The organism is Enterococcus sp. DIV0806c (assembly GCF_051710905.1).
Lineage (GTDB): Bacteria > Bacillota > Bacilli > Lactobacillales > Enterococcaceae > Enterococcus_B > Enterococcus_B mundtii.
In genome coordinates, this window is record NZ_JBIOLO010000001.1 from 1594043 (window position 1) to 1651713 (window position 57671).

A 57671-nucleotide genomic window follows, 5' to 3' on the forward strand; every position below is an offset into this window, starting at 1 on the left:
TTTGATGATTCGGATTGACGAGCAACCAAGGGGCAACCTCAGAAAAACCAGCATACAAATGATCATTCCATTGCATCGGTGTACGACTATTATCTCTTGTCGTATTGGCAACGATATCCAATGCTTCTTCTTCAGAACGTCCTTCATCAAGCAATTGTTGATACAATCGTTTCGAATCTACTGCATCGATCTCATCAATAGAGGAAAATGGTAGATTCGTCATACCGATTTCTTGTCCTTGATAAATAAATGGCGTACCTTGTAAAAAGAAATACATCATGGCGATTGCTTTTGCAGAAACTTGCCAATATGCAGGAGACGTATCTCCAAAGACAGACACACATCTTGGTACATCATGGTTTTCCATATAAAGAGCGTTCCAACCTTTGCCATCCAGTGCTCGTTGCCAAGCGCTCAATGATTGTTTCAAACTCAATACATCTAGATCCCCGTCTTTTTCATGTTTCCAGATCGAAATATGGTCAAACTCAAAAATCATATCAAAATAGCCGTTTTCGCCTACCCACTCAGGACCTTCGCTTGCGGATACACCACTCGCTTCTCCTACCGTCATAATATCATATTCATCAAAGACATTTTTTAATTCTGTCAAATGATCTTCGATGCCGGAGACATTTTGAAAAGGAGAAAATGGGTTCTCAGTTGCCTTGACAGAATATTCATCTTTTTTTACATGAGAAATTGCATCTAAGCGGAATCCGTCGATCCCTTTATCTAACCACCAGCGAATCATCGTGAAGAGTTCATCTTTTAGCTTGTCGCTTTCCCAGTTCAAATCAGGCTGCTCTTTCGCAAAAATGTGTAAATAGTATTGACCAGTTTGCTCATCGTATTGCCATGCTGAACCACCAAAGATCGACTGCCATTCATTCGGGGCTTGATCAGGTGTACCATCGACCCAAATGTAGTAATCGCGGTAAGGGTTATCGACCGACTGACGAGATTCAATAAACCATTCATGCTGATCGGAACTATGATTGATGACTAGATCCATGATGATCTTTATCCCCATCTGATGGGCTTCAGCTAATAAAGCATCAAACTCATCCATTGTACCAAACTTCTTGAGAATTGCTTGATAATCGCTGATATCATAGCCGTTATCGACAAATGGGGACTGATAAATAGGATTGATCCAAATAAAGTCGATCCCTAACTCTTTCAAATAGCTAAGTTTTTGGCGAATCCCGTTGATATCACCAATACCGTCGTTGTTGCTATCTTTGAAGCTCGCTGGATAGATTTGATAACCAACTGCTTCTTTCCACCACTTTTCTGTCTGCTTCATGCTTATCCCCCTTTTTTCTTTATTATAGCTCAATTTCAAGCGGTTACATATTTGTTACCGTTAACTTTTTTATGCTTACATCAGTTGGAGTAGTGCTTATCATAAATGAAAGAACTCAAAAAAGCGAACATCAAAGACCATGAGTGACGCATCATCTTTGATATTCGCTTACTATTCATTTATAAATAACGAGAAATCAATTGGATCAATTGTTTGGGAAATGTCGATAAATCGGTAATATCGACGAAGCGACTTGCCCCATAGATTTCTTTGATTTCTTCCTTATCTTGTCCAATTGCCGCAGAAATAAAGACGATACCTTGGCGTTCATATTCGGTCAACACTTCTTGGATATCTTTTTTTGCTTTAGCGCCTGTATAATCAGGTAACGCTTTTGGTTGGCCATCACTGATGTTGACGATCAGTTTGGTTGTCGCAGGTTGTTCTGTCAGCTTTCCAGCAATCAGACGCAACACTGCACCATCACGATTGTTTTGTCTTGGCTTCATAGTCACTAATTTCTGTTCCAACCACTCAAATGAATCCGAAAATTCTTTGTACGAAAAGACAGATGTTTTTTCTCTTGTCGAAACATCTGCTGTATCTCCATAGATCAACAAAGGAATACGTACTTTTTTAGCAAATGCGGCGATGGCAAATGCGGCTTTTTTTGCAGCTGTCATGCGGTCTTCACGAACCATCGAACCAGATTCATCGATTCGTAGAGCCACTGCCAAAGAAGGTTGTTCATGAGGGGGATTTTTTTTATCAAATTGCCGTAAATCACCATAAGCTACTCGACTAGCATTAAAACGTTGTCCCTCGTACTTTCCTTTTTGGTAAGTTTCACTTTGTTCATTTTCCAAAAGATCAAGGATTTGCCGACTCAATGAATCCACGATCGGATCGATTTCTTGTCGGATAGTCGCTACTTCAGGATTTATGACAGCAAACTTAGGGCGATGAACGATCATTCCTTCTTTTTCATGGATCGTACCTTTCATCAGCTGCCGCGCTTCTTTATTAAGTTCACGCTTGAGCTGTTTGTCCAAGGCTTCCATATCTGAAGCTGACATCTCTTGGGATTCGTCATCTGATTGCTGTTGCTGTTGACTACGCCCTTCGACTTCTTGGCTCCGCTCTTCCGATAAAGGCAACGTGTCAGTCGGAGTTTCTTCTTTCGCCGTTGCTTCTTTTGTCTGTTCTTCTTCTTGCAACACTTCCTCTTTTTCTGAGGTTTGTTCAGCAAGCGATGTTGTTTCTTCTGCCAACTGATCGATTTGACGTTCTATCGCTTCTTCTGCACCTATGGTCCGTCCTTTGATTCGTGGGGATTCGTCTGATAAGTCCCCCCATTTCTTTTGACGAAGTAAGTCTCTCAGTTCATCTAAAAGCCCACTATCAGTTAGTGCAGTCGTCAAAATGTGTAATTCATCTGGATCAGTCGTCAGTTTATATAAGACTTTGGGATAGAGCGATACGAAAATGTCTTGATTTTGTTTCATTGTATTGACCCAATAAAAGTAAGAACGCATACCTGCCACACCTTTGATGGCATTTGCTTTGGCAGTTTCATCTAACAAACGAATCACTTCTGCCATTTTCAATAAAAGTGTCGGCTCGTTAATTTGTGTCTTGCTAATAGCACGTTCCACCATGACTGAAAGCTCTGGCAGATCCATTTTCTCAGCATGTTGCATACGATCTCGAAGCGATTCATTCAATGGTCGGTTCCCTTGATAGTTACGATTTGTTGTAATGATAATGATACAGTCTGGGTGTCGTTTGATCACACCAGTAGGTAAGTTCAACAAACCGTTCGTTTCTAAGGCAGAGTTCAAGGCAACAAGAACCGAAGCATCACGTATCACCGTTGGTTCTTGGATTTCTAAAAGATAACCCTTTTCGATCGCACGAACGATTTCTGACGGATAGTATTTGTAGTGGATCGTACTTTCTTGGTTGTTTTCGATTCGTTGCACGAGATCGGCTAATTTCTGTTTGGCTGTTTGTTGATCGACGGAGTAATATTGTTCGATCAACGTCAATACCGCAGCTAATGTATCCGTTTGATAAATAGCGGTCAATAACTCTTGATCCTCTTCTTGGTCTGAATCAATGACAGGTAGTAACGCACCAAAGACATCTGATTTATCCATATCAGCAAAGCATGTTACTTTCGTATAAGGTAACTGCAGATCAAAGGATAATGCTTTGGCTAATTGCGTTTTCCCAGAACCTGCATCTCCTTCCAATAGCACATTGCTGATTTTCATTTCCGGATCTAGCCAGTTTGCTTTGATTTCAGTTGCAATACGCAGCTCTTCAGCACTTGTTTGATGACTTGTCGGTTTTTTCCAGATCATTTGTTTTTCGATCGGCGTAAACGTTCGCTGGTCGGTGAGTGAAAAGTTTTCCATGATTAAACACTTCCTTATAACATTAATACCCTAGATCATTTAATAGACGTTTCAAGATACGAAAACGTTCACCAAGTAATTCGCCATCTTTTTGTAAAGCATCGTAGTATAACATGATATCTTCATCGATTTTAGGATTTTTTGTGTCCACTTCCACCGTCATCCGGTTTCCTTGCAAACCGATGATATCAACGACAGGATTTTCAGGGTCGTAAAATTTTTCATGGCGGTAGGCATCCTGGAAGTAAACACTTCCTTGCGCCACTAAGATCGCTAAGTCAAGAATACGAGTGATCGGTAATTCTTCTGATTGACGTGACCACTTTTCTCCTGTATGACGCCACACTTTTCCTGAGATATCGACTTTGCCTCGATCATTCCACTGAGCTAATCCTAAAGATAGTCCTTTTGCATCTGTATGCAAGGCATTTCTGCCATCAACTTTATCATAATCTTCGACGACGATCACTGGTTTATGTTTCAAATTTGTTGGTATTTCCATCCTTCTCTACTCCTTTTTAGTAATTTAGTGATTTAGTAAATTACTAGATAATTAAAGATAGTATAAGATAATAAAGTGAGAAATGCAAAAAGAACAGTCCAAGCAAATCATTGCTCAAACTGTTCTTTTTTTTTATATTTTTTGCTTTCTGGCATTTTTATTGTGCAGAGATCGCAATACCGATTGCTTTTTCACCCAAGTGACTACCGATCACTGGTCCAAAGTGGCCGATCTCGATTTCTGCTTGTGGGTATTGTTTTTGAAGTTTTGCTTTTTCTTCTTCAGCAACTTCTAAATTGTTTGCATGGATCACATACAATTTTACTGGTGGCTTGATTTCTTCATTTCGTTTGCCAATGATTTGTTCTGCACGGGCAAAAGCTTTTTTGCTTGAACGGATCTTCTCGAATAAAATGATCTTCCCTTCCGAAAAAGTCAGGATCGGTTTGATTTTCAATAGCCCTCCGATCAGCGCAGCACCATTAGTCAAGCGACCTCCACGGACTAAGTTGTTCAAGTCGTCAACGATCAAATAGGCGTATGTATTGTCTCTGATTCGATCGATGTGAGCTAAAATGGCTTCAAGTGAATAACCTTTATCATTCAAGTCTAAAGCAGATTCAACCATATGCCCCATTGGCATACTGGTGATTTTTGAATCATAAGGAACAATCGTCATCTCTTTGACGTCGTCTTTCATCGCAAATAATGTATTGACGAATCCAGAGATCCCACTTGATAAGTGTATGCTTAAGATCGTATCATAGCCTTTGGCTTTCAGTTCTTCATATAGTGCCAAAACTTCACCTACAGCAGGTTGGGAAGTTGTTGGAAAATCTTTACTGTTTTTCAATAGTCCGTAATATTCGTCTGCTTCGATGTCAATGCCTTCGTTATAAATTTTTCCATCCAAGATTACAGGGATAGGAATCACATATAAATCAGGATGGTTCTTGATACGTGTTGGCAGGAAAGCTGTACTGTCAGTTACGATTGCTAATTTCATTTATTTAAGTTCCTCGTTTCAAAGAATTTTACCAGTCCTTAATACTATATCATAAGTAAGAAAAGATTTGAACCTTTGTCCGGATTATAGAAAAAGCAACCCATGTTTTTTATTAAAATCTAAGGTTTTTATCACTTTCATCCTTTATAAAAACGAATAAAAGCCAGGACTTGAAAGAATTTTTCTAAAGTCCTGACTTATTATTTGAAATTAGCTTGCACTCTTAGTTACCTATAGAATCAGTGGTGTTTGCCACTGCATCCCTTTATCGTCTGAAATTCTTGACCATTTGCATGGCGTTTCTGCCAAATTGGGCAAAGGCAAACGTCAAGCCGCCGACACCACCGATCACCACACAATAAATGACTGCATGCGTTTTTGATGTCATGGATAAGGAAAGACTCAACACGAAGAAAAGAATGCAGCATAGAAGCAACATGGCCATTGTCGAACGAAACGTCTTCAAGAAGAAATGACTGATCTTTGCGAATGGCGAGATGCGGTATTCTTTTGATAAATAAAGATACCCACGAACAAACACAAAAGCAAAAGCCACTGTATTAGATAAACTCATTCCGTATCCGCCAAATAAAGCTAACCCAATCGCTTGGAATACGACTTTTAAAATAATAGCTTCTGTTGTCAGTTTGATCGCAACCAAATGATGATTCAATGATTGGAGCATCGTCGATAAAATCGTAAACAACGAGAAGAACAAGGAAGCTAAAAGTGCCATCTGGAAGTAGCCGACACTCTCTGGATCATAGCCAAAAAACAAGGTGTATAACGGTCCTGCTAATAAGGACATCCCTGCTAGCGAAGGCAAAAGGATCAATAAAGCAATCGAGAAGCTGTCCCCGACTGTTTTTTCAATCTGTAGTCGGTCTTTTTTTCCTAATGTACTTAGGATCGGCAGACTACTGATTGCGACCGTTCCGACCATTGAAATCAAGATCAGTGTCAATTTGTTCGGATTGACTGATGCACGACTAAACAAAAATTCGAGTTGTTGGTCGGCAATTTCCGGTCTGAATAAATGTAAGAATGGTTTCATCGTCACCTGATCGATCATTTGCACGATCGTGATCACCGAACCAACGTAGATGAATGGTAAGGTTTCTCGAATGATCGAAACAGACGCAGAACGATTGTCTTTTTGGAAATAGCGACTTGAGATCCAGAAATCTTTTAAACGGAAATAATCGTTTTGCCGTCCAACAATAAACATATGACCAATAGCCGCAAGTCCACCGAAGAAAGAAGCAACAGTACTGATCAATACCGCTTGCACAATCGTGCCATCTGTCAACACACGCAAATAATACGTACCAGCTAAGATCACGATTACACGGATCACCTGTTCAATGATCAAGGAAGTACCGTAAGGGCGAAGATGATTTTTCCCTTGGAAGTAACCGCGCATCGCACTTAATACTGGGATCGCTACTAAGGAAGGACAGAGACTACGAATCGCCAAAATACCGTTATCGACATTCGAGATCGGACTGATTTTCGCCAAAGCGGGAGCAAACAAATACATCAATACGGCAGATATGATCCCGATAACGAACATGATATTGATCGTACTGCGAAAAATGACCCGACAAGCTTGTTCATCTCCATTTTTTGTCGCCACCGCGACTTTTTTTGCTATCGCATTTGGAAACCCAACAGTACCTAACATCAGGAAAAGGCCATATGGTAAATAGCCCACATTATAAAGGGTAGTTGCTAACATGCCATCTTGATTGTTTCCCATCATACTTAACCAAGGAATCAAATAAACGACACCTAAAACTTTACAGAGTAGATTGGCAAAGGTAAGCCAAAATGTCCCTTGCATCAATTTCTTATTCATATGTCAACCTCAACTATCTCTATTAGAATAAACATCTTCCCTATTATAACAAAAAAAACATGGAGGACAACTCGTTGAGGAAAACAAAAAAATAAGCTTCCCAATTTTTTGGAGAAGCTTAAGAAATTCTATAACATTGATAATAAAAACACAGACGCAAGTCCTGTAATGACAGACAACGCCATTGAGCGAGTCTTATAAGCAACACCTGCTACAAATAGCATTGCAACGATTTTGATGTTCCACGCAATATCTAAATGTTCATGCGTGATAAAAACATCTTTGAAGGCTAACGCTGCAAACAAAGCAACTGGTACATATTTCATCCATTCGCTAAACCATTTAGGCACTTTTCGATGTGTAAAATAAAGCATAGGAAAAACTCGTGGAATGTAGGCAACGACAAATAAGCTGATCACCAATAACAACAAGTACCACTCAGTCATGATGTTGCACCTCCTGTTCTGGGAAATGGAACAATGGCTCATTCAAAGGTTGGGTCTCTTTGCTGGATTTCTTTTCTTTTTCCTTCTTGAAGGCTCTTTCTAATACAAAACCCGCCGAAGAAGCAATCAGCGTTGCAACGATCAAACCGAAAGTGTTTTGGAAAAGTACCATGAATAAGACACTGAGTATCCCAGAAAAGATCCCTGTGAAGATGAGTAAAGCATTTTTCATTTGCATGATGAACATAAAAATAAACATAGCAGTTAAGGCAAAATGCACCAAATCCGTATCCACTCGGATCACTGATCCAAAAATATTTCCGACCATGTTACTGATCGCCCAAGCCCCCATTGAAAACCAATTGACATATAAAGCTTTTCGCTTGTCCCAAGTGGGATCAGTGGAATACTTCAAATAATTGACTGCATAATTTTCGTCATTCAATGATTGAGAGAACACAGCTAAAAAGAATCGCTTTTCTTTCTTCATAAAGCCTGAAAGACTCGACCCTAGCAAAATATACCGTAGTTCTAAGAAAAAAACCATCAAAAGTGTAGTTGAAAATGGCGCTTGTGTGGCTAACATAGAGGCAACTAAGAATTGTGCGCCACCAGAAAATACTAAGATAGATAATAGACCAGCTAAGAGTGGATCAAAGCCAACTTGCTGCAGTAAGACTCCGCAAGCTAACCCAACTGGGATATAACTAAGGCAAAGTGGCAACGAAGCATGTAGCGAATCCTGCCAAGGCGCCCGTTTCTGTTTATTCATTAACGATATCTCCTTCAATTTACAACAAATAAATAGCGGACTAATTGTAACATAAATAAATAAAAATGTAGCCGTTTTATCGTTAAACAACATGATATTTTTCTCATTTTCAAAGCACAACTATTAAAAAAAATAAAAATCATCGGAAAATATAAGAGGAAATTCATTTTCCTCCTACTTTTCCGATGATTTTATTCTATATATAAACGAGTTGTTTTTTTGCCATCAAACTTTTTTATAAGTAAAAAATAACACTAGTTTCTAAATCATTTCTCGACGTTCTCTATCGTCGTTTCTTGTGTTTTCTTTATTTGCGAATAATTTGGATCATATTTATCTGTTTCAATGTAAATATAGATTTTTTTATCCTTTAATTGTTCACGGATCGTCCGCTCAATATCATTGATGATCATGTGTACTTGGTATTCTTTGTTTTCATCTAGATCGATTTTTGCCGCAACTAAAATCTCTGTCGGACTTAAGTGCACAGTTTTGATATCAATAACGCGATTCACTTCATTTCGCTCAAAAGCAAATTTGATCTTTTTCAAATCTGTTGTAGTCACGCTCTCGCCAATAATCAAACTATAAAATTCTTTTGCCAGAAAGATAGCAGCACCCATCAATAAAAAGCCGATCAATAGTCCACTGATGGCATCAAAAGCAGCGATCCCTGTCACCATGGTCAACCCAGTGCCGACTAAGGCAAGAACGAGACCAATTACAGCACAGAGATCTTCGGTGAAGATCACGAGGATCTCACTGTGGCGACTTTCACGTAAAAAGCGCATGGTTGAAAGGTTTTCAGTATTCAATTCGTGGATTTCCTTCATTGCGATTCGTAATGAACTACCTTCTATAGCGAGACCAAATAATAGAATCAGGATGACGATCCAAGGATTACCAACTTCGTGGGCGGGATGGGTAAGTTTTTCAAAAGCTTCCATCACACCTAGCGCGCCCCCGCCAAAAAACAACATCATGGCAACAATCGTACTGAAAAAATACTTTGCTCGTCCTTCGCCAAATTGGTGTAATTCACTTTGACCACGATTCGCACGTTTGTCACCAACTAGTAGTAATACTTGATTGCTACAGTCAACGATACTATGAATACTTTCATTCAACATAGCGGCACTGCCACTGATGGCATAACCGACAAATTTACTAAACGCAACTAAGAGATTAGCACCTAACGCTGCCAATACAGAAAACATTCCGCTCTTCTTCAAATTCTCCATTGCTTTTTCTTCCTTTCATTCTTAACAACATCAAAGAGTATCTAAATTAAAGATGACGGTTTGATTATTTTTTAAAATCGTTTCTTTTGCGCCCATTTTTGTATTTTTACCATCCACACTGAACATCCAATATTTTTTTTCTTCAGTATTTTGGCTCTGACCATTGATCGAGGTAATAAATCCTTTGTCTTCTTCCACACTAAAGTTTTGTTCCAGCACATCCAGTAGGTTTTCTCCTGTATGGAAAGTCACTTTTTTTACTAAGGTATCGACCCCATCTTCTTGCAAGGTGATAGTTGCTGTTTCATTCGACACCATGGATGACGGTTTTGGGTCCGCTTTTTTTGTCTCTTGATCTGTACAACCGGTAAAGAAAAGCAACATCGAACAGACAATGAGCAAACTGGTTCCTATTCTTTTCATTTTACTCCTCCTAAGTATAAAAAAGCCAAGGAGAAACCCGATTCCTTGGCTCTTTTTTCATCGATCATCTGAGTCGATCATTCTGAAATATATATCGCACGATTGCTCTTTTTCCATCAATCTTTGCGAACCATCAAAGGTACTAAAAATTCATAATTGATAAAGAAATCGATCACTGAACGATGATAGTCACCAGAAGAAATCGCTAGATCTGTCCGTGTTGTGTCTTTAAGAGAAATTTGGAGCGACTGTCCTTTATCAAGCAACACCTTATAAGTCGTGTCGTCTAATTTCTCCATATCATACTGTGGATTTTTCATTGTGACAATAAAAATATCATCTAACACTTCTTGCGTGGCTGGAAACTTACTTGCAATATCTAATCTTAGTGGCTTCGTGTTGTCTAACAAGGTTTGATCGACCGTAAAGCCTAATTTACGTGCATAAGCAAATAATTGATTCAATTTGTGATTGAAAATCGTGATCTGACTAGCCGAAAACACTCGTTCAACAGACCAATGACGAATCAATGCTAACACTCGGTCATCATCGATCTCGATCGTCATTTGTTCTGGGGATACTCGCATCAAATTGATGGATTCTACTTGGTATCGTTGGTCGATCGTCGGTAACACAAATGAGAACATCAATTCTTTTTGTGGGGTCAAACTATAATTGATTGAAAAATATCTTGTTTCCCATACATCATATGCTTGTTTGGATAATTCCAAGCCGATATCATTCAATGGTTTTAATATCTCGTAAGCGAAGTATTCGATCAAACTTGTCTTAGCAATGGCAGAAATCGGTGTATCTTCTAACACATAGCGATGATATGCGACCAATAACTCATTGAAATCCGCTTCGATCAAATATTTGCGTAATCGTAAATCAGCTAACTCTTCTTCTGCGGCTGCAATCAAGTCAACGATGTCTTCGTGATCATGTTGTTTACCAGAAAGATATGCTTGATTTTCATTGACCGCTTGCTCGATCGTTGAACGCGCATTATCTGTTTGATTCGTCGAGTTTGGGACGACTTTTTCTTTTTCATGGATTTTGGCTTCTTCGCGAATTTCTTCTACTTCATTCGCCATCTCCTTGTCGGTGCTTGATGCTTCTTCTACTGGCTCGGTCGTTCCATGATTTTCAGCTGTTACTTCTTGTAGGTCTAAATCTTCTTGTTTTGTCATCACTCGTCCCCTCCCTCTTCTACTATTTCAGGGTTTTCACTGCCAAGGTACGACATCAAGAAACGATGGATCGACTGTCTGAAACCTTCCATGTCACCAAAATACTTTTTGATTTGACGTTGTTCTTTTTCAACGATCGCAGCGCGTAACTGGTCCGCTTTTTCTTCATGTAATAAGGTTTGCTTTTGTTTTTGGATTTTTTCTGGTTCTTCGATATAAGGCAACCAACCTAATTTTTCATTTTCGAGTGCTTGTTTCTTTTGTTCTAACGCTTGGATTTCTTCGTCTATTTTTTTACGATTTAAGAATCCTTTCGTATCATCTAACTCAGTGATTTGTCGATCGATCTCTTTGATGGCCTCTTCTAAACGCTCGATCTCTGTTTTTGCAGTGATCACTTTTGCCTCTAACTCATTGATTTTTTTATCAAAATCATGGGTTTGTTGTGTCGCGTAGTTCTCCCATTCCTCATCGATTTGCGGTAATACAAAGATTTCAGGTAAGCTAGCATCGATCCCGATCGTTGCTCGCTCATGAAAATAGGTGCCGATCTGGTAATAACTCATCGTCGGAGAGATGGTCTCTGTGTGTTTCATGAAGGGAAATTCTTGCAAGAAACGGTCATGGATCTTACGCATCAACAGCTGATCGATCTCATGATTTTCATTTGAGCTTTTTTTAAGCTCATCGTTCAAGCGTCCATTGTATAACTGATAGATCGCGGGAATATTCTCCTCGCGGACAGCTTGTTCAAAAGCTTGTAGATCTTCTAATAATTGTGAAAGATTCATACTTGCTTTTTCTTTGATATCGTAAAACGAAGATGCTTCCTCTTGTTCGTTTTCATCATAATGTTCGTTCGTCTGTGGGTCTATCATCTTACTGGCCTCCTCTTGCTTTTGAACGCATCAATTTTCCATCAATTATTCTATGTAATCCAATAGTATCATTTTCTAAGAAAAAAGTGTTACTAAGTATGCGCTGACTTAGAACAAAAATTACTTTTACTCGTACTAATTGAAAGTTAGAAAACATAAAAGAGCGGGTCAGCGATTCCCCGCTCTTAGCTTTATTTTTTGGGTAAATCTCTTGTTGTAAAATGGATGCGTTGATTTTCATCTCGTGTAAGTAATGTTTCTTCATTTAAGTAAGAGAACTTTAATTCATTTAGTTCACTATCTTCTAGCATATGCTCATATCCTGTAAAAATTGAGCGTATATACTGTTTGTACGCGTTTTTCTTTTTTTGTCTTTTTTTCATAGGACACCTTCCTTATCAAACCTATCATACCAATGAATGCCTTCTGAGACAAGCATGTTTCTTTTGTTTTTTCTTTGAAATTTCTTTATATACTTAATTGATAGTTGACGAAACCTTCAAAAAATGAAAAAATGCGAGAGTAGCTAAGGAGGGAAACAAGTGAAAAAAATTGGTTTTGACTCAGAAAAGTATATCGAAGAGCAATCTGCGTATATTCTTGAACGCGTTCATCATTATGATAAGTTGTATCTAGAATTTGGTGGAAAATTAGTCGATGATAAGCATGCCAAACGTGTCTTACCAGGATTTGAAGAAGATGCTAAAATCAAATTATTGCAAAAGTTGCGTGACCAAGCGGAGATTTTGATTTGTGTGTATGCTGGTGACATCGAGCGGAATAAGATTCGTGGTGATTATGGGATCACATATGATATGGATATCTTGCGCTTGATCGATGAATTGCGAGGATATGGATTATCGATCAATAGTGTAGTGATCACCCGGTATAACGGACAGCCAGCAACTAAAGTATTTATCAATAAATTGGAGCGTCGGAATATTAAAGTCTATAAACACGCTGAAATCGAGGATTATCCGATCAATGTTGAAAAAATCGTTTCAGAGGAGGGTTTCGGCAAGAACGAATACATCGAAACAACGAAACCAATCGTTGTCGTGACAGCTCCTGGTCCAGGTAGTGGGAAATTAGCTACTTGCTTGAACCAACTGTATCACGAAAGCCAAAAAGGCAATGCAGCAGGTTACTCTAAATTTGAGACTTTCCCTGTTTGGAATGTTCCATTGAAACATCCCTTGAACATTGCCTATGAAGCAGCAACAGTCGATTTGAAAGATGTCAATATGATCGATTCTTTTCATTTTGATGCCTATAATAAGGTGGCAGTCAACTACAATCGTGATGTAGAGACTTTCCCAGTCATTAAACGGATCATCGAAAAAATCACTGGTAAGGAATCGGTCTACCAGTCTCCTACTGATATGGGCGTCAACCGCGTAGGCTTCGGTATCACGGATGATGAAGTCGTACAGGAAGCCTCGAAACAAGAGATCATCAGACGCTATTTCCAAACGGCTTGTGACTTTAAAAAAGGTTTGACAGATGAAGATGCCGTCAATCGTATCAAATTGATCATGGAGGAAGTCGGTTTACGTCCCGAAGACCGTAAAGTCGTGACCCCTGCTCATGAGTATGCAAAAACTAGTCAAGCGACTAGTACTGAACCGATGGCAGTGATTGCGATCGAACTTCCTGACCAAGTGATCCTTACCGGTCGGACAAGTCAATTAATGGATGCTTCGGCTGCTGTTGTCTTGAATGCGATCAAATATCTCGCCCACATCTCTGATGACATTCCGTTGTTATCGCCTCTCGTCTTGGAAACGATCCAAGGACTTAAAAGCAAGGCATTGCACTCTTCGATCGATACACTTAATCTCAATGAAGTGTTGATTGCTTTATCAATCAGTGCAGTAACTAATCCAATCGCACAAGTTGCTTATGAAAAATTAGCAGAACTTGAAGGTGCGCAAGCACATTCAACTGTGATGATCAATAAGAATGATGAACAAAACCTGAAACAATTAGGTATCGACATCACTAGTGCGCCTGTTTACCCTTCAGAAAACTTGTATTATCAATAAATAATTCTTCGAAGATGGCTAAGATAGAAAAATAGAAGTTACCTCGAAAAATAAGGTGGTATCCATGAAAATTGCTCAAATTTTTGTGGGTACTCTTTTTTTAGAAGCTGCTTCTATTTCTGACTTTTACAGGTTTCAAAGGAAAATAATAAAGTAAAGGCGTTATTTATCTATCAGGTTCTGGTCATAGTTAGCTAATAAATATAAGTAGATATATATGCCACCACCGTTAAAGTAAATCAATAATTTAGGATTTCCTGATCCACTTCTCCCCATTAAAAGACACCTGTCTTTCCCCTCTCTTCCATGTATACGCTTTAGTCTAAAAATCTCATGAAATTTCTCTCAAAAGATTCGTATTCTTTAAAAATAACATGTAGAATTAAACGGAATTTGGTAAGGAGTGATTTTTTTGAGTCAGTTTATTGGAATAATAGGTTTACTTTTAATTTTTGGGTTAGCGGTTTTGATCAGTAGCGATCGAAAAGCCATCAAACGCAAACCATTGATCATCATGCTCGTGTTGCAATTTGCGTTTGGATTTGTTTTATTACGTACGACTTTTGGTACAGCGGTTGTTGCGATGCTAGCCAAGCTATTTGATCACTTATTGGCATTTGCCGGTGAAGGTGTCAATTTCGTCTTTGGAGGTGTAGCAAACGTTGGAAGTGCCCCATTCTTCTTGAATGTGTTGATGCCAATCGTCTTTATCTCTGCAATTATTGGGATTTTGCGTTACATCAAGATTCTTCCTTTATTTATGAAAGCAGTCGGTTTAGGATTGAGTAAAATCAACGGAATGGGTAAATTAGAATCTTATAATGGTGTTGCTTCAGCAATTTTAGGCCAATCAGAAGTTTTTATCTCCATCAAAAAGGAACTACCTTTCTTGACAGAAAAGCGTCTGTTCTCGATGAGTGTTTCTGCAATGTCAACTGTTTCGATGTCCATCGTGGGTTCCTATATGGCATTGATTGATTCAAAATACGTGATCACTGCTTTAGTGTTGAATCTTTTTGGTGGGTATATTCTTGCTTCGATCGTCAATCCTTATGAGTTAGACGAAAAAGAAGATGAATTAGTGATTGAAGAAGACAAAGAACAAACATTTTTCCAAATGTTAGGCGAATATATTTTAGATGGTTTCCATGTAGCGATCACGGTGGCTGCAATGTTGATCGGTTTTGTTGCTTTGATTGCTATGATCAATGCCTTGTTCAACGGGATTTTTGGGATTACCTTCCAACAGATTTTAGGGTATATTTTTGCGCCATTTGCATTTATCAGTGGGATTCCTTGGAAAGAAGCGGTTGATGCCGGTAGTATCATGGCAACAAAACTTGTGACAAATGAGTTTGTAGCAATGACTGAATTATCGACTGGGACTTTTGAATTTACAGAACGTACCACCGCTATCTTATCAGTCTTCTTAGTATCATTTGCGAACTTCTCTTCAATTGGGATCATTTCAGGGGCAATGAAAGGGTTGAATGAAGAAAAAGGTAATCTTGTAGCAAAACATGGATTGAAAATTTTGTTCACCGCTTCATTAGTCAGCTTTTTAAGCGCAATTGTTACTGGTATACTGGTATAAAGCTATCTTTTATTTTAACATTTAAGTATACTGAACTTGGCTGGTTTGAACAGATGACCTGTTTAAATTGGTTAAGTTTTTTTATTTTAAATGACAGATTTCCACTTTTCGGTATATATTAGTTATGTACATGTCTTTGATCATGTAACTATAGAAAGGAATATTTCCTATGAATAAATGTTATGTATTTATTGGGCCTTCTGGTTCCGGAAAGACGACACTAGCTCATGCAATTTTTTCTCCACAACAAAAGATCATTACGTATACGACCCGCCCCCCACGAAAAAATGAAAAAAATCACCTTGATTACCATTTTGTTTCTCAAGAGACCTTTGAAGAAATGATCGCCCATCAGGAATTTGCCGAATGGGATCGGTACGCCGATCACTATTATGGCTCAAGTAAACAAGAGATCTCAACGAAGCTTGCACAGGGTGACTGCTTCACGGTCCTTACAGCCCCAGGTTTTTGGCACTTGTATGAACAATTTGGTCGTTGTATCGTACCTGTCTTCATCACAGTAGCAAAAGAAAAGTTGTATGAACGATTTGTACTTCGCGGAGACTCACCAGATAAAATCAGGCAAAGGCTCGCTCTCTTTGAAAAAGATCAAAAAGAACTTGAAAAATTAACACTTATTCCTACCTTGATCTCATTTGAAAATAATCAGACGTTAGAAATCGAAACAAAAAATTTAAAGCAAGCCATCCATGCAGCGGATCATCGCTGAACAGTTGGCTTGCTTTTGGTTTTGAGCAATTCACAATAATTTTTGATAGGCTTTTCTTTCTCCGTGTGTGAATGGAAATTCAATCATGCCACAATAATGAAAACCTGCCGAGTAAATCGTTTTTTCCATTGGATGATTGGTGGGGAAAGTATCGATCCGAACGTCCTTGATTCCTTGACATGCGGCAACGGTCAATAAATGTTCTAATAATTGTTTGCCAAGTCTTTTTCCTCTTACATTTTGATCAAGAGCAACTCGATGGATGGAAAGATACGGCTCTCTCCCCTCCCAATTTCCTGCAATTGCTGTATAGACCGGATCAATGCCTGCAACAAGCGCCGCAGTGCCAACGATGTCTTCTTCGTCAATCAAGACGAAGCTTTCCTGCCTTTCAATGTCTTCGATGATTCGTTCTTTTGATGGTTTTTGCTCTCCCTGCCATTGAGGCAATCCTTGCTCAGCAAGGTATGCTGCAGCTTGATCAATGATTTGTAGCACTCTCGGCACATCATCTAATGTAGTTTTTCTAAGGTACATATCTCTGCTCCTTTTATTGATCTGTGATCAACTTGTATAGCTTGTCTATTCTTGAACCACTGCGTAACCAGTCTGTCGGATGATCTAAAAGCTGACTAACTAATTCAAGATGATGTAACAATGTCCATTTCTTCAAAACTCCCAGACCCGGGAATTTTTGTTGGCGATACAAGCTGACAAGCTCAAGTAATCCTTCCGTGATATAAATTTGTTGATGGTTCCTCATCAACCAACCGTACATTTTATTGGCTGCTTCCATAAATTTCAATGCTTGATCTTTTGCGGAATCATTGGTATCTGAAATGAAGTGTTTGATTCGCATATTCCCATAAGCATCGACGTATGTAATATGCAAGGCCAACGCTCGACTGGGAAATCCTTTATCGAAGTAACGACTGCCTTCGATCGTAAAATCGGAAAACCCATGATAGCCATCCATTTGAAAGAAAAGATGATCATCGCTAAAAAAATCATCATTTTTTTCTGCATAATTTTCCACATGCCGTCTCGTTTGAAATTGATCACGGACAATGATTTTATTCTTAGGCAATTGCATGCGTAAGCGACTAGAATCAGGAATGAAAAATGTCGCATTAGTTTTGATCAAAGCTTGCCAAATTGCATTTTCTCTAGGTTGATGTTGTCCATCAAAAATAATGAATGGCGGTGGTGATTCAACCATTCTTTCATAATTGCTCGGCGTAATGATCTCTGCCTCTGCTAACGAGCTATCTTCACTGGTCACCCATGTGTGGATCGGTTGATCGAACAGTTTGAACTGACCCACTTGCGGATTCTTTATAATAATCAGCGGATGATTCTTTTTTTGAAACAACTCGACAACATTTTTGAGCGTCGCCGAATCACGTACTGGCTCGATGATTGGCTGAATCTTAGTGGATAAAAGTCCACGATTCAAGCTTTCTTTTAATGCAAGTAAATCAAATTGTTTGCCACGTAAATAAGGATAATACATATACTGTTTTCACTCCAATGGTTCAGTTGGCAGACGACGAATATGACGTTGCTGGCGCAACCAGTCCTGTTCTTTTCGCAAGGCACGATTTTCTTCTTGCAGATCATGGATTGCTTGACTTTCGATTTCTTCGATAAAGCGTTCATAGTAGCGTTCTTTTGAGAAAGGATCTTGCGTTTCTGAGCGTTTTTTTAATTCTTTATACAGCTGGTCTGAAGGGAAATATTTTACTCCCCGTTCCATTTGTTTGGCTTTTCTGACTTCTCTAAACAAAGAAGCCATAAAACGATTTGTCAATGCCTCTTCTGCTACACCTAACTCACGGCGCATTGCTTTTTTTGCAATAATAAAAGTTCCAGGAACAGGCATTTCCTCTTCTAGTGCATACGAACGATAAACTAATACACCAATCTCTGGTGGGATCTCACTTTTGACTTCTTCATATAAATTTTTTGGTAAAACAAAATAATTATAGTGACCGACAAAGGACAATTTAGCAGTTGAGCGAAAATCAGCTTTTGTGACTTTCAATTCATAACAGCGCCATTCTCTTGTTCCGTCAAATTTCATCAGACAACTTAAAGTATCCACGATTCCATGATCCTCAGGCATTGTCACTTCCTCGACCACGATCCCTCCCTGTTCGATACAATAATGATACAACGATGATTCCAGCTCGATCGTTAAAGGAGTTTTCATACACTTCACCTCCGAACATACTTTCGCTTTTTATTCTACCTGAAAAGCCAAGATAATCCAACTACCATTTTATTTTTTTGTATGCTACTTGTCTAACAATAAAAAAAGCAACATAGAAAAGACGAAAAATGCAGCTCAAACATCACATTTTTCGTCTTTTCAATTGCACTCGTGTTTTATTGATCGATCGACTTAACGGTAAATTCTTCTACCTGTTTGCTATTCCGTATTAAAAATCGCACGATTCATTTGTTCTGTTGCTCTCTTACGCTTTCTCGATTTCTGGCGGAAGATAAAACAAACCATGTTTTTCAAATAATTCACCAATCTGAAACAGTAAGTCTTCTCTTCCTCTGGCAGCCATAAACTGAATCCCTAGTGGCAATCCTTCTTCACTAACATGTGTAGGTAGACTGATTGCAGGTTGCCCAGTTAAGTTCGCTAGTTGTGTATAAGGAGTAATCGTCAAGCTCTCTTCAAACATCGCTGACACGACTGCCAACCCTTCATCTGCCGATAAATGAGAGACATCAGCCATCTGCTGGCGAATCGAGTCACTTTGTAAGTCAGCTGCGATTTTAGGCGCAGTATCCGCAGTGGTTGGTGAGAGAAACAAATCAAAGGACTCAAATAAGCTTTCCATCGTGACAGCCGCATGATCCCATACGTGCAATGAATGCACATAGTCTGCTGCAGAAAGTTTTTTACCATATTGCCATAATGTCCATGAGATTGGCTCCAGCTCGTTGCTTTCTATCCCTCGCTGCAACCCATTTTCGATCGACTCGATCATTGCTGCCGTTTCAGCACCATTCATTTGATAATAGGAGTTGATCAATGTACGTCCATCTAAAGGATATGGAATCTCAACGATTTCATGTCCTGATTGTTCTAGAAAATGCAGTGCATTTTGAATAGCAATTTGAGCATCTACACTTACTTTCGAGCCGATTGGTGAATCAACACAGACAGCGATTTTCAAACGTTCCTTTACTGGATGCTGTTGCCAAAATGCTGGTGTCACTTGATAAGGTGCCCCACTATTGATCCCTTGTAAAGCGTGGAACAACGCTTTCGTATCTCTCATGGAAACCGTTAATCCGAAGTCGATGGACGCTCCTTGCCAGCCTCGCCAAGCATTTGGACCGACTGGCATTGTTCCTCTTGATGGCTTCAAGCCGATCAAGCCAGAAAATGAGGCTGGAATACGGATCGAACCACCCCCGTCACTGGCACCTGCCATCGGAACGATCCCTGCCGCAACTGCCGCTGCAGCTCCGCCACTTGATCCTCCTGGAGAGTATGCCAAGTTCCATGGGTTTCGTGCTGGGCCATATAATTGTGGATCGGTAATATTCTTAAAGCCAAATTCAGGCGCATTCGTTTGTCCAAATGGAATGAAACCAGTTTTTTCAACTGCTTGGACATAATTCGAATTTTTAGACGCTCGGTGTTGTTCAAAAATCCGTGAACCAGAAGTTGCTAACCAGCCTTTTTTTTCTTGTCCTAGCATTTTTAAAGGAAATGGGATTCCTGCTAGTAGCGAATCACTCTCCAATTGTGGTTGTTTTCCATTTGATTGGAAATCAAGTGATTCAAGTGTGACAAATGCGTTGATTTCTGGATTGAGCTTTTCGATTTTTCGCTTTGTTTCTGTAAAAAGTTCTTCCGAGCTGAATTGCTTTGTTTTTAAACCATTCGCAAGATATGTTGCATCTTTCATGCTCTCCCTCCTCAGTTACGGTTATTTTCTCATATGACAGAAAAAGCAACAATGTTTACGCCTAGTCTCTTATTCTAAATAGAAAAACACTTGAAGCAGCTGAATGCTTCAAGTGTTCTTCTCTAGTTATAAGAATGAAGGAGGTATTACGATATCGAGCGTAATTTCCCTCTAAATTCGTCGATTGAATGGTAGCCTTTTTCCGCCATGATCGTCTCCAATTCTTTACTGATACGATCAAAAATAGCTACTCCCTCTTTGTGAAGTTCCGTGCCGATCTGTAACATGCTTGCGCCACATAATAAATGTTCAAAAGCATCTTGTCCATTGCGGATACCGCCAGTACCGATGATTTTGATCTCTGGTTTCAAGCGGGTATAAAATGCCCGGACATTCGCTAACGCAGTAGGTTTGATATATTCGCCTCCAAGTCCACCAAAGCCGTCTTTTGGTTTGATGACGACTGTTTCACTCTCAGTATCGATATAAAGGCCATTTCCTACACTGTTGATCGAGTTCACATAGGCGATCGGGTACTGATTCAAGATTTCCGCCATTTGATCAAAGTGGGCGAAATCAAAATAAGGAGGAAGTTTGATTCCCAACGGTTTTGAGAACACTTGAAAGACTTCTTTCAATAAAGCTGCTGTTGCCTCGAAATCGTAAGCTAGCTGCGGTTTTCCTGGAACGTTCGGGCATGAAAGATTCAGCTCAGTGATCCCTTGGTAATCACTCTCTTCGATCAACTTCAACATTTCCAGATTTTCCTCTGCACTCATACCAGCAATCGAGAAAAACAATGGTTGTTCTTGTCCATGCTCTTTCTCGTAGGCCAATGCATAATCCAGATAATAGGAAAAACCTAAGTTTGGTAAGCCCATCGAATTGATACTTCCCAGTGGCACATCATAATAACGAGGTTCAGGGTTTCCTGCTCGCTCATTGATGGTACAGCTTTTTGTAATGAACGCCCCCGCATTCGAATGTGCAAGTTCATCTAATTCCGCTGTAGTCATGCAATGGACACCAGAAGCGTTCATCAAGGGATTTTCAAAAGAATGATTTAAGAAAGTAGTCGTTAAGCTCAAGTTATTCTCTCCTTTTAATAAAGCGTTTTTTCTAGTGTATCATTTAAGCGAACAAAATCAACAAAAATTTATCGAATGTTCGATCAATCATCGATTTCTGAAGACAATACTTCTCCTGTTTGACTATTGATTTTTACATTTGTTGTTTGGTTGCCATTTTTCACTTTGACATCCCAGTAAGTAGTTCCTAATTCTTTATCAAGGTCCCAATCTGTAGCAGTTCCAGCGCCAACTTTTTCAACCGCGATTTTCCCAGCTTCTTCAATCGAGATCAGATTGCTGACATCTAAGCCGTCTTCTGATTTTTTCTGGCCGTTTTGTTCGTCACGATCTAATTGCTCTGGATTCTCTGCCTCAAGTTTTTCGTCCATCGCATTGATTTTCACTGAATATTCGTTTTGATCATCGACACCTTCAATTTTGTAGAAGTAGCTTCCCCAATCACTATCGAGTTCTAAGCTAGTGATTGCTGCATCTGGGTATTTGTTTTGGAATAATTCAATCGCGCGATCCGCAGAAACTTGAATATTAGGGTTTGCTGTTTGTGAAGAGGATGAATCACTAGAAGCAGCAGAACCAGCAGTTGTGCTAGATTCTTCTGTCTTATTCGTAGAAGTTACGGTCGTTTCTGACGACTGGTTGGTCGTACTTGAAGGGGTATTTGTTTGGTTTGGCTGGCACCCCGCTAAAAGTAGTAAAGAAAATAAGCCTGTAAAAATAACTTTTGATTTCATAACAATTCTCCTTTTTATTAGGTATCTATTCTCAGTATAACGAAAAGAGTGAATACTGTCAGCCGATACCATGAAAAATCAGTCTATAGTCTGATTTTACAACTAAAAAAGAACTTGTTTTTACGTAAAAAAGTAAAAACAGGTTCTTTTCATTTAAATAAAAAAACAAAACTCAATAAATTATTTCCGATGCATTGGGATCGAATTGTTCCCTGGATGGACTAACAAGTACTGGATCACATCGATATTGCTCGATTCAAAAGATGCGGCACAGGCTTGTAAATAAAGATCCCACATACGATAGAACCGATCACCCATCTCCTGAGTCACCTGCTCTTGAACCGCATGGAAACGTTGCGTCCAATGTTGTAATGTCCATTGGTAATCACGACGTAGACTTTCTAGGTCGATCACTTGTAGATCGTTTTCCGTGATATCCTTAATCAGTTCTGTCACACCTGGTACATAACCGCCAGGGAAAATATATTTATTGATCCACGCATTCGTTGCGCCACCTTGTTGTCGGCTGATTCCATGGATCAAAGCAGTTCCTTTAGGTTTCAACAAATCTTTGACTACTTTGAAATATTCAGGTAGATTTTCTGACCCTACGTGTTCGAACATCCCCACACTGGTGATATGATCGAAAGTCTCCCCTTTCAACTCACGGTAATCCATTAGAAACACACGACATTGGTCTTCTAGATGCTCTTCTTTGATTTTATTGGTGATGAAGTTGTATTGTTCTTCACTGAGAGTAATACCAGTCGCTTTGACATGATATTCTTTTGCCGCAGTAAATAGTAACGTTCCCCAGCCACAACCAATATCCAAGAGGGATTCTCCTTCTTTGATAAATAGCTTATCTAAAATATGATGGACTTTATTGATCTGTGCTTGCTCCAGACTATCTTCTGGAGTTTTGAAATAAGCACAAGAATACGTCAACGTTGAATCAAGCCATAAGCGATAAAAATCATTACCTAGGTCATAATGAGCATGGATATCCGCTTTATTTTGTTGCTTTGTGTGTTTCTCTTTTTTTGGTAACCACTTCAGATAATCTTTGCTACGCAAGAAACTATCGGTATGACTGTATGCATCGTTGATCAATGATTGGATATTCCCTTCGATTTCAATGCGATGATCCATATAAGCTTCCCCTAAAGAAAGAGAAGCATTTTTCGTCAACTCTTTGATTGGGATCTCTTCATTGAACGTGATTTTGATTTGTGGAGGGTTATCGGTATCCCCATACTGCTTCGTCGTTCCATCCCAATACGTGACTTCTACTGGAAGTGAAAAAGAGTGCGAAAATAGTTGATGATAAATTGTTTTTTCTAACATAATGATCCTCCTAAAACAAAAATTACACTATTACGTTATACCTATTTCGTCAAAGAATCAACAGATTACAGGTAATAAATAAAAGCTTTTTGAAAATTTCAGAAACACAAAAATAAAGAATGTAAGGAGGAAGACATTTCTGCTTTCCCTCTTACATTCTTCATTTTTTGATTCGATCAGACTTGGATCGCTTTTGAATCTTTGAAGCCAGTTTTAGCGAAAATCCATAGTAACAATAAAACGGCTATGGTCGACTGGATGCCCATCATCAAGACAAAATCAAAATGGATAAAACCGACAAAACCAGCAATTATCGAACTCACACCTAGAACATTCAACATCAAATTTGCGCTCTCTTTAAAGTTTTTTATGGAAGAGAATTTGCTTTTTCTTGTTAGCCATAAAAAGAAGGCAGCGCCGAACAAAATCAAGCCAGTCATGATAAACAATAAAATACCTAACGTCAAACTGTAAGATAAAATGATCATCGGTCGATTACTCGCATAAAATTCATTCTCTAAAAACTGTTCAAACTCTTTAGGACTTGTTATTCTCATAAAATCAAATGAGGAGGGATATGACATATTGTATTCTCGTGTTTGTCCATCCTCTTCTTGACGGATCGTCCAGCTGGTCTCTTCAAAATTGATTGCGGCTCCTCTTTCTGCCATTTCTTCTGGCGTCAGTGCTGTTCCGATGATGACATCGTTTGTTACACTGATGATCTCAGAGTCAGCTGTTAAGCGACCGTTCGTAAGTTGTAGTTCACGTAAGCGTGCCACCCCTTCCTGATCGATCAACGTATTCACCGATAAGAATTGTTCCATCGGGATCGCCGAGACTTGATTCGTATAAAATAAAGTAATCGGCATGACCATAAAAGAAATCAGAAACAGAAAGATCACGATAAATTTTGGCCAAGTGAGTTGTTTTCTACCTAAAAACAACTGTTTTGGACTTCTTAAGCTTGAAAAGTAATTGAGTGGGAATTTATCCATAGCAAACGACTCCTAACCTTTGGTCCCGCCTGATGTCAGTCCGGTCACAAAGTTTTTTTGTAAAAAGAAGAACAATAAACATATTGGTACAGCAATCAAGATTGCTCCCGCCGCAAACAGAGAAACGCGTTGGTTGGTTACATCAGAAATAAAGGTTTGTAATCCAACTGCGACTGTTTGATTTTCAGGCGTACGAAGTAGGAAACGTGCCAACATGAAGTCACCAAATGGTCCCATAAATGCCCAAAGCGCTTGGACTGCGATCATTGGTTTGACTAATGGTAAGACGATTTGCAAGAAAATCCTAAAGTGTCCTGCACCATCCAATTTAGCTGATTCATCTAAATCGATTGGGACTGTATCGAAGTATCCTTTCATCAGCCAAGTGTTCATTGGGATTCCCCCACCGATATAGATCATTGTCAGGAACCAATAACGATCCAATGCACCTAATAGAAAGGCCATCACATAAAAAGCGGTCAATGCTGCCATCGTTGGTACCATCTGGATCACTAGAAAGAACATCAAACTTGATTTTCTTCCGATGAAACGATAACGACTATACGTATAACCAGCAAGTGTCACAACAGTTACTTGAATGACCATCGTTAAAACAGAAATGATCAACGTATTTTTATACCACGTGCCATACAAGGTTTCATTGAATAAGCGAGAAAAATTATTTAAGGTCCAATCACCGGAGAAATCCAAACTAAAAGCAGCAATATTGCCTGGTTTGAAAGCAGTACTAGCTGTGATCAATAACGGATAGATGATAATGATCGACAATAGGATCAAAAACACATAAGTGAAGAAATGCGAAAGTCTCCGTTGGAACTTAGCACTCGTACTAAATTTTTTCATGACTAGTCCTCCATTTTGAACGCATTAGTTTTCTTGAATACCAACAGAGAAACGGCAATGACGATCATCGAAATGATCAGCGTGATCGCAGAAGCCATCGAATACTGTGGCGAGGTCCCCGTGGTCAATTTATAGATCCACGAAATCAAGATATCTGTTGATCCTGCACCACCACCGACACTTCCCGGTCCCCCATTATTGAAGAGGTAGATCATGGAGAAGTTATTGAAGTTCCCTGTATACTGTGTGATGAACGTTGGTGCTGCTACAAGAAAGATTGCTGGCAACGTGATACTTGAGAAGCGCTGCCAAGCATTCGCACCGTCGATTTTCGCTGCTTCGTAAAGATCTTCAGAAATCGATTGTAAGATACCTGTGACCATCACATAGATGTAAGGAAAACCTAACCAGCCTTGTATCAAGATGATTGCGACTTTTGTCCAGTTCGGATCAGTTTTCCAAGGAACGGAGGCAATATCTACAAAGGGGATATTATTCAAGAATGGAATAACTTGCGTGTTGATCGCTCCCACACTATCGTTAAAGATGTTTGAAAAACTCATGATCGTGATAAATGCTGGGACTGCCCATGGCAAAAGGAAAATAATTCCAAAAACACGTTTGAACTTGATAAATTTCTGGTGCGCGATCACTGCTGTAAATACGCCTAACGTGATTTGTAAAGTAGTGGCACAAAGCGTCCAGATGACGGTCCAAGAGAACACGGCAACAAATGTATTTCGATAAGAACTTAAAAAGAAAATACTGAAGAAGTTTTCTGCTCCCACCCAGTCGATCAAACTTGCTGGTGGGATGTGTTGGAAATCATAGTTTGTAAATGCTGTAAATAATGTCACTAGAACCGGAAAGATGATCGTGAAAATCATCAATAGATACGCTGGAAGCGTCAAGAGATAAGGAAAGCCTTCATCACCCACATTATGTATGACTTCCTTCATTGTTCGATTGATCTTTTTCCCTTCTTTTCTCATGACTGCGACACGTTTTGCATCTACTAGATTGATGAAATAAAAAAATAAAAACAAGGCTGTCACAATCAATTGCAAAGTTCCTTGGATCAACATAAATAATGAGTGATCTTCCATTGGTACACTCCCTAAGGTAACTAAACCTATTAAGGATTGAAAACCACCTAAAACCATTTGGATGATAAATCCGATAAATAGTCCTAAAAATACGACCCCTTTAAATACTTGACCATTTGCAAATTGACCCAGTCCTGGAATGATCGAACGTAACATCGTGCCTTTGACATTGACCGCTGTATCTTCTTGTTGCATGGTATTGTTCCCCCCTCTTGATACTAAAAACAGGTGCTGTATGTTGAAGCGCCTTTTCTATAAAATCATCTCACGTTCATCAAAGGTAAAACATGGAGCTGAGAAGCAATTTCCTTCACAGCTCCAACCTTTTTGATGATCTAATTAATATTTTTGCTCAATTGCTTCGCTGATCGTCTTCACCGCGTCGTCAGCCGATTCTTTTGGTGTTTTTCTGCCTGAACCAGCATCAAACATCAAGTTTTCTGCGCCTGTCCAAACTTCTGCCATCTCTGGAATATTTGGCATTGCTTGTGCAGTTTCATATTGTTCAATAACTGCAGTCGTCAATTCATCATTTGTGCCTTTTGCTGTTTCACGAGCCGCTTGATTGGCTGGTACTTCGTTGACCATTTCAAAGAATTTTTCTTGGTTTTCTGTATTGGTTACATAATCTAACCATTTTTGAGCCACTTCTTTATTCTTAGAGTAGTTACTTACGACCCAACCTTTTCCTCCACCAAATGGTTGATAAGATTCACCATTATTCAATGTTGGGATTTTTGATACGCCATAATTGAGGTCGTTTTCTTGATAGGTTTGTGCTTGCCAAGGACCATCGATAATCGCTGCTGTCTTATTTGACATGAACTGTTGGTTGACAAAGTCGCCAGCACTCTTGATATCTTGCATTCCTTTAGGCCAAACATTTTGGAACCAATCTGTGGCATAAGTGATTCCTTCTACTGCTCCAGCATTGTTTAAGCCAATTTCAGATGGGTCTGTTCCATCTTCACCAAATACATACCCACCGTAACCTGAAATCAAGCCATATGAATAATAAAAATCAGTCCATTTTGCTAAAAATCCTGTGTTTGTTCCTTCTTCGGATTCGAAATTGAAACGTTCATCTTTTGCTAACGCTTCCAAATCTTTAAAGGTTGTCGGTGCAGTGTCCACTAGGTCTTTGTTATAATATAAGACTAGTGTTTCGATAACTGCCGGTGCCCCATAGATTTTATCTTCATAAGTCACTTGGGCTTTATCCGTATCATTGTAATCTGCTTCGTTACCCAATTTCACTTCTGCCAAATGTCCTTGTTGACCTAACGCTCCGATCCGGTCATAAGCTGCCATCATGACATCTGGTGCCTTACCTGCAGGACCATCAAGCGCAAGCGATTCCAATTGTTCGAACATGTCTTTTTCGACTAACTTGATTTTTACGTCGTTGTCTTCTTCAAATTTTGTTTTGATCTCATTGACATAGTCTTTGTAGCCAGAGTCGACAGAAATCGTTAATGATTTTCCATCTTCTTCATTTGCTGCAGTTGAAGACCCGCCATTACCACAGGCAGCAAGTCCCCCGATAAACCCTAAAGATAATGCACCTAACCCGAATTTTTTTAGCAACTGTTTACTCATTTTTTTTCCTCCGATTCTATTCTATTCCTCTTACAATTTGATTATATGTTTACAAAAGCTTGATTTGCAAACGCTTTCTCTATGTTACCGATAACAACTTAACAAAGGATCAAAAATCCATTCGTTTGGACTTCAGCTTTGCCGTCTTTTAAGATGTCACAATTTTGGCTGAATAAAACATCATTTTCTAAATCGACCAAGTACGGTTCTGTTCCTTGATTGAAATAAGCATGAATGGTTTGCTGATCGAGATGACGAGTCAAATGAATTTGTTCGTTTTTATCGTCGACCGATCGCCAAGTCAGATCCCCTTCAATCAACACTTGTTGCACTTGTTTACGCACACAGATCAATTCTTTGACGAACCCCTTCAATTCAAGATCTTGCTGGTCCTTTTCCCAGACCATACATTTTCGACAGTCAGGATCATCATGACCTGTCATGCCGATTTCTGTTCCGTAGTAGATGCAAGGCGCCCCTTTTTGTAAGAACATGAAAGCTAACACTGATTTCATCAGTTCCTTGTCCTCTTTACACAAAGTCAATATTCTTGCTGTATCATGAGAATCCAATAGATTGAATGTTCCTTCATTGACTTGATCACGATATAGCATTTGCTGATGATTCATGCCACTGACCATTTGAGTGGGTGTGATTTTTTTATGGACGAAATAGTCTTTGATCGAATCCATAAAGGCGTAGTTCATCACCGCATGGAATTCATCGCCCTGTAACCAAGCTTGAGAAGAATGCCAGATTTCACCTAAAATATAAATATCAGGTTTGATCGTAGTGACCGCTTCTCTGAATTTCTTCCAAAAATGATGATCCACTTCATTTGCTACATCTAACCGCCATCCATCGATATCAAATTCCTTGACCCAATACGTGGCAATATCTAATAAATAATCTTGTACTTCTTGATTTGCTGTATTGAGCTTAGGCATAAATGGCGTAAATGCAAACGTATCATATGCCAGATTTTCGGCTGTTTCAGGAACATCTGTCATTTGATAGGCATCCACTGGAAATGAATGGATGTGGAACCAGTCTTTGTAGCGGGATTTCTCGCCATTTTCGATCACATCTTGCCATTGTGGTGCATGACTACCCATATGATTGAACACGGCATCCAGCATGATTCGGATTCCTTTATCATGCGCTTTTGTGATTAACTCTTTCAATAACTCTTTATCACCAAATTGTGGATCGACCGCATAATAATCGATCGTGTCATATTTGTGATTCGAGGTTGCTTCAAAAACAGGACAGAAATAAATCCCTGTGATCCCTAAATCAGCTAGGTAATCGAGATGATCGATCACCCCTTGAAGATCTCCGCCAAAGAAATCTTCTCGATCTGGGTCTTTACTTCCCCAAGGCAACGTCCCTTTAGGATCATTTGTTGGATCACCATTCGCAAAGCGTTCAGGAAATATTTGATACCAAATCGTTTGTTTTGCCCATTCAGGTACTTTGAAGCGATCGATTTGTTGAAAATATGGCATACGGAAATAATAGTTTGCATTTGCCAATGTTTCTTCTTGATAAGGGAATATTCCTTGGTCTCCGTAAAAACAATCCATCCCATCAATTCCCACGATGTGAAACCCGTATTGCAATCGTCTAGTATCACTCGTCAACTCGATTTCCCAGTAATCATGAAGAAGTGTACTTAACCCTTTTTTCATTGGTTGTTCTTTTAAATACCAATTTTCTGAGAAAATCGTATATGGATCTCCGCTGATCACAGAAACGTGTTTGACATCATCTTTACTTGTACGTAAGCGAATCCGCATTGTTGTCTCACTGTATAAATAAGCAAATTCACTTTCGGGTCGATGATAAATTGCTGCAGTATTCATTTCAGTCCTCCCTTGTCTTTCAGTTAACAAAAACAACTATAAAAGATAAATAACCGAAAGACAACGCTTACATTCCTGTTATCGGTAACAAGATTTTTATCAAAAAAAAAGATGAATGACACACTGTTTACAAAACACGCGTGATTCATCTTCTTAAATACTATTTAATTCTATATGTTTTTTTATCGTACGCATACTTCAACAACTGCTTTTCTTGCCATGTGACACCAATCCCTGATTGACCAGGAATCATCAAAAGTCCATTTGTGATTCTAGCTTTTGGTTCGACGATATCATCATGGAAATAGCGATCAAAAGCAGACAAGTCTCCTGGAAAAGTAAAGCAATCTTGACTTGCAAAATGCAGATTCATCGCTCGACCGACTCCGGATTCAAACATGCCACCTAACCAAACGAGCAAGTCATTTTCCTGACAAAAATCAACGATCCTTAAAGCCTCAGTGATCCCTCCCACTCTGGGAATCTTTAAATTGATTGCCCGACAACTTCCCAATGCATGAGCTGTTTTTACGTCTTCCAGTGTTCGGATATTCTCATCAAGACAAACAGCTGTTTTGATTTCCTTTTGAAGTATGGCATGGTCAACATAGTCACGAGGGTGAAAAGGTTGTTCGATCATCGCAAGCTTCAAGGCGTCCATTTTCTTGAATAACGGCAGATCGTTGATCGTATAAGCAGAATTTGCATCTGCCATCAATTGGATCTCTGGATATTGCTCACGCAACGCTTGCAGTGGCACTAAGTCATTGCCAGGAGTGATTTTCAACTTGATTCGTTGGTACCCTTGATCAACATAAGTTTTTGCAGTCGCAAGTAAATCTATCGGGTTGTCATGGACACCAATACTGACACCTACGGGAATCGCTGATCGTTCGGCAGAAAACAACTTTTGTAATGGGCGTCCTATTCGACGAGCATAAAGATCCCAAACAGCTGTTTCAACTGCTGATTTTGCCATAAAATTCCCTTGCGTATGCTTGAAAGCTGACCAAATTTCTGAGGGATGCGAGAAGTCAAGTTCGAATAAACAAGGAATCAGCTCTTTTTGTAATACCGATCGACTCATATCAATCGTTTCTTCAATGTAATCTGCTCGTTCAAAAGCGACCAGCTCGCCTATCCCCTGATTCCCTAACTCGTCTTCCACGATCAACAAATCAAAAGCTTTTGTTTCCAATCGACCATAGCTCGTTCTAAAAGGTGTCACTAAGGGTAGTCGCAAACAGTACTGTTGGATGTTGACTATTTTGATGGCGTCCACTCCCTTTCCATTTCATTGATCCAAGTAGTAACAGTTGTTTCAAATAGCCTAGGTTGCTCGATGTGACAACAGTGCCCGCAATCCGCAAGGACCTGGCAACAAAAAATCTCTTTAACATCTGTCATTTGTTTACCGATCTTTTGAAACTTCTCATCCTTTTGACCAACAAGATACAATAGTGGGCATTCGATACTCGCTAAATCTGGCCAATAATTTTTTTGCGCGCCAGTTCCCATATAGTAAAGACTTAATGCTAAACCTAGCTTATTTTGAGCAAGTCGCTCGTTTCTTACTCTGCTTTTTTGTTCCAAGGGTAACGCCTGTTGTGAAGCAAATAGTGGTAACTTCTCCCAATCATCAACAAAATCAATCAGAGGCTCTCTCATTAAACGTAAAGAAATTTTTCGATCAGCTTTTTTACGACTGTTTCGTTGCTGTTCATCCGCAATCCCGGCAGTTCCACCTTCTAAAATGAGCCCTTTGATTCCTTGTGGTTGTTCGATTGCCCAAGCAAGTGCCACTCGTGCACCCATCGAGTAGCCTAATACATAAAAAGAGGAAATTTCTAATAATGAGACAAAACTCGCCAAATCGGCTACTAATGACGTAAGTTGGTAACGATAAGGATGCAGGTAAACCGCTGTTTTTCCATGACCGATCAAATCAATGGCTAAGTAATTAAACTGAGGATTCTCAAACATGAACGTTTGTGCACTACCGGTAAAGCCATGCAAACAAACAACCGTTGGTTGCTTTGGATCAGTATGCTGTAACCAACGGTAATGGTAAGTAGCACCTCGAACAGTCTTAACTGGCATCAGCCTATTTCCTCCTGATAACGACGCTTCATCTGTTCCCATAACTGGACAGGTTCTTGTTGTTGCCCTCTAATTTCAATCAATGTCCAATCCCTTTGATTCCGGCTTTTTTCAATCGCTTGCTCAAACTCTTTACTTGAAGTTGGTTGTATATAATGACCATTATATAAATCTGCTACCTTCTCTAATTCTAAATCAAGTGGCGTACCAAACAATGGTTCAAAATCAGTCTCTGGGAGTTGGTTTTGAGGAAGAAAAGAAAAGATTCCCCCACCATTGTTGTTCAATACGACTAAAGTAACAGGTAAGTGATAACGTCGAATTAGCTCCAACGCGTTCATGTCATGAAACAGCGCAAGATCGCCGATCAAAACAAACATCCGCTTGTTCCTTACCAAAGCGATTCCTGCTGCTGTAGAAATCAACCCGTCGATCCCGTTGACCCCTCGATTTCCGTAGATTGGAAATGATTCTCCAGTAGGCGAAGCAAAACGATCAACAAAGCGGATCGCGTTACTATTTGCCAAAAATAAAGCTTCCTCTGATTTTATCGCTTGCAATAACTGGCAACTAGCATTGCTTTCGCTCCATTCATCGATAGACAATTCTTTAGTGATGACTTCTCTCGCTTTTTGATAAGCTCTTTTCCATTGCGCCAACCATGCGTCAGAGGTTGGCGAATTAGGTAGTACATCCAAAGTTTCCGATACTAGTTTACAGAAATCAAGTGCACCGATTTGGATAAAACTTGTTCCTAAATGCAATGGATCACGCCATTCTTCCTCATCGATCAACACATAGTCAGAAATAGCTTCGTGATTTTTTTTTAAATAAAGCATCACATTTTTAGCTACAGGAAGATTACCAAATTGCCAAATGACTTCAGGAGTTTCAGGAACCGGTCCAGAAAAAATCAAATCTGCATGCGGAAGATAGCCATCGCTCATTTGTTGACAAGCACCTAGATTTGCCAAGGGATCACCAATGATTGGCCATTGTAAAGATGTTGCTAAAGTAAGTAACGCTTTTGCCTCATCAGGTGTCAATTCTTTACCGACGATCATCATCCCTTTTTTTGATAGCCAAGGAACAAGCTCTGGCATTTGCTTCGACACAATTTGAGTAACCAGTTTTTTTGGATGAAAAGATCCATCAAGAGAAAAAGTTAAATCAGGCAATAAAGGCTCTCTAAAAGGCAAGTTGATCTGAATTGGCCCTGCCGGTACACGCATTGCTTCATAGGCACAATTGGCGCCATGCCAGTAGCTATACCGTATCATTTCCGGAGTGGCTTCAGGAAGTGCTAATTCGATAAACTTTTTGATATGCGAACCAAATAACTTTTGTTGGTCCATCGTTTGTGGCGACCCAACGCCACGTGCTTCTGGTGGACGGTCTGCTGTAAGCACTAGCAAAGGAATGTTTGTTGCTTTTGCTTCACAAACTGCTGGAAAGAAGTTCGCTGCGGCAGTTCCCGACGTACAAAGAACTCCAACTGGTTGCTTTAATGCTTTCGCCATACCTAATGCACAAAATGCCGCAGATCGCTCGTCTACAATCACCGTTGTTTTGATTTCCGGATCTCTATGAAGTAACAAGGCAAGTGGGGTCGATCGTGAACCGGGACTGATGACGACATTTTTAAGCCCGCCTTCTTTCATTCCCTTGATGAAAGCCAATAAATACGCAGTCATTTCTTGTTGTTTAGTCATCCCTTCACTCCTCTAAGCATAGGTTGAAATTTTAGCAATGTTTCTTGGCGCTCTGCCTCGGGGTCAGAATCCGCAACAATGCCACAACCTGCATATAATATTCCTTCGGTTTCAGTCAAGATGCCTGATCGGATGCCTACAGCAAACTCACCGACATCCTCGATCGGGTCCAACCACCCGATTGGTGCCCCGTATAACCCTCTACCGAAAGGTTCATGATCTTTGATCCATTGCAACGCCAGTTCTTTCGGTTCACCACCTAAAGCAGGAGAAGGATGGATCAATTTTACTGCATCGATCAATGAGACTCCCTGCTTACGTTCTCCAGAGAAAGTCATCGCTAAATGCTGAATATCGCGGTTTTTCAATAAACGGCGGGATGAGACAGCGACATCGCCGGCGACAATATTCGCTAATTGATTCTCTAATCGTTGAGCAACAATTCCGTGTTCTTGTGTATTTTTAAAGTCTTTTAAAAGTTCTTTACCGATTTCATCGTCTTCCTGCACAGTCGATCCTCTAGGTGCCGAACCAGCTATCCCAGCAGTCATAAATTGGCTTTTCGTTCCTTGGACCAATCGTTCTGGTGTAGCACCAATGAAAGCATGTTGATCGGATGCTAAAAGAAATAGATAAGTTTGTGGTTGTTGTTCAGATAAACGCTGAAGAATTTGAGTTGTCGACTGGAATGATCCGTGTATTGCCATTTGTCTCGCTAAGACGACCTTTTTAAGCGAAGTTGCTTCGAGTACGATTTCTTTCCTCGCATCCTCTACATTGCGTAAAAAAGCTGGAACTGCCAGCTCTTCTGACGACACAAAGATATTTGCAGATTGTTCTTGTTCTTTGCCTTTTAACAATTCACTAACAAGACTATCTAAATACGAAAAACCTTTTAAAAGACTTCTGATTGTTGCAGCTTCTTTTCTGATTGTCAGAATAACTTGAGTCTTTGAACCTATTCGTTTGAAAAGAATACTTGGTAAAATGAAAAAGCCAGATTCAAGCTTACTCCAAATTTTTTCTTTTAGGTTGTTTGGATCAAATGGAAAACCTCCAAAAAGCAAAGGTCCCCCCTTCTGTCTCGATACGTTTAAAAAACTTTTAGAAAACTCAAGAGAAAATTCTTTGATAGCGCTGGGCATGTCATCATATTCCCTATCAAATAAATTTTCTCCTATTCCTAATAGCTCACAATCCTCATCAGGAGGACACCAATAAAAGCGATCTCCTTTAGATGGGACAAGAGGTAAGAGTTTTTTTACCGTTTGTTCACCAAGCTCGTAGCTATAAGTAAAATAAAGATGATTTCCCAAAAGCTGATCATCGATTGAGCTATCTAATTTGATATTCAATGTAATTCACTCTTTCTTCTGTCATTAAAAGACGTTTGATTGGTTTTCCAGTCGCAGTTTTTGGAATTTCAGAGACACAATAGATTTTAGTTGGATGCTTGTAACGTGCTAATGGCGCTAGTAGCTCAGTGATTTCTCTATCAGTAAGGGGTTCATCTAATCGCACATAAGCAACAGGTGTTTGCCCCCATGTTACATCCCAAGTGCCTACGACAGCGACCTCTGCAATTTTATTACAAGCTATAAGTACACGCTCGATTTCAACTGGGAAAATATTCTCTCCCCCCGAAATAATACGTTCACTCATGCGACTGACAATATAAAGATAATCCTCTTCATCAAGATACCCCCAATCGCCAGTGTGGAACCAGCCATCCTCTGTCCAAGAATGCGGGTTGACGCGATTCAAGTAATGGTTGATGATCGATGGTCCCTTTACTAAAATCTCTCCCATTTGGTCTGACTTCGTATCTTTTTGGATACGGATCGATACCCCAGACAAAGCTTTACCAGAAGAACCGTTTTTGGCTTCGAATGACTCCGGAGAAAGGGCGACGATCTGTGAACAAGTTTCTGTCATGCCATAAGAAAGCATCACAGGCACCTGTTTTTCCATACATGCTTGCATGACTCGTCCTTCTCCCGGCCCTCCCCCTAATAATACTTTTTTGAATGAGGGAGCATAACCACTTTCTGGAATCAATGGTTCAAGGTCTTTCAACATTTTGCTGACCAACGAAATATAGTTGCCACTTCCATTTGCTAAAAGTTGATGGACTTGTTGTGGAGAGAATCCCCGCAACAGAATCACTTGGATGCCTAAAGCAAGTGAGCGTAATAAAATAGATAAGCCACTAATGTGATAGATTGGCACACAGCAGATCCAGCTATCTGAACGATCTACTTCTAAACTTAGCGCAGTCGCTTGGCTACTCGCATAGTGATTGGCAAATGTTTGCGGTACGCCCTTCGGTTTACCTGTCGTTCCAGACGTATACATGATTGACGCGATTGACGCTTCTTGATAACCTTCATCAAACCAATCCTTCGGCTGTAGAACGTGTAATTCCGAAGGATCGGGAAATGAATACCAAGTGATTTGTTCGTTGACCGCTAATTTTTTGGCGGAAATAAGAATAAATGTCCCTGCATCTGCCATCTGTTCACTGATCTCATTCGTTGTCAAGCGTGTATTGACAAACTGGATTTCTTTTCCTAATTCCCATAATGCTAAGATCGATAAATAGCCATCTAGATCATTTTCACAATACAAGGCAACTCGTTCACTCGCTTTGGGTAATATTCGATGATAATACTCTGCAAAACTCTGAACGTGGGAAGTCAGTTCGCGAAAAGACAAACATTGATCGTTCCACTGACAAGCTGGTGCATCTGGATGAAGCATTGTTTGTTTTTGCAACCAGCTATTAGGTTGAGGTTTAAGGGAACTTAGGGAATTGGTCAAAATCAGGTTCTCTTTTTTCTTTAAATGCGTCGCGCCCTTCTTGTGCTTCATCCATGGTGTAATATAAAAGCGTCGCATCTCCGGCCAATTGTTGGATACCTGCTAAGCCATCTGTATCTGCGTTCATTGCCGCTTTGATCATTCGTAGAGCTAGCGGGCTTTTCTTCAACATCTCTTCTGCCCACTCAATCGTCACGTCTTCCACTTGTTCGATTGGTACGACCGTATTGATCCAATTCATTGCCAATGCTTCTTCAGCACTATATTGCTTCGTCATGAACCAAACCTCTTTCGCTTTTTTATGTCCTACGACCCGAGCTAAGTAACCTGAGCCATATCCACCATCGAAGCTACCAACGTTAGGCCCTGTTTGACCAAATTTCGCATTTTCCGCTGCGATTGTGATATCACACACAAGTTGTAAGACATTGCCCCCACCGATCGACCAACCTTTGACCATCGCGATCACTGGTTTAGGAATAACTCGGATCAACCGTTGCAAGTCTAATACATTCAAACGTGGAATTTGGTCTTCACCAACATACCCACCATTTCCTCGAACTTTCTGATCACCACCTGAACAGAATGCTTTGTCACCAGCTCCTGTCAAAATGATAACACCGATATCTTGACGATCACGACTGATTGTAAAAGCTTCAATCATCTCAAAGACTGTTTTTGGTGTAAAAGCATTATGGACCTCTGGGCGATTGATTGTTATCTTAGCAATCTTCCCATATTGTTCAAATAGGATCTCATCGTATTCCTTGATTGTTTTCCATTCTCTCATTTCTATCTCCTCCTAAAATTCATTAAATTTATTATACACAAGTTTTAAGCATTTAATGATAATTTCTTTATAAATTACTGTACAAAGAATATTGAATGAGTTAAGCGCAAGAAAAGCTTTATAATCTAACTTTCAAATAAATGATGTTAGATTTTTTCAGTGAATTTATTGTTTCTATTTTTCATTGTAATTGATTACTTCAAATATATTCTCTTATTAGTCCGTGGGTATATTCATAATCTACCATATACCTAATACGTAATTTTTTTGCTTTTACCATCCATACTCATAATAAAACAATTGCTACGCAAGCAAATGAATATTTTTTAACCTCTATTTCGCTTACTATTTTAGTCGCTTTTTCTTAGAAAGAAATGCTTTCACGGCCAGTACAGCTTTTTATATAAATAATGAAGAGGTCAAGACAGAAGTGTTTAGCCTCGAAAAATAGCTATCCCCGAAAATTGTTCTTCAAATTTTTGTTGTTAGCGCCTTTTTTCGAAGAGGTTAATTCTGTTCTCGCCGTTTATTCGGTTTGAGGTGGTATGAGAGGGCTAATGTCCCCCCTCTCCAAAGAATTTAATAGACAATAGGCTAAACCGGTTATTTTGACAGAGTTTTTCTAATGAACGAGAGGAGACACCGGTTGCTTCAAAAACAATTTCAGGTGTTTCTGTAAGTGCGGTGATTTATTAAAGTAACTGGCGGAACCCTTCTTGATTGTGGAAGTCTTTTCCTTCTGAAAGACAGTGTTGATTATGGTAAAGTACTTTGTAACTTTCACCTTTAGATACGTCAAAGCAAAAATAAAGGACATGGGACTTCTCCTATATTATTTGATTGAACGTTCTCCACTCATTCATTCCGTTTCGCCTTTTCTTTACACGGACTCAAAGTCCCAACATACTTAAAACAGATTCTAGAATGACAGTGAGGGGGCTCTTTTTTGATTCGGACTCGAGGTCCATGAGAGTATGTTCGAGCTTCCTTTCACTCTCACTATACTCGTCTAAGAGAAATAGTTGGTAAGATATTCCGTCGAAATATCTTACCAACTAATCTTAGTATGTTTTTAGTAGTTATAGTGTCATCACATGGTATCTGAACAAAATTGTATAAAACTTTCTTTGTCAATATTACCTCAACAGATTTATTTGGTTAAAGTATAAGTGATTTTATTAATAGTGATATTTTTAATGGTTGTTGGCCATCCGTTGCTATTCCATTTCTCGGTATTTGCTTGTTTTTCGATTTGTTCTGCACCTTTTTTATAAAACTTTGTTTGATTTTTATTGTACCAAGGATCATTATGAGGATTTGGACTTAATTGGTATCTATGTTTACCCGGATTAATTTCATATCCTCTGTTTTTTCCACCAAAGGATGCCTCCATCCATTTATATTCTTTGCCTTCTACTCTTATCGTACCAGCAATCTTGTATGGTTCAGTAAACATCGCTTCATTCTGACTAATTTGACTTTGAGCTTCAATAGTTTGATTCGTCCAATATACACAAGCACTTAAACAACCGAATAAACCTAGTAAAACAAATAAAAATTTCTTCATGATACTCACTCCTTACTTTTTAGGCCCACTTTAAAATTACTAATGTTATGTGATTTAAATGTGAAGATTTGCTTGCTTTTTATTTAGAATACGCTTACATTTTCGTCACATTAAAGATTATGTATCGATGTAGTAGTTTCACAGTCAAATCTTTCGAAAACAAGTAAAAAAACGAAAATTTGAAAATAAATTTTCGTTTTTTTACTTGTTTCTGTTAGTTTTCGACTTTTCTCAAAACTGTGCGTAATTATGATATCAATTAGATTTCAATGCCAGTAACCCAGTATGAAGTAACGATACCGTTAGCAGTTGAACCAATCGCCAACCAAGTATAACCTTCACTGATTGACTGTCTTACAAAGGCATGGCCATTCTTTTGTACGAGTATTTTGTCATATTCGAACGTTTCCCCCAGATCCACGCGGCGTAGGATTGGCAGACTAGTTGGATTGGTTACATTGTCACTTGAAGGTCCTCGTAAGTTGATCCCTCCTGAAATAGCGACAGTCACTTCACCTTTTCGTTCAATCCATTCATTATCAGATGATGCTTCTGCTACTAATGAACCTGAAACCCAGCCGTTATCATCAACTTCATACCAGTGTCTGATACCATTCACTAACTCCCCGTTGATCGTCACTCGTGCAGAATGGAAGACTTGACTTCTAGTTAATTGACGTAAAATTGCTGATCGTGTGTTTGGCTCTTGGCGTACATTTAAAACATCTGCTGCTACGACCATTTCTTTATTCCAATCATGCATGATATAGTCTGGTTCTGGAACGTTGCCATCACCACCATTAAGGATATCTCTGACAGCATCCATATTGGTCCCTGGACAAATATTTGACGCATGTCCACTGAACTCATTATGTCCTAAGACATTTTCAACGGATAAACCAAATCGTTCCATTGCGGCTTTCGCACGCTGATTGAAGGCTTCTTCTTGGGCTTCCGTAAATGAACCATTCCCTACTAAGCAGATGTGATAGGTTGGTGTATTGTGTCCACCAACACCATTAGTTACATCCTCATCAAAGTAGCACCATTGCACAGTTCCATCACGCAAGATAATCTCATGATAGCCGCCAGTTCCCCAGCCTAGTTCGCCATTCCAATATTGTTGAAAGATAAAAACATCTCCTGTTTCAGTTGCTGAATGGTGGCGTGCAATGTTTTTGACCACTGAAACATCTCGTTTCGCATTTGTTGGCCCTAAAATCCGTGAATCTCCTCGTAAATCCTCAATTTTGATTGTCATAATAATCTTCCTTCCTCTGATTTTATTATTTTACAAAATCATTTTCTCATTAAATTTTGATATTTTATTTATTGTTGTATTGTTTTTGTTTGATTATAATATGAACAATGAAACAAACTTTATTATCGTTTAGGAATGGTCAAAGTATATTCTGGAAAAGAAATATCAACTGTTTGTCCACTGATCACATTTCCATTTGGTTCATTTGTCCGTCTTAACATAGGAAATACTTTTTTTCCTGCATGTTTTTGAATGTCAAGTGTGCCGTCCAAACCGAACCGTAGACCAGTTGGTAAGCCGTAAGCAACATTTACATCGTTTCGTATAATGCCAGCTGACCGGCAACGACCAACTTCTACAGATGGATTATCGACATCTATCCAAAAAACATAGCCTAGATCTAAAAAGGCTGCTCCATTTTGGGGTATTAACCATCCTGCTATCCGAAACGTACCTAAAGATAGCTCATTGAATATTTCTAATTTTCCTCGATAGTTTCCGACTGCCTTGGGTGGACTAGCTAAAATGATTTCATCATGTGTCAAGTCCTCAGCAGCACTTAAGCGATCACGAATCATCATCATGTTAATACCTGGACAGATAGTTGAAGAGTGTCCAATGAACTCATTGTGCCCCATAACATCCTTCACTGATAGGTCAAAACGTTGCATCGCCGCTTTTGCTCGCGTGTCAAATGCTTTTTCTTGTTCTTTAGTGAACGAGCCAGTTCCCACAAGACAAATATGGTAGGTTGGTGTGTTATGTCCCCCCACACCATTCGTTATATCTTCATCAAAGTAACACCATTGTACTGTGCCATCTCTTAGGATAATCTCATGATAGCCGCCAGTTCCCCACCCCAATGTGTTCTTCCAATAGTTTTGAAACGCCCAAACATCTCCTGTGGTTGTTGCCGAATGATGACGCGCAATTTTAGTTATTTCTGATGCCTTTCTTTTGGTATTGGTCGGTCCTAAAATACGTTCATCTCCTCGTAGATCCTCCAGTTTTATCTTCCTCACCTCCTTTACTGGTAAAAGAAACTTGGACGATCAATTGCTTTTATTAGACTCCTGTAACTTCATTACCTGATCTCCTAGATCAAATAATCCGCCTGCGGCCAAACCAGCAATCGCTCCTGCCCATAAATAAAGAATGAGATCCTGTGGAACGAATGAGAAGGAATACAGCCCACTAAGCAAAATTCCAGTAATCACGTTGCTGATAGGCAAAAGTTTACTGCGTCCTATTAGTCCTTTCATCAGTTCTGTCACACCGACGACCAGTGGCGTGATAATACTTGAAATCGTTAAGATTTCGGTCAACTTACTTCACCTCCTTTCCAATTTGTTTGAAAATAGATTTGATTTGTTCTTCAATAATTGATAGACGATTGCCATACTCGATTTGGCTTTTTTCTACTCGAACAATAGTATTTTCTAATTTCCCCAATGTATGATCGAGCTTTGTAAACATTGCATAGAATTTTGCTACGCCTACAATCAACGTTCCACCAAGTGTTATGACAGCCATCCATTCACCAATTGATACTTCCACCATTCTCTACCTCCGTTATATTTGACGTTTTCATTTCTGTGACACTTTTTTTATCTTTCATCATTTGATTCTTCTTTCGTTTCATATAGTGACTTAAGTTGATTGCTCTATTTTCATTATTCCGCTATATGTGCTATGTTTATCTTGAAAATGTAGATACACCTATCTATCACCTGTTATTACATAGAAAAGCAAATACTCGTTATTTTCTGCCATTTCCTAAGCTTACATTCATACTAGCATCAAAGAATAGAGGGGAACCGCCAATCATCTGCCAAAAAAACGCCAAATTATTTATACGCAATCAGTTTTCCACTCTTATATGCTTCAGCAAATTCAATCAATGCTTCTGCTTTTTTTCTCTGAATCGTTCTTTCGGAATAACCAATTTCAAGACTAATCTTATAATTCGAAAAACTTTCAGGAACAAAGTAAGAATAATAAAGGATCATTCGATTCGTTAGACTCAAAACCATCAAAGCATTTATGATTGCATTCCTTTCTGCTTCAATCGCTATCATTTGCATAGATGCCCTTTCTGAAGATTGATCAGAAAGAGTTGCTTTTAAGCTATTGATTCTACGAGGAGATTCAATGTCGACTGTGACACGTCCTACCATCCTATCAAGTTTACGAAAATTTTTTAAGACTTCTCTCACATTGCATCTTGTTTGTTTCACATCTATTCTTTTGGGGTACATCACAAAAATTCACTCCTTTAAAAAATCATCTTTTAGATTTACTGATATAAAGTATTTGGCTTCTACTAGTCAAACCGCAAACTAAATTGCACAGAGTTTTCATTTTATTTCTTTTCCAACCCATATAAAAATAGTCATTTCCTAAGGTATGAATTATTTTTTTGTCATTATACTCAAACAAATGATTGTTCGAATTACCCAATCATTAAATCTTCATAACCAATATCATTGGATACACAATATATTTCTATTTCTTTTCGTGTGTATTTAGTATGATTGACCTGTTTAACCGGCTTTTTTGAGATTACGTAATCCATACCACATATTTACTCCTCTTTTCCAAAGTAGTTTTTCCTTCAATTACCTCATTAATGCTTCTATTCCTTCAGAATCTGGTTGGATAAACCGAAGATTTGTACGTCCGAGTTTTTTCTTCTTTTTTTTTCAAGACCGACAGTCCAACGACATTCTTACTCACTCCTTAATAAAAATTAAATGTGTCTGCTTATGTTAGTACCTATTACAAGGACGCTAAAACGTTGAAAGACCATCGTTTGGTTTGAAAAATTTTATTCGTCACATAAATTAATAGGTCATATGCTGTTCATCAATTTTAAGTGGTTATCTTGATGTTTATCACCTGAATCACTAAAGATTATTTTGGTTTAATCCACGCGAAATATAACTTAAAGTTGATTTGTTACCAAAAAATATATAGTCATCGGAAATACCATAAATTTCCGAAAATTTCTTTGCTAAAGAAATCGGTACATCAGTGGCATCATCCTCGTACTCAGCAAGCTGTTCCTTAGTAAGATTTAGACCATAACTATTTTGCAGAATGTCAATTACTTCAGTCTGATCCAAATCTGAATTTACTCTTGCTGCTTTCAAAGATATTTGCAACATATAAAACACCTCCTATTATATATTTTAATATAACTTAAAGTTATAGTAAATAATTTTATATAACTATGTATAACTTAATGTTGATTTAGACCAGTTTCTGGTATATTATTGGAGTAAGAATTCGGAGGATTATTATGGATAAAAATATTATTGGACAGAAGATTAGTGAACTAAGGCATAAACAACAAATGACGCAAGAAGAATTAGCAATAAAAGTCGGCGTTAGCAAGCAAACTATTTCTAATTGGGAAACTGGATTAAAAACACCCCGTATGGGTGCTATTCAAAAAATTGCTGAGTTATTTCATGTGACAAAAGGTTATATTATTGAAGGTGAGGAAGAAAATTCTCGTCGTCTACTCTCTATTTTTGAAAAACTAGATAGCGAAAGACAAAAGTCAGTCATCTCTTTTGCAGGAAAAAAATTAGAAGAACAACAGTTAGAAACAAAGCTTGATAACGAAGAACTTCTCAAAGAAATTGATGAATTCGTAGAGGAATATGGATTCGAGGCCTTTGAAAATTTACATAAAGTAATTACCAGTAAAAGGCAAAAAGAACAAAATAAGAATATCAGCTAAACCCCTATCCCCCTTTTTTAAACGAACGGTTACAATTTTAGAATAATAATAATATAATTGTTATATAACCGTATATATAGGGGGTGTTTTTTTCCTGATTGCCTAAAAAAAATGATTTTTCAAAAGAAATAGTTGATTTTGAAAAAAGACTTCATCATAAAAAGGCAGGAGTAGAAAAAGAAAAAGCTTTGGTTAAAGGGATAATTGGTGGCTATACGCCTAATGAAATTAAAGAAATCCGTGAATTAATGAAAAAACTAAAAAAAGCAGACCATTATTTGTTTTTATGAACTTTAGCATTTTTTCTGGTAAAAGATTTAGAACGAGTATCTCATTCAAACTAAATGATTACATTTTAACAGACAGTCCTTCCATTCATTAGTAAAAGTATTTTTAATTTAATCCCTAGTAGTTCGCAAACAGTTTTTTAATGATAAAAATAGAGTTTAATTTCGACAGTAGCGATAAAGAATAAGAAATAAGGAGTAACAGGATGAATTTATTAGATCATCTAGGGATTGAAACGTGTATTGTTTCACCTAAAGAAGTCCAATTGACTTTAGCAATTGACGAAAAGCATCATCAACCTTATGGCTATTTGCATGGAGGAATCAATGCTGTATTGATCGAAACGGCTTGTAGCATTGGGGCTAACGAATATTTACAAGCCCCCCACTTTGCTGTAGGGATCGATCTGCAAGTCCAACATTTAAATAAAGCCTCTACAGGTACCTTGAAAGTGGTCGCACATCCTGAGAAAGTCGGGAAAACTATTCACTTTTGGCAGGCAACGGTTTATTTAGATAATGATTTGAAAATCGCCACTGGCCAATGCACTTTGCTGGTCAATTAACTCTTATAAGGAAAATTAAAAAAAGATTGAACCAGCTCTAAAAATCTCATTCTTTGTTCCATTTCATATTTGTTTTTATATAATGGTATGCACCATTTCGACCTATTATAACTTTTAACTATTCTTTATAAATTTAGGTTTATCTAACTTTCTTTTTCAACTTTGTTAACTTTTATACAAAATTAATGTATAATGAGAATAGTTGGAAATAAATGTATAGTAGGAAGTGGATAAATGAAACACGGTAGAAATATAATTTGGACATACATTAAAATAGTGTTTGCTTTAACTATTTTAGCTATCAGTATCAACATGTTTTTAGGTCCGCATCATATTGCAGCTGGTGGCGTAAGTGGACTTGGTATTTTACTTGAGTCAGCTTTAGGTTTGAACCGAGCAACAGTTATACTGGTTTTGAATATCATCATGTTGATCTTGGCCTTGATTTTTTTAGGCAAGAAACCTTTCTTTAAAGTATTATTTGGTAGTTTAGTCTTCCCAGCGATCATTGAGATCGTCCCAGAGTATATGATCACGCCTGATCGTCTCTTATCAGTCATTTTCGGTAGTGCGATCTTTGCTTTAGGTGTAGCTATCTTATACAAAAATAATTCATCTAGTGGCGGTACCACGATCCCTCCCCTTATCTTCAAAAAATACTTCAATTTAAGTACTTCCATTGGACTTTTATTGACCGATGCTGTCGTTGTTTCGTTAACCTTATTTGTTTTTGGATTTGATGAATTTCTCTATGCGATTCTGTCGATCGTAATTACATCCATCGTGATGAATTACATTGAAACAGGAACAAATCGTCAAAAATCGATCATGGTGCTAAGCGAGAATCATCTTTTAGAAATCCACACACGTTTAAGTCAGGAGATTGGACGAGGGTTCACGATCCTAGAAGCTAGAGGCGGTTATAGTAATCTATCAAAAGAAGTGTTATTGATGGTCGTAACTGACCAAGAATTTTCTAAAGTCAAACCGATAATTGAAGAAATCGATCCGAATGCTTTTGTCATCGTCAATAGTGTAGCAGAAGTCATGGGTAGTGGATTTACGTACCATCCGATCGAATGATGTCCCAATTAAAATGAACAGACCTATTCCTATAAAAAAGTCTACTCTTGGTTTTTATTCATAAATCAGGAGTAGACTTTTTTTCAAAACAAGTTAGTTGCTCTACCTAAATAAATTGTGTACAATTTAATTGTATCAAATATAAAAAGAGGAGTGATTTTTAATGAAAAAAATGTATTCAACAAAAATGATCAATACTGGCGGACGTTCTGGTGAAGTACACAGTCCAGATCACTCATTCGAGCTTAACATTGCAGCTCCAGGTAAACGTGTAGAAGATGCAACAAATCCGGAACAATTGTTTGCCGCTGGCTTTAGTGCATGTTTCAATAGCGCACTAGACTTGATCAAAACACAAAAAAATATTGACGGTGCATCAACAATCAGCGCTCAAGTGTCTCTATATGCAGAAAGTGAAATGAGTTTTGTGTTAGGCGTTGAGATCGAAGGTTCAGTTGAAGGTTTATCACTCGAAGAAACACAAGAATTACTAGAAGCTGCACATAAAGTTTGTCCTTATTCAAAAGCAACAGCTGGCAATATTGAAGTCACTTTGACAGCCGTAGAGAACTAGATTTTTTTAGGAAAAACAAGTATGCTATAAAGTAGCACATTAGGAGGTGGTCTATTTGGAGGAGTTATTACTAAAAAATCAATTATGCTTTCCTTTATATGCCACCTCTAAAGAAATTACTCGTTACTATACGCCCTTGTTGAAGCCACTGGATCTTACTTATACGCAGTATCTTGTTTTACTTGTTTTATGGGAGAGAAAACAAATCACCATGAAGGAATTAGGCCAGATCTTGTGTTTAGATTCAGGAACTTTGACTCCTGTAATAAAGAAATTAACTGGTAAGCAGTATATCACTCGTAAAAGAGATGATACAGATGAACGAGTATCTATCCTCTCTCTAACTGAACAAGGATTTTTATTGCAAGACCAAGCAAAAGACATTCCAGAAAAAATCCTTGATTTTTTACCTTTAGATGAAGAAGAATTATCTATGTTGCTTCATTTGACGAAAAAAATGCTTAAAAATTTTAATAAAGAACAAGACGCTCGGTAATTCAATTACCGAGTTTTTTTCGCTTAAATTTACAACGTATAAGAAACGGAAATCATTTTATTAGTAATTTTCCCTTAATCGTCTTAATATATAATTAAAAAAAGGAGGTTATTATAATGTGTACATCTATTACTTACACAACTAACGATCATTATTTTGGACGTAATTTGGATTTAGAGATTTCTTATAATGAACAGGTGACGATCACTCCAAGAAATTATCCTTTTGTTTATCGGAAAGCCCCAAAACAAGAGTCTCACTATGCGATCATCGGTATGGCAGCAGTTGTAGATAACTACCCTCTCTATTATGATGCAACAAATGAAAAAGGTTTGAGTATGGCTGGTTTGAATTTCCCTGGAAATGCCCATTTTTTTGACGAAGATGCCGAAAAGACCAATATCACACCTTTTGAATTTATTCCTTGGATATTGAGTCAATGTAAAAATGTGGAAGAAGCTCGTACGTTATTAGCGGATATCAATTTAGTCAACATCAATTTAAGTGAAGAACTACCGTTATCTCCTCTTCATTGGATATTAGCCGATCAAGAAACATCGATTGTTATTGAATCAGTTGCCGAAGGATTAAAAATTTATGATAATCCAATCGGTGTACTAACAAATAATCCAACCTTCGACTATCAATTATTTAATTTGAACAACTATCGGTCAGTCTCACCGACTACCCTTAAAAACCATTTCTCCGATGAACTTGATTTATCGGTCTATTCTCGCGGGATGGGCGGATTAGGTTTACCTGGAGATTTATCATCTGCTTCGCGTTTTGTCAAAGTTGCCTTTACAAAATTAAATTCTGACAAAGCAACGACAGAACAGGAAAGCGTTAGTCAATTCTTCCATATCCTAAAATCGGTCGAACAACAAAAAGGCCTATGTGATGTTGGAAATGGTAAATTTGAGTATACGATCTATTCTTCTTGTTGCAATGTGGATAAAGGAATCTATTACTATACTACCTACACAAATAGCCAAATCAATGCAGTCGATATGACGAAAGAAGATTTAGAAAGTACAGAATTACTCACCTATCCATTGATTGAAGAAGAACAAATCCACTATGTTAACTGATTATTAACCATATTCTACGCAAACACGCCTTGAAACAGAATGTTTCAAGGCGTGTTTTATCTATTACAATCATTAGTTGATTTTTCTAAAAGTAACCATGCTCATTCCTGTGATCAGTAGACCAAACATCCATGTAAAGAAGCGATTATGCTCGCCCGTTTTAGGTAATTGATTCGTTGCTTCATCTGTCGATGTTGCAGAGTGTTTATCATTAGCTACTTGATTTGAAGAGTGAGCTATTTTTGTCATTGGTAGAATTTCATTCGCATTTTCAGACAATTTTTTATTTAGCAGTACATCTGTCGTATCAATAGATGGAATTGATTGTTTTCGAATTTGAAACAATGGTTTTACTTGTTCAGGTATTGTGATCGTTGGATTGCTGCCTTCAGGGTGGATTTGTGGTTTAATCACTTCTTCACCACCATGTCCACCATTTCCATCTTCCTCGTTATCTCCTTCATAGTTTCCATTGTTCCCCTCTGGTTTATCCGGTTTTGCATCTGGATTCTCATCTGGTTTATCCGGTTTTGCATCTGGATTCTCATCTGGATTATCTGGTGTTACATCGGGATTTCCATCCGGATTATCTGGCGTCACATCTGGGTTCTCGTCCGGATTATCCGGTGTCTCATCGGGATTCTCATCTGGATCATCTGGTGTTACATCGGGATTTCCATCCGGATTATCTGGCGTCACATCTGGGTTCTCGTCCGGATTATCCGGTGTCTCATCGGGATTTTCATCTGGATTATCTGGTGTCACATCAGGGTTCTCATCTGGGTTATCCGGTGTCACATCAGGGTTCTCGTCCGGATTATCCGGTGTCTCATTGGGATTTTCATCTGGATTATCTGGTGTCACATCGGGATTTTCATTTGGATTATCCGGTGTCTCGTCTGGGTTCTCGTCCGGATTATCTGGTGTCACATCAGGGTTCTCATCTGGATTATCCGGTGTCACGTCTGGATTTTCGTCTGGATTATCTGGTGTCACATCAGGGTTCTCATCTGGATTATCCGGTGTTACGTCTGGATTTTCATCTGGATTATCCGGTTTAGGATTAGGATCTGGATTAGGATCTGGATTAGGATCTGGATTAGGATCTGGATTAGGATCTGGATTAGGATTTGGATTAGGATCTGGATTAGGATCTGGATTAGGATCTGGCTCAGTCACGCCCCCTGTTCCTCCAGCTTTTTGTTCAACGGTTTGACGTTGACTATATGGTGTCAAATGATGACTGTCCTCAGGTTGACCATCTGCTACTTTTACGGTAAACAAAGCAGGTCTATTGATTGGTTGTGTCAGTGTAATATTAAACGTAAAAGTTGCTAGTTTGTTGTGGAATACAAGTGAAGCTGGATCGTGTTCGATCTTCAAGGCTGGATCAACGTTTTCAAATCGGACAACAGACTGTAAAATCGGTTGGATATCCCCTGAATAAGTCACCAGTGCCTTCACCGTGATCGTCTCTCCTAGTTTAAGTCTCATAATACCAGAGTTTGCTGAAACATGTTCTTCTAAAAATTTGATTTGATTCACATTTGCCCAGACGGAATGAGAAGCTAGTTGAGCAACATCATTGCTAGGTTGTTCATCTGTCTGTGCAGCTTCGACTGGTACAGAAACACTACTCAGTAAAACTGAAGCAAAGAGAAGACTTAAATATTTCATGAGAATTCCTCCTATTTAATATCATTATCATGTTAAACATAAGATAATATAGATTGATACGGAAGATTTACTGTTTTTTTGTTGAAAATAAAGAAATTTTCAGTAAAATTTTCAACCGGAGGAATTTCAATGCAAACACAAGAAGCAATCAAAAAGTTTTTATTAAAGAAGAAAAATGTAACAAAGCTTGAGATTTTTCTTTTTTTAACAGAGCATCAGTTCTTTATCACCACGCACTATCTAGCGGACCATTTTAAGATGTCTGATTCAAATTTTCTTTTATATCTTCATGAAATCGAACAGGACTTCCATGCTTTGGGCATAAATAATCTTGAAGTAGTGAAAAACAAAAAGTTTGTCAAAATTTCTTTGAACGATGCTGACGTTGCGAAGTGTTATTATGAATTATTTGGTAAATATTGTTTTGAATCAACTAATTTTCAAATCATCGCTGCCTTACTTCGACAAAAAGTCAACTCAATGGTCACGATCAGCCAAATGACAAATTACAGTCCTTCATATCTCTATTCTAAAATGAAAGCAATCAACCAATTTTTAGCTTTATATGGAATCTCCTTCAAGTTTTCAAGTAAAGGAAAAAAAATAATCACTGGTAGTGAAGTTCAAATCCAATATTGTTTTCTAGATGTTTATTGGACTATTTTTGCTAATACGTCCCTTCCCTATCACAAGGAAGAGCCAAAAAAAATCGATTACACACTCCATGTCTTCTTCAAGAAAGAGTTATTGGATGGGATGAATGGTGGCGTCTTGGATAAGTTGTATCTTCTCTTAAAACTTTGCCAGGACAATTTTCCTATGACTTCTTTAGAAAATGTTCAAAAAGAATTAAGTCAGTTTAAGTATATTGATCTTTTGATTGAACCTGATGTGGATATTTTAAATCCTGATTTACCGATTTGTCGGGAACAAAGAATCATACTCAATTTATTAGCACGCCTAACGATTTCTCAATTGGATAGTGAAGAGCAAAGTTTGACGCACTATCAAAGACTGTTAGCGATCGATTTTCCTTATTTGATTTATTCCAAGAAATTAGTTGAAGCATTCAGTCAGCGTTTCGCTTTAGAGCTACCTGAAAAACAAAAAAAGTTATATGCACTGTCCTTTACGATCAATAAACTTCACAATACCTTTTTGGATAGCGAACAGCCAAATACGCCTTTACCGACTTTCTTACTTTATAAAGATCAGAAAAACTATGAACACTTAAAAACAGGCGTAGCTGAATTTTATGAGAATTTCCGGCAAGAAAATTGGCATTACTTACCAGATTTTCTAGAAAAAGAAAATATTTCATGGGTAATCGAAGAATTACTCCATTTCTACGACCGTTTCAAAAAGCAACCACCGATCATCATCGGTGTGAATCATACGAAAGACTTTTATATCAGTAAAGATTTAATTGTTAAAATCGAACAAATTTTTTCAAAAGAGGCAATCGTCATCCAACGTTACTATATGGAACAATGCGATATCGTCATTAGTGATTGCCCGCTAAACCAGCTACCTGAGAGTATCAAAAAGATTTATTTGTTAAACGGCATCGTTCGTCCAGATGATTGGAAAAAGATGATTGCTCAGTTAGCTACCTTTATTTTTGAGATCAAACAAGAACGTGACTACGCTGATTTTGATTGATCTTCACAGATACAATTAGTATCATGTAGCATTCTTACTATCTATCCCCTTGTTCACTGAACTTTCATGAGACTTGACACTATAGCTATTCTTTTTGAACAGTTCATTATATAATAATGAAAAAAGGAGCTTCTTTATGACTGAACATCGAATTTTTACTATGCCTTTTTCTTCTGTCTATCCTCTTTATCTAAAAAAAGCAGAACGAAAAAATCGTACAAAAGAGGAAGTTAACCAAATCATTTATTGGTTGACCGGCTATGAACAAACTAAATTAGAAGAACAGATCAAACTGGAAAAGGACTTCAAAACTTTCTTTGCTGAGGCACCGAGATTGAATCCTGACCGAAAATTGATCACTGGCGTCATTTGTGGTGTTAGAGTAGAAAATATTGAAGAGCCATTGATGCAAGAAATTCGTTATTTGGATAAGTTGATCGATGAGTTAGCCAAAGGAAAGAAAATGGAAAAAATCCTTAGAAAATAATGGGATTACTAGTTATTAGTTGGTTTATACATCAATAACCGTTAAAATAAAAAAAAGGAGGTTATAATAATGTATGAACTTATTCGAAGTAATTTTCAAAGACATGCTATTTTACGAGCAGCTATTTATATCATTGCTGGTATCGCCATAGTCATCAACCCAACTGCCGTATTTAATTTTGTCGGCTATCTTATCACAGCTTATTTTGTTTTATTAGGACTGATCAATTTATTTGAAGCCTATAAAAACAAGCAAAAAACAGGTGTTTGGGGATTTGGACTTTTCAGTGCAATTGCTTTTCTGATTTTCGGACTGATCGTGTTCTTATTTGCTTCAGCAATCGTTTCGATCTTGCCAATTCTTTTAGGCTTGATGATTTTAGCAAATGGCGCATTTCAATTGTTCATCAGTTTGAATACAAAATCAAAAGGATGGTCATTATACAGCGTGATTTTACTGATTGGCGGATTGATTTTACTATTTAATCCATTCCAAAGCTTAATGGTGCTTTTCCAAATCTTTGGCGGTATCTTGATCTTTATGGGGATTTCTGAAATCATCAACTACTTTAAAGTAAGAAATATGTATGTTAATTGATTAGTTATTTAAATTCGAGGTTGGGCTTAATTGCCTGGCCTTTTTTGTTGTACGTTTTCATAAATCCACACAATGGACGATACTACATAAATAACGTTATTTATGTTATCCTGTTTAGGAGGTCATTTGACACGAATAAAATAAATTCTTTTTTGAGAAAGGAAGGATGAAAAGAATGGAATTTATAGGTATTCTCTGTTTGATCTTGCTAGCGACAACCATTGGCTCTCACCTTTCAAGGAGGTTTGGTGTACCTGCGGTGATCGGTCAACTACTCGTTGGCGTCTTGCTTGGTGGTGCCGGCCTGGGATGGGTGCATCCTAATATTCTCGTCCACGATTTTTCAGAAATTGGTGTCATTTTATTGATGTTTTTAGCTGGACTGGAAAGCGATCTTTCTCTTTTGAAAAAATACTTTCGTCCAGGAATGTTCGTTGCTTTATTAGGGATCATACTCCCCGTATTATTTGGTTGGTTGACAGGTGAAATTTTCCAAGTGACTAGGAATGAAGCTATCTTCTTTGGAATCATCCTCGCAGCAACTTCTGTAAGTATCTCTGTTGAGGTATTGAAAGAACTTCATGTAGTCAATACAAAAGAAGGTTCGACTATCTTAGGCGCTTCAGTAGTTGATGACATTCTTGTCGTATTGGTGTTAAGTTTCAGCTTATCATTTTTGACGGGAGAATCTGGCAGCAGTCTCCCTTTACCGCTTCTTTTATTGGAGCAAGTGATTTACTTTATTTTTATATTTTTATTAGTCAAATGGATTGCCCCATTTTTGATGTCACTAGCTGGAAAAATCTATGCTAACTCTGCAATCATCATTGTTTCATTGGTTTTATGTCTAGGTATGTCCTACATTGCTGATTTGATTGGACTAAGTTCAGTCATTGGTGCATTTTTTGCAGGGATCGCGGTAAGTCAAACATCGGTCAAAGAAGAAGTGTATCATAATGTCGAGGCATTAGGTTATGCCGTATTTATCCCAGTCTTTTTTGTCAGTGTTGGACTAGAAGTCGATTTCTCTAACTTTGGAGAACAATTGATTTTTATCTTGATCCTAACAACTGTTGCAGTCTTGACTAAACTTGGTGGTGGTTATCTAGGTGCAAAAGTAGCCGGCTTTTCAACGAATAGTGCCTTTATGGTAGGAGCTGGTATGATCTCACGTGGTGAAATGGCGCTGATCATCTTGCAAATTGGACAACAAAGTCAATTGATTGAAGCAAAATATTATTCTCCACTTGTGATCGTGATCTTATTAAGTACCTTGATCTCTCCATTGATTCTTAAATATTTTACAAGAAAAGTGTATCATGGGTGATTCGTTCTCAGATAAATAGAGCCTTTCTACTAGATTTCTCGAATCTAATAGAAAGGCTCTATTTTTGATCAAATAATATGCTCTTTGCTCTCGTTCCATAACTCTTCTGGCGAGTAATAATCATTTTCATTCAGAACAAGAGTGCCATCTGGTTGAATTTCAATAGTCGATCCTACCCAGGTTGTTTGTGAAGCCAATAAACTATTCTTTCTTTTGCCATTTTTCATCGAAAAAGCTTTTGCATGTTCTTTTGCTAAATGTGATTTTAAATATCTCGTTTCCCCATTATCAAATTTAATCTTCAACATGCTTGCTGCCATTTCCGCTTTCACTGCTTTTGGAACATCAGTCATCTTATCTCCTCCTCTTGTTATTTACACTCGTTTATATAGACTAGTGTATCACTGCAAGAGAGAAAAAACTAATTATTTTGTATCCGATTTCAACCTCTGTATTTATTGGTAAGTTTGATTCAAATACTGCAATAAAGCAGGCGCTCGATTAGTAGCAGAATCGCCTTCTTCTCTGTTTTCTAACATGCTGATCACTAAGTAGCCATTTGTTTCAGGATTGATCGCATACAGGAAACTGTTTTCTTGTCCTTTTTCATCCTGCTTTTCTTTGATTTCAGCTGTTCCTGTTTTTGCGGCAAGCGGAATGCCTAGAGCAGCTAAAGAGTGTGCAGTTCCATTAGGGTCTTGGACGACATCGATTAGATCTGGCAAAATCGTTTGGACACTCGATTCTCTGATTACATTTTTCTTATCTTTTGTTTCCTGATCCATGACTAATCGTGGATAAACTAAACTGCCATTATTTGCAAAAACACTATACATCGCAGCTTGTTGGATCGGGTTGATCAACAATTGTCCCTGACCATAGCCAGTATCTGCCAACAGAATCTCCGAATTGAATGAGTCTTCATTTGAGATTTGCGCAGGATCCATTTGGATCGGTAAATCTAGCTCTTCACCGAAAATGAATTGATTTAGTCCTTTTCTAAAGGCTTCTTCCCCCATTTTCAATGTTTCTTGTGCCATATAGATATTATCAGAATAAACTAAAGCATTTTTCAAGTTGACTTGTGGTACATCACTGACACGTGTCACTTGGTAAGAACCCCAAGAGCTATCTTTTTGCCACTTCAATCCATTGATCGTTAAGACTTCATCTGGATTCAATGTCCCATTATCTAAGCCGATGGCTGCGGTGATCATTTTAAATGTTGAACCCGGAGCATAACCTGTTGCAAAACGGCTAATAAACGGACGATTGGGATCTTCTTCATAAGCTTTGTAATCGTCCTGTGAAATACCATTCGTCATTTTATTTGGATCATAGCTAGGTGAACTGACAAGTGCCAACAAATCTCCAGTTTTAGGGGCTGTCGCCACAGTAGAACCTGGTTTTCCATCTAGACTGTCGAATGCCGTTTTTTGCGCATTGGCATCGATCGTCAACTGGATATCCTGACCATTTTTCACTTCATGTTGAAGCAAGACAGCTTTTTCATTTCCTTCTTCATCTGTGACACTTAATTTCCCACCGTTCGTTCCTCTTAATTCTTTGTCATAAGCCATCTCTAAGCCCGAACGCCCGATTTTTCCTGTGCTACTCAACTCAGGATTTTTTTCAATATCTTCTGCGGTGATATCTCCTACGTAACCAATCAATTGGGCAGCGGCTTCCCCTAACGGATAATAACGACCGTCAACTTCTTGGATCGTTGCTCCACTTGGAAGTTCTGGTGTTTCCCCTTCAATGATCTTTAAAGGAACAAAGTAATCGGGTTGGACCCAAGCTTGAGAAATCGCCTGTTCAATACTGTCTTCAGTCAAATCGAAGGCTTCAGCGATTGCTTTGATATTTGTTGTTTTTTCCTCACCCTCACCTAATTTTGCAGGTACGACACCTAATTGTTTTAATTTTCCGGTCGTGGCTAAGGGCTGTTTATTGCGGTCCAAGATTTCACCACGAGCCGCTATGTCTGTGCTTAAGCTGACTTTATCTTGCCCTTCCATTTGCGGAAAAATCAAATTAGGTTGCCAATTGATTTTGGTTTGATCTCCTTCTTGCGACAAGGTTCCTTCGTATGCTAAGTCTTTCAATTCACCTAGCGTCGTATTCATTTTAGCTTTATACGTAAATTCATACGTATCATTCTCTTTTTTCGTCACGGATAAATCTGAGAGTTTGATCCCTCTGATTTCTGCTGCACCATAAATATTTTGATATTTCTCTAAAATATCTTGTTCAGTAAGATCACTACCGTTTTCTACTTGAAGTGATTTCACCGCTTCTTCATAATTTTCCTGGTTCAGAGAGTCGATAAATCCTTCAATCGTTTTTTCTCCAGCTTTTACCGCTTGTTGTTCCTGGACGTGTTGATAATAAAAGAAGCCACCACCAGCTGCTGCAAGCAAGACGACGATTCCCGCTCCAATATAGATGCCAGTCGATTTTTTCTTTTGTCTGTCACTCCTCTTCATGTTTTGAATACCTCTCTTTATTAAAAGTATGAATCAAAGATATTCTAACACATGGAAGGGGAAATAGAATAGCAGCCCAAATGATTCTTAATCAGTACTGTTCTTATATTAACTTTATTTTAATCAAAAATAGTGAGTGTGACATTTGCCCTCTCGCATTTGCAAAAATCGAATAAACGGTGGGGACAGATGTAACTTCATAGGAAATAAGGCACCATCCATAAAAATTTGAGGAACAATTTTCGTGGATGGTGCCTTATTTATTGAGGCTAAACACTTATGCCTCGATCTCTATCAATATAGTCATTTAGTTATTTATCTAAAAACTCGTGTATCGCTTGTTGATTTTTAGTTAAGTCGATTTCCAAGACACTACCAGCTGGTGTATTATCATTGAAGTCCCAACTTTTATCAACGGGCACGGATAGTGTATCGATTTTCTTCTCGTCATTTAGGAAATCTAACCCACAATCTAACAGAACACTTTCCGGTAGATTTGTTTGGATACTACCTAAAAGTTTACCAATCGCCTTAGGTAATTTGATGATCGATGTGACATCTTTCAATTGACTGGCTACCGCTTCAACAACTTGTTGTTGTCTACGGATACGTCCAAAATCACCTTCTTCATCTTCACGAAAACGAGCATATTGTAGCAAGGTATTTCCGTCCATCGTTTGCTTTCCTTTTTTGATAGCTACCCCATCTAAATCTAAATCTTTTTCTGCATCGATCGTTACGCCATCTGGAAATAATTCATCGATACAATCAATAAAATCTTGAAACGTAATACTTGCATAATAAGGGGTCTCCAACTTGAAATTTTCTTGTAAGGTTTGGTTCAATAAGTCGATACCACCATAAGAATAGGCAGCGTTGATCTTATTCATTCCATAACCAGGAATAGAGACGTAAGAATCTCTCATGATAGAAATCAATTTGGCTTGTTTGGTCTTTTGATCATATTGGGCGACCATCAAAGAATCTGAACGGCCATTTTCTTCTTTTGATCGTGCATCAGAACCTATCAATGCCACATTGATGATCGATGGGACATCTTGTGCATTGACTTTCTCAACTGTTGCAGATTGTTTCACTGATGAGAACCCTTGAATAAATTCAAAAGAAAAAAAGCCAATGACCATTGCAAGTACTAACAAGATACTTAATACGATTTTTTGAAATGGTTTCATTCAGTTGACCCTTCCTTTCAAACTCTTCTACTTGAAACGAGTAGCTTTGTCTATTATGATGAGTCAAGTAAAGAGTTTATTCTCTTTCATGTCTTTAGGTCGATTGAGCTGCAACTCGTCGACCTTTTTTGTTTGTCTATCTGGTTTATTTCGTGCAGCATTCTTTGTAGTGATATGAATACCTCTGTTGA

Annotated in this window: 56 protein-coding genes (2 of these 56 running past the window's edge); 14 read left to right on the forward strand and 42 right to left on the reverse strand. The window is 38.4% G+C overall.

Features of this window, described 5'->3' with window-relative positions; genetic code table 11:
- The 12 genes from IGK77_RS07505 to IGK77_RS07560 form a co-directional block, all read right to left on the reverse strand.
- Positions 1-1309 carry the 5' portion of a glycoside hydrolase family 13 protein gene (locus IGK77_RS07505; RefSeq protein ID WP_074799007.1) on the reverse strand. The gene continues 332 nt to the left of window position 1, outside the view, so the window shows 1309 of its 1641 coding nt (coding positions 1-1309); the start codon lies at positions 1307-1309; its stop codon lies beyond the left edge, outside the window.
- A gap of 179 nt (positions 1310-1488) precedes the next feature.
- On the reverse strand, positions 1489-3729 hold the full coding sequence (locus tag IGK77_RS07510) for an AAA family ATPase (protein WP_074799008.1): 2241 nt from the start codon (positions 3727-3729) through the stop codon (positions 1489-1491).
- A 22-nt stretch (positions 3730-3751) separates the two neighbouring features.
- Positions 3752-4231, reverse strand: coding sequence for a DUF6530 family protein (locus IGK77_RS07515; protein ID WP_074799009.1), 480 nt, complete (start codon positions 4229-4231; stop codon positions 3752-3754).
- 157 nt (positions 4232-4388) lie between these two features.
- On the reverse strand, positions 4389-5237 hold the full coding sequence (locus IGK77_RS07520; RefSeq protein ID WP_019723210.1) for a DegV family protein: 849 nt from the start codon (positions 5235-5237) through the stop codon (positions 4389-4391).
- Positions 5238-5502: 265 nt separating this feature from the next.
- On the reverse strand, positions 5503-7095 hold the full coding sequence (locus IGK77_RS07525; protein WP_074799010.1) for a polysaccharide biosynthesis protein: 1593 nt from the start codon (positions 7093-7095) through the stop codon (positions 5503-5505).
- Between the two features lie 128 nt (positions 7096-7223).
- Entirely contained in the window at positions 7224-7541 is a 318-nt protein-coding gene (locus tag IGK77_RS07530; protein ID WP_019723212.1) for an AzlD domain-containing protein, read from the reverse strand.
- Entirely contained in the window at positions 7534-8313 is a 780-nt protein-coding gene (locus tag IGK77_RS07535) for an AzlC family ABC transporter permease (RefSeq protein ID WP_074799011.1), read from the reverse strand. The genes IGK77_RS07530 and IGK77_RS07535 overlap by 8 nt, the downstream gene beginning before the upstream one ends.
- Positions 8314-8579: 266 nt before the next feature.
- Positions 8580-9554 carry a cation diffusion facilitator family transporter gene (locus IGK77_RS07540; protein ID WP_071867065.1) on the reverse strand — a complete coding sequence of 325 codons (975 nt, stop codon included), beginning with the start codon at positions 9552-9554 and terminating at the stop codon, positions 8580-8582.
- Between the two features lie 30 nt (positions 9555-9584).
- Complete coding sequence (locus tag IGK77_RS07545) at positions 9585-9977, reverse strand: DUF4430 domain-containing protein (RefSeq protein WP_071867066.1); 393 nt, start codon at positions 9975-9977, stop codon at positions 9585-9587.
- A gap of 116 nt (positions 9978-10093) precedes the next feature.
- Positions 10094-11170, reverse strand: a complete 1077-nt coding sequence (locus IGK77_RS07550) for a hypothetical protein (protein ID WP_071867067.1) — start codon at positions 11168-11170, stop codon at positions 10094-10096.
- Positions 11170-12048, reverse strand: coding sequence for a viral A-type inclusion protein (locus IGK77_RS07555; RefSeq protein ID WP_074799012.1), 879 nt, complete (start codon positions 12046-12048; stop codon positions 11170-11172). Before IGK77_RS07555 ends, IGK77_RS07550 begins: the two co-directional genes overlap by 1 nt.
- A gap of 191 nt (positions 12049-12239) precedes the next feature.
- The gene (locus tag IGK77_RS07560; RefSeq protein WP_010735437.1) at positions 12240-12431 is read right to left on the reverse strand and encodes a hypothetical protein; all 192 of its coding nucleotides are present in this window, start codon (positions 12429-12431) and stop codon (positions 12240-12242) included.
- A gap of 159 nt (positions 12432-12590) precedes the next feature.
- Between IGK77_RS07560 and IGK77_RS07565 the strand changes: the two genes are divergently transcribed.
- The 3 genes from IGK77_RS07565 (at position 12591) to IGK77_RS07575 (ending at position 16417) form a co-directional block, all read left to right on the forward strand.
- Entirely contained in the window at positions 12591-14093 is a 1503-nt protein-coding gene (locus IGK77_RS07565) for a DUF1846 domain-containing protein (RefSeq protein ID WP_074799013.1), read from the forward strand.
- Between the two features lie 412 nt (positions 14094-14505).
- The gene (locus IGK77_RS07570; RefSeq protein ID WP_065095829.1) at positions 14506-15687 is read left to right on the forward strand and encodes a NupC/NupG family nucleoside CNT transporter; all 1182 of its coding nucleotides are present in this window, start codon (positions 14506-14508) and stop codon (positions 15685-15687) included.
- 169 nt (positions 15688-15856) lie between these two features.
- The gene (locus IGK77_RS07575) at positions 15857-16417 is read left to right on the forward strand and encodes a guanylate kinase (RefSeq protein WP_071867071.1); all 561 of its coding nucleotides are present in this window, start codon (positions 15857-15859) and stop codon (positions 16415-16417) included.
- A 30-nt stretch (positions 16418-16447) separates the two neighbouring features.
- Here the strand turns inward: IGK77_RS07575 and IGK77_RS07580 are convergent, their stop codons facing one another.
- From IGK77_RS07580 to IGK77_RS07700, 25 genes are all read right to left on the reverse strand, one after another.
- On the reverse strand, positions 16448-16954 hold the full coding sequence (locus IGK77_RS07580; protein WP_071867072.1) for a GNAT family N-acetyltransferase: 507 nt from the start codon (positions 16952-16954) through the stop codon (positions 16448-16450).
- A 13-nt stretch (positions 16955-16967) separates the two neighbouring features.
- A complete protein-coding gene (locus IGK77_RS07585) occupies positions 16968-17930 on the reverse strand; it encodes a sce7725 family protein (protein ID WP_074799014.1) in 963 nt (320 codons plus the stop codon).
- Positions 17931-17939: 9 nt separating this feature from the next.
- On the reverse strand, positions 17940-18629 hold the full coding sequence (locus tag IGK77_RS07590) for a hypothetical protein (protein ID WP_074799015.1): 690 nt from the start codon (positions 18627-18629) through the stop codon (positions 17940-17942).
- A gap of 265 nt (positions 18630-18894) precedes the next feature.
- Positions 18895-20352 (reverse strand): amidase, encoded by a 1458-nt coding sequence (locus IGK77_RS07595; RefSeq protein ID WP_074799016.1) that lies wholly within the window; start codon positions 20350-20352, stop codon positions 18895-18897.
- Positions 20353-20498: 146 nt separating this feature from the next.
- Positions 20499-21440: a dihydroorotate oxidase gene (locus IGK77_RS07600; RefSeq protein ID WP_074799017.1), complete on the reverse strand. Its 942-nt coding sequence runs from the start codon at positions 21438-21440 to the stop codon at positions 20499-20501.
- An 83-nt stretch (positions 21441-21523) separates the two neighbouring features.
- Positions 21524-22174, reverse strand: a complete 651-nt coding sequence (locus IGK77_RS07605) for a PepSY domain-containing protein (RefSeq protein WP_074799018.1) — start codon at positions 22172-22174, stop codon at positions 21524-21526.
- Between the two features lie 180 nt (positions 22175-22354).
- Positions 22355-23521: an SAM-dependent methyltransferase gene (locus IGK77_RS07610; protein WP_074799019.1), complete on the reverse strand. Its 1167-nt coding sequence runs from the start codon at positions 23519-23521 to the stop codon at positions 22355-22357.
- A gap of 176 nt (positions 23522-23697) precedes the next feature.
- A complete protein-coding gene (locus tag IGK77_RS07615) occupies positions 23698-24519 on the reverse strand; it encodes a maltodextrose utilization protein MalA (RefSeq protein ID WP_074799020.1) in 822 nt (273 codons plus the stop codon).
- A gap of 12 nt (positions 24520-24531) precedes the next feature.
- Entirely contained in the window at positions 24532-25383 is an 852-nt protein-coding gene (locus IGK77_RS07620; protein WP_010735425.1) for a sugar ABC transporter permease, read from the reverse strand.
- Positions 25384-25385: 2 nt separating this feature from the next.
- Positions 25386-26684, reverse strand: coding sequence for a carbohydrate ABC transporter permease (locus IGK77_RS07625; protein ID WP_074799021.1), 1299 nt, complete (start codon positions 26682-26684; stop codon positions 25386-25388).
- Between the two features lie 144 nt (positions 26685-26828).
- Positions 26829-28088, reverse strand: coding sequence for an extracellular solute-binding protein (locus IGK77_RS07630; protein ID WP_074799023.1), 1260 nt, complete (start codon positions 28086-28088; stop codon positions 26829-26831).
- Between the two features lie 98 nt (positions 28089-28186).
- Positions 28187-29953: a glycoside hydrolase family 13 protein gene (locus tag IGK77_RS07635; protein ID WP_071867083.1), complete on the reverse strand. Its 1767-nt coding sequence runs from the start codon at positions 29951-29953 to the stop codon at positions 28187-28189.
- Between the two features lie 160 nt (positions 29954-30113).
- Positions 30114-31226, reverse strand: a complete 1113-nt coding sequence (menC, locus tag IGK77_RS07640; protein WP_074799330.1) for an o-succinylbenzoate synthase — start codon at positions 31224-31226, stop codon at positions 30114-30116.
- Positions 31217-32053: a 2-succinyl-6-hydroxy-2,4-cyclohexadiene-1-carboxylate synthase gene (gene menH / locus IGK77_RS07645; RefSeq protein ID WP_074799026.1), complete on the reverse strand. Its 837-nt coding sequence runs from the start codon at positions 32051-32053 to the stop codon at positions 31217-31219. Before menH ends, menC begins: the two co-directional genes overlap by 10 nt.
- Positions 32053-33765 (reverse strand): 2-succinyl-5-enolpyruvyl-6-hydroxy-3-cyclohexene-1-carboxylic-acid synthase, encoded by a 1713-nt coding sequence (menD, locus tag IGK77_RS07650; protein WP_074799027.1) that lies wholly within the window; start codon positions 33763-33765, stop codon positions 32053-32055. Before menD ends, menH begins: the two co-directional genes overlap by 1 nt.
- On the reverse strand, positions 33762-34832 hold the full coding sequence (locus tag IGK77_RS07655) for an isochorismate synthase (RefSeq protein WP_256209229.1): 1071 nt from the start codon (positions 34830-34832) through the stop codon (positions 33762-33764). The genes menD and IGK77_RS07655 overlap by 4 nt, the downstream gene beginning before the upstream one ends.
- A gap of 268 nt (positions 34833-35100) precedes the next feature.
- Positions 35101-36585: an o-succinylbenzoate--CoA ligase gene (gene menE / locus IGK77_RS07660; protein ID WP_074799031.1), complete on the reverse strand. Its 1485-nt coding sequence runs from the start codon at positions 36583-36585 to the stop codon at positions 35101-35103.
- Complete coding sequence (menB, locus tag IGK77_RS07665; RefSeq protein WP_065095843.1) at positions 36560-37375, reverse strand: 1,4-dihydroxy-2-naphthoyl-CoA synthase; 816 nt, start codon at positions 37373-37375, stop codon at positions 36560-36562. The genes menE and menB overlap by 26 nt, the downstream gene beginning before the upstream one ends.
- A 1150-nt stretch (positions 37376-38525) precedes the next feature.
- Entirely contained in the window at positions 38526-38942 is a 417-nt protein-coding gene (locus tag IGK77_RS07670) for a hypothetical protein (RefSeq protein WP_074799037.1), read from the reverse strand.
- A 259-nt stretch (positions 38943-39201) separates the two neighbouring features.
- Positions 39202-40203, reverse strand: coding sequence for an N-acetylmuramoyl-L-alanine amidase (locus IGK77_RS07675; protein WP_074799039.1), 1002 nt, complete (start codon positions 40201-40203; stop codon positions 39202-39204).
- Between the two features lie 122 nt (positions 40204-40325).
- Positions 40326-41225, reverse strand: a complete 900-nt coding sequence (locus tag IGK77_RS07680) for a peptidoglycan recognition protein family protein (RefSeq protein WP_254905414.1) — start codon at positions 41223-41225, stop codon at positions 40326-40328.
- A gap of 30 nt (positions 41226-41255) precedes the next feature.
- On the reverse strand, positions 41256-41528 hold the full coding sequence (locus tag IGK77_RS07685) for a holin (protein ID WP_074799041.1): 273 nt from the start codon (positions 41526-41528) through the stop codon (positions 41256-41258).
- A gap of 1 nt (position 41529) precedes the next feature.
- On the reverse strand, positions 41530-41763 hold the full coding sequence (locus IGK77_RS07690; protein WP_086334693.1) for a hypothetical protein: 234 nt from the start codon (positions 41761-41763) through the stop codon (positions 41530-41532).
- A gap of 287 nt (positions 41764-42050) precedes the next feature.
- Positions 42051-42464: an ArpU family phage packaging/lysis transcriptional regulator gene (locus IGK77_RS07695; protein ID WP_161641760.1), complete on the reverse strand. Its 414-nt coding sequence runs from the start codon at positions 42462-42464 to the stop codon at positions 42051-42053.
- 645 nt (positions 42465-43109) lie between these two features.
- Positions 43110-43370: a helix-turn-helix domain-containing protein gene (locus IGK77_RS07700; protein WP_074799047.1), complete on the reverse strand. Its 261-nt coding sequence runs from the start codon at positions 43368-43370 to the stop codon at positions 43110-43112.
- 134 nt (positions 43371-43504) lie between these two features.
- On the opposite strand from IGK77_RS07700, the gene IGK77_RS07705 reads away from it, so the two are divergent.
- From IGK77_RS07705 to bsh, 7 genes are all read left to right on the forward strand, one after another.
- Positions 43505-43951, forward strand: coding sequence for a helix-turn-helix domain-containing protein (locus IGK77_RS07705; protein WP_074799049.1), 447 nt, complete (start codon positions 43505-43507; stop codon positions 43949-43951).
- Between the two features lie 98 nt (positions 43952-44049).
- Positions 44050-44241 carry a hypothetical protein gene (locus IGK77_RS07710; protein ID WP_034688689.1) on the forward strand — a complete coding sequence of 64 codons (192 nt, stop codon included), beginning with the start codon at positions 44050-44052 and terminating at the stop codon, positions 44239-44241.
- 203 nt (positions 44242-44444) lie between these two features.
- Complete coding sequence (locus IGK77_RS07715; protein WP_074799051.1) at positions 44445-44804, forward strand: PaaI family thioesterase; 360 nt, start codon at positions 44445-44447, stop codon at positions 44802-44804.
- 234 nt (positions 44805-45038) lie between these two features.
- On the forward strand, positions 45039-45887 hold the full coding sequence (locus tag IGK77_RS07720) for a YitT family protein (RefSeq protein ID WP_071867088.1): 849 nt from the start codon (positions 45039-45041) through the stop codon (positions 45885-45887).
- 163 nt (positions 45888-46050) lie between these two features.
- Entirely contained in the window at positions 46051-46461 is a 411-nt protein-coding gene (locus IGK77_RS07725) for an organic hydroperoxide resistance protein (RefSeq protein ID WP_074799053.1), read from the forward strand.
- 55 nt (positions 46462-46516) lie between these two features.
- Positions 46517-46957 (forward strand): MarR family winged helix-turn-helix transcriptional regulator, encoded by a 441-nt coding sequence (locus IGK77_RS07730; protein WP_161641758.1) that lies wholly within the window; start codon positions 46517-46519, stop codon positions 46955-46957.
- Positions 46958-47073: 116 nt separating this feature from the next.
- Positions 47074-48048: a choloylglycine hydrolase gene (gene bsh / locus IGK77_RS07735; RefSeq protein ID WP_438713131.1), complete on the forward strand. Its 975-nt coding sequence runs from the start codon at positions 47074-47076 to the stop codon at positions 48046-48048.
- 72 nt (positions 48049-48120) lie between these two features.
- Here the strand turns inward: bsh and IGK77_RS07740 are convergent, their stop codons facing one another.
- Positions 48121-49725, reverse strand: coding sequence for an LPXTG cell wall anchor domain-containing protein (locus IGK77_RS07740; protein ID WP_438713132.1), 1605 nt, complete (start codon positions 49723-49725; stop codon positions 48121-48123).
- Positions 49726-49854: 129 nt separating this feature from the next.
- Between IGK77_RS07740 and IGK77_RS07745 the strand changes: the two genes are divergently transcribed.
- The 4 genes from IGK77_RS07745 (at position 49855) to IGK77_RS07760 (ending at position 53798) form a co-directional block, all read left to right on the forward strand.
- The gene (locus IGK77_RS07745) at positions 49855-51387 is read left to right on the forward strand and encodes a helix-turn-helix domain-containing protein (RefSeq protein ID WP_074799059.1); all 1533 of its coding nucleotides are present in this window, start codon (positions 49855-49857) and stop codon (positions 51385-51387) included.
- Positions 51388-51523: 136 nt separating this feature from the next.
- Positions 51524-51874: a DUF2200 domain-containing protein gene (locus IGK77_RS07750; protein ID WP_071867413.1), complete on the forward strand. Its 351-nt coding sequence runs from the start codon at positions 51524-51526 to the stop codon at positions 51872-51874.
- A gap of 69 nt (positions 51875-51943) precedes the next feature.
- Positions 51944-52471, forward strand: coding sequence for a DUF308 domain-containing protein (locus IGK77_RS07755; RefSeq protein WP_074799062.1), 528 nt, complete (start codon positions 51944-51946; stop codon positions 52469-52471).
- Positions 52472-52646: 175 nt separating this feature from the next.
- Entirely contained in the window at positions 52647-53798 is a 1152-nt protein-coding gene (locus IGK77_RS07760) for a cation:proton antiporter (RefSeq protein ID WP_010735399.1), read from the forward strand.
- 68 nt (positions 53799-53866) lie between these two features.
- Here IGK77_RS07760 and IGK77_RS07765 read toward each other — a convergent pair whose 3' ends face one another.
- The 4 genes from IGK77_RS07765 to IGK77_RS07780 form a co-directional block, all read right to left on the reverse strand.
- Positions 53867-54151 carry a hypothetical protein gene (locus tag IGK77_RS07765; protein WP_074799064.1) on the reverse strand — a complete coding sequence of 95 codons (285 nt, stop codon included), beginning with the start codon at positions 54149-54151 and terminating at the stop codon, positions 53867-53869.
- Positions 54152-54253: 102 nt separating this feature from the next.
- A complete protein-coding gene (gene pbp4 / locus IGK77_RS07770) occupies positions 54254-56287 on the reverse strand; it encodes a penicillin-binding protein PBP4(5) (RefSeq protein ID WP_074799066.1) in 2034 nt (677 codons plus the stop codon).
- A 311-nt stretch (positions 56288-56598) separates the two neighbouring features.
- Positions 56599-57480, reverse strand: coding sequence for an LCP family protein (locus IGK77_RS07775; RefSeq protein WP_071867417.1), 882 nt, complete (start codon positions 57478-57480; stop codon positions 56599-56601).
- 63 nt (positions 57481-57543) lie between these two features.
- Positions 57544-57671: the 3' portion of a hypothetical protein gene (locus IGK77_RS07780; RefSeq protein ID WP_157811373.1), read on the reverse strand. Its footprint extends 28 nt past the window's final position; 128 of the gene's 156 nt are visible here — the last part of the coding sequence; its start codon lies beyond the right edge, outside the window; its stop codon occupies positions 57544-57546.

What these genes read in the sequence shown, in the direction of transcription:
- IGK77_RS07510 (WP_074799008.1), bottom strand. Translation starts at nt 3,729, where the DNA reads ATGGAAAACTTTTCACTCACCGACCAGCGAACGTTTACGCCGATCGAA.
- IGK77_RS07670 (WP_074799037.1), bottom strand. Translation starts at nt 38,942, where the DNA reads ATGAAGAAATTTTTATTTGTTTTACTAGGTTTATTCGGTTGTTTAAGT.
- IGK77_RS07545 (WP_071867066.1), bottom strand. Translation starts at nt 9,977, where the DNA reads ATGAAAAGAATAGGAACCAGTTTGCTCATTGTCTGTTCGATGTTGCTT.
- IGK77_RS07615 (WP_074799020.1), bottom strand. Translation starts at nt 24,519, where the DNA reads ATGGATAAATTCCCACTCAATTACTTTTCAAGCTTAAGAAGTCCAAAA.
- IGK77_RS07575 (WP_071867071.1), top strand. Translation starts at nt 15,857, where the DNA reads ATGAATAAATGTTATGTATTTATTGGGCCTTCTGGTTCCGGAAAGACG.
- IGK77_RS07630 (WP_074799023.1), bottom strand. Translation starts at nt 28,088, where the DNA reads ATGAGTAAACAGTTGCTAAAAAAATTCGGGTTAGGTGCATTATCTTTA.
- menB (WP_065095843.1), bottom strand. Translation starts at nt 37,375, where the DNA reads ATGAGAGAATGGAAAACAATCAAGGAATACGATGAGATCCTATTTGAA.
- IGK77_RS07740 (WP_438713132.1), bottom strand. Translation starts at nt 49,725, where the DNA reads ATGAAATATTTAAGTCTTCTCTTTGCTTCAGTTTTACTGAGTAGTGTT.
- bsh (WP_438713131.1), top strand. Translation starts at nt 47,074, where the DNA reads ATGTGTACATCTATTACTTACACAACTAACGATCATTATTTTGGACGT.
- IGK77_RS07535 (WP_074799011.1), bottom strand. Translation starts at nt 8,313, where the DNA reads ATGAATAAACAGAAACGGGCGCCTTGGCAGGATTCGCTACATGCTTCG.
- IGK77_RS07520 (WP_019723210.1), bottom strand. Translation starts at nt 5,237, where the DNA reads ATGAAATTAGCAATCGTAACTGACAGTACAGCTTTCCTGCCAACACGT.
- IGK77_RS07750 (WP_071867413.1), top strand. Translation starts at nt 51,524, where the DNA reads ATGACTGAACATCGAATTTTTACTATGCCTTTTTCTTCTGTCTATCCT.
- IGK77_RS07605 (WP_074799018.1), bottom strand. Translation starts at nt 22,174, where the DNA reads ATGAAATCAAAAGTTATTTTTACAGGCTTATTTTCTTTACTACTTTTA.
- IGK77_RS07720 (WP_071867088.1), top strand. Translation starts at nt 45,039, where the DNA reads ATGAAACACGGTAGAAATATAATTTGGACATACATTAAAATAGTGTTT.
- menH (WP_074799026.1), bottom strand. Translation starts at nt 32,053, where the DNA reads ATGCCAGTTAAGACTGTTCGAGGTGCTACTTACCATTACCGTTGGTTA.
- IGK77_RS07775 (WP_071867417.1), bottom strand. Translation starts at nt 57,480, where the DNA reads ATGAAACCATTTCAAAAAATCGTATTAAGTATCTTGTTAGTACTTGCA.
- pbp4 (WP_074799066.1), bottom strand. Translation starts at nt 56,287, where the DNA reads ATGAAGAGGAGTGACAGACAAAAGAAAAAATCGACTGGCATCTATATT.
- IGK77_RS07585 (WP_074799014.1), bottom strand. Translation starts at nt 17,930, where the DNA reads ATGTATTATCCTTATTTACGTGGCAAACAATTTGATTTACTTGCATTA.
- IGK77_RS07700 (WP_074799047.1), bottom strand. Translation starts at nt 43,370, where the DNA reads ATGTTGCAAATATCTTTGAAAGCAGCAAGAGTAAATTCAGATTTGGAT.
- IGK77_RS07595 (WP_074799016.1), bottom strand. Translation starts at nt 20,352, where the DNA reads ATGAAAGATGCAACATATCTTGCGAATGGTTTAAAAACAAAGCAATTC.
- IGK77_RS07760 (WP_010735399.1), top strand. Translation starts at nt 52,647, where the DNA reads ATGGAATTTATAGGTATTCTCTGTTTGATCTTGCTAGCGACAACCATT.
- IGK77_RS07580 (WP_071867072.1), bottom strand. Translation starts at nt 16,954, where the DNA reads ATGTACCTTAGAAAAACTACATTAGATGATGTGCCGAGAGTGCTACAA.
- IGK77_RS07765 (WP_074799064.1), bottom strand. Translation starts at nt 54,151, where the DNA reads ATGACTGATGTTCCAAAAGCAGTGAAAGCGGAAATGGCAGCAAGCATG.
- IGK77_RS07690 (WP_086334693.1), bottom strand. Translation starts at nt 41,763, where the DNA reads ATGGTGGAAGTATCAATTGGTGAATGGATGGCTGTCATAACACTTGGT.
- IGK77_RS07530 (WP_019723212.1), bottom strand. Translation starts at nt 7,541, where the DNA reads ATGACTGAGTGGTACTTGTTGTTATTGGTGATCAGCTTATTTGTCGTT.
- IGK77_RS07515 (WP_074799009.1), bottom strand. Translation starts at nt 4,231, where the DNA reads ATGGAAATACCAACAAATTTGAAACATAAACCAGTGATCGTCGTCGAA.
- IGK77_RS07550 (WP_071867067.1), bottom strand. Translation starts at nt 11,170, where the DNA reads ATGACAAAACAAGAAGATTTAGACCTACAAGAAGTAACAGCTGAAAAT.
- IGK77_RS07705 (WP_074799049.1), top strand. Translation starts at nt 43,505, where the DNA reads ATGGATAAAAATATTATTGGACAGAAGATTAGTGAACTAAGGCATAAA.
- IGK77_RS07675 (WP_074799039.1), bottom strand. Translation starts at nt 40,203, where the DNA reads ATGACAATCAAAATTGAGGATTTACGAGGAGATTCACGGATTTTAGGG.
- IGK77_RS07525 (WP_074799010.1), bottom strand. Translation starts at nt 7,095, where the DNA reads ATGAATAAGAAATTGATGCAAGGGACATTTTGGCTTACCTTTGCCAAT.
- menD (WP_074799027.1), bottom strand. Translation starts at nt 33,765, where the DNA reads ATGACTAAACAACAAGAAATGACTGCGTATTTATTGGCTTTCATCAAG.
- IGK77_RS07725 (WP_074799053.1), top strand. Translation starts at nt 46,051, where the DNA reads ATGAAAAAAATGTATTCAACAAAAATGATCAATACTGGCGGACGTTCT.
- IGK77_RS07590 (WP_074799015.1), bottom strand. Translation starts at nt 18,629, where the DNA reads ATGAAAACTCCTTTAACGATCGAGCTGGAATCATCGTTGTATCATTAT.
- IGK77_RS07625 (WP_074799021.1), bottom strand. Translation starts at nt 26,684, where the DNA reads ATGCAACAAGAAGATACAGCGGTCAATGTCAAAGGCACGATGTTACGT.
- IGK77_RS07620 (WP_010735425.1), bottom strand. Translation starts at nt 25,383, where the DNA reads ATGAAAAAATTTAGTACGAGTGCTAAGTTCCAACGGAGACTTTCGCAT.
- IGK77_RS07635 (WP_071867083.1), bottom strand. Translation starts at nt 29,953, where the DNA reads ATGAATACTGCAGCAATTTATCATCGACCCGAAAGTGAATTTGCTTAT.
- IGK77_RS07555 (WP_074799012.1), bottom strand. Translation starts at nt 12,048, where the DNA reads ATGATAGACCCACAGACGAACGAACATTATGATGAAAACGAACAAGAG.
- IGK77_RS07610 (WP_074799019.1), bottom strand. Translation starts at nt 23,521, where the DNA reads ATGTTAGAAAAAACAATTTATCATCAACTATTTTCGCACTCTTTTTCA.
- IGK77_RS07715 (WP_074799051.1), top strand. Translation starts at nt 44,445, where the DNA reads ATGAATTTATTAGATCATCTAGGGATTGAAACGTGTATTGTTTCACCT.
- IGK77_RS07755 (WP_074799062.1), top strand. Translation starts at nt 51,944, where the DNA reads ATGTATGAACTTATTCGAAGTAATTTTCAAAGACATGCTATTTTACGA.
- IGK77_RS07560 (WP_010735437.1), bottom strand. Translation starts at nt 12,431, where the DNA reads ATGAAAAAAAGACAAAAAAAGAAAAACGCGTACAAACAGTATATACGC.
- IGK77_RS07540 (WP_071867065.1), bottom strand. Translation starts at nt 9,554, where the DNA reads ATGGAGAATTTGAAGAAGAGCGGAATGTTTTCTGTATTGGCAGCGTTA.
- IGK77_RS07745 (WP_074799059.1), top strand. Translation starts at nt 49,855, where the DNA reads ATGCAAACACAAGAAGCAATCAAAAAGTTTTTATTAAAGAAGAAAAAT.